Source organism: Lacicoccus qingdaonensis (assembly GCF_900101075.1).
GTDB lineage: Bacteria > Bacillota > Bacilli > Staphylococcales > Salinicoccaceae > Lacicoccus > Lacicoccus qingdaonensis.
Window position 1 is genome coordinate 57,672 of the sequence record NZ_FNFY01000007.1, and the last position, 46,893, is coordinate 104,564.

The following is a 46,893-nucleotide window of genomic DNA, read 5'->3' on the forward strand; positions in this document are numbered from 1 at the left end:
CGGAGACAAATACATATCCATGGACACCGGGGCAGCTTCATACAAGAGAGTGTTCATGCACAGCGCACGGTATATGAAGAAAGAAGACAGGAAAGCGCTCAAAGTGCTGAATGCGATCAGGGACAACGACAGGCTGGAAGCGCACGATCTGACCGCAATTTCGGGTGATGAATATGTGCTGAAAAAAGAAGATATCACCGAAGAGATAAAACCGTTCCTTCACGTGAATGAAGAGATTGTCGAAAAATGCAATGTGACCATGCCGAAAGTTAGTACGACCCTGCCGCATTTCCCACACCCCGATAATGATGACTCAGATCAATTTTTATGGCAGCAGCTGAATAAAAGGCTCGGTGAGAAAACTGACGGCAGTGAAAAGTATAAAGACAGGCTGCAGTATGAATTCGATGTCATCACCAAAATGGGATACTCTGATTATTTCCTGATAGTCAGCGACGCTGTGAACTATGCCAAAAATAATGACATCTACGTCGGACCGGGGAGGGGGTCTTCAAGTGCGAGCCTCGTGTCGTACCTGTTGAATATCACTGAAGTGGACCCCCTCAAATATAATCTGCTGTTTGAACGTTTTCTCAACCCTGCCCGTGTAACGATGCCGGATATCGATATCGACTTCGAAGATACGAACAGGGACCAGATGATCACTTACTTGAATGACAAGTACGGACAGATGAACGTGTCGAATATTATTACATACGGTACACTCAGCGCCAAGATGGCGGCACGGGATGTCGGGCGTGTATTGAAATTCAGTGATGAAACACTTAAATATATATCGAATATGATAGGGACCGATCAGAGCGTCAGCCTGACGGAGGCATTCAACAGCCAGGCATTTAAAAAGCTCGAGGCTTCAGATGATAAGTATAAAGTATATAAGGAAATCTGCCTGTCCATCGAAGGGTTGCCGAGACATCCGTCCACCCATGCAGCGGGTGTATTGGTCAGCGCAGACAAACTGACAGAGAAAGTGCCGATCATGTTCACGGAAGGACATACGATCAGCCAGTGGGCCATGAACGAAGTGGAAGCGGTCGGGCTGTTGAAAATCGATGTTCTCGGCCTCCGGAATCTGACATTGATCAGAAGAATGGTCAATATGATCGCCTATAAAGGGGAGTCCATCGATATTCACAATCTAAAAGAGGATCCGAGGGTGTATAGACTGCTGAGCCATGGTCTCGGCCTCGGCGTCTTCCAATTGGAATCGACAGGCATACGGAAAGTGATGAGGGATGTAAACCCGACTGAATTTATGGACCTGGCGGCGGTGCTGGCACTTTACAGGCCCGGTCCTATGAAGGAAATACCGAACTTCGTCCGCGGCAAGCACCAGCCTGAAACCGTGACGTATCCGCATGAGGATATTAAAGAGATTTTGCGGGAGACGAACGGTGTCATCGTCTATCAGGAACAGATCATGCTCATTGCGAGCCGTATTGCAGGATATTCATATGCAGAAGCGGACATATTGAGACGCGCGATGAGCAAGAAAGACCGTGAAACGCTGCTGAAGGAGAAAGAGAAATTTCTAGGCGGAGCTAAAGACAAAGGCTACGCTGCCAGTCTGGCAGAACATATATTTGAACTGATACTGAAATTCGCCGATTACGGTTTCCCTAAAAGCCATGCGGTCGCATATTCGAAGATCGCCTATATCATGGCATACATCAAAACGCGTTATCCAGCCATTTTCTATGCTGTCATCTTAATGCAGAATATCGGCAATCATGCCAAGATCATCGAACTTTTAGAAGAGATGAAGATGTTGAAAGTGAAAATCCATCCTCCGAACATCAACTTGTCAAGAAGCGGCAATATTGTAAATGACGGTGTGGTGCTCGGTTTGAGCATGATTGAAGGCGTCACTTATAAAGTGGCGGAGTCCATCATCGAAGCGCGGCAAGACGGGGATTTCAAAGATATTTACGATTTGAAGACGAGAGTGGACAACAAACTGTCGGAAAAAGTGCTGACCAATCTGGTACTGTCCGGCGCTCTGGATGACTTTGAAGAAAACAGAAAAACGATGCTCCAGTCGCTGGCGAATTTGAGAGACATCAATTCGGAAGAATTCTCGCACAACTCCTTTTTGAGCGCACTTGGCTTCAATGTCAAAAAAGAATACCAGTATGCCGAAGAGATGACCCGGATGGAAATGATAGAGGGAGAAAAAGCGGCCCTCGGTTTTTATTTATCAAGCCATCCGATCCGGCTCATCCAGAGAGAGAACCAGTCTATACCGTTCAACATGTTCAGCCAGCAGAGGAATTACGGCACATACCTGGTCTTTTTGGATGAACTGAAAGTCATCAAGACGAAAAAGGGTCAGAACATGGCTTTTGCAAAAATAACGGACGGCGTGACTGATATGGATGCGGTCATCTTCCCCAATGTATATTTTACCGAGCACCCGAAGCTGACTTCACAGGCTCTTGTCGTGAGGGGCAGGCTGGATGAACGGAAAGGACAGCCGCAGCTGATCATCGAAAAGGTGGATGAGCTGGAAACGTTTAAAGCAGAGTATTTACAGCGCATAAGAAAAATTTATATTAGAAATAAAGACCGGTATGACTTTGGTGATCTGCTCGGTGACAAAGGGATCGTCATCTATTCATTCGAAGACGGCGGGAGTCTCGGCAATATACAAACTGAGCGGCTTAGGGAGCTGCAGGAAAAAATTAATCCAAGTGATTTGAGATTTATGACCTAAGTTGTTGTGTATCGATGAATATTTTGATATATTACAGTGGTATGACCACCACATGGAGAAAGGTTGATTGAATGTCTTTAAGAGATGATGCACTGCATATGCACAAAATTAACCAGGGCAAACTAAGCGTAAACTCGAAAGTCGAGTTGAAAGATAAGACGGATTTAAGTCTGGCATATTCACCCGGGGTTGCTGAACCCTGCAAAGAGATATACGAAGATCCGAATACTATATTCAATTACACCATCAAAGGGAATACTGTCGGCGTCGTAACAGACGGTTCAGCTGTACTCGGGCTGGGCAATATCGGTGCGAAAGCAAGTCTGCCGGTGATGGAAGGTAAAAGTGTACTGTTAAAATCATTTGCAGGTGTGGACTCTTTTCCAATCGCACTTGAAACCAATGATGTGGATGAAATCGTCAATACTGTGAAACTGATGACACCTGTTTTCGGCGGTATCAATCTGGAAGATATATCTGCACCGCGATGCTTCGAAATTGAAGAAAGACTGAAAAAGGAAACGGATATTCCCGTATTCCATGATGATCAGCATGGTACGGCCATCGTCACCGTCAGCGGCCTGCTCAACGCCCTGAAACTGACAGACCGTTCTTTCAATAAGATCAAAGTCGTGCTGAACGGCGCAGGGGCCGCAGGTGTAGCCATAGTCAAACTTCTGAACAGTTTCGGCGTCAAAGACCTCATCATGTGTGATTCAAAAGGTGCGATATACGAAGGCCGTCCAAACGGCATGAACCCGATTAAAGAAAAAATCAGCAAGTATACGAATTTGAATAATGAGCAGGGACCGCTTAAAGAAGTGATTAAAGGTGCAGATGTCTTCATCGGTGTTTCGGTGGCGGATGCACTCTCAGCGGATATGGTCAAATCAATGGCGGATGATTCCATCATATTTGCCATGGCGAACCCAAACCCTGAAATCATGCCGGATGCTGCACATTCGGCTGGTGCGAAAGTTGTCGGTACGGGCAGAAGTGACTTCCCGAACCAGATCAATAATGTGCTCGCATTCCCGGGTATTTTCAGAGGGGCGTTGGACGTCCGTGCCACGCATATCAATGAAGAAATGAAGAAAGCTGCAGTCCGAGCGATTGCGGACCTCATCGAAGAGGACGAGCTGAGCAGTGATTATGTCATCCCGGATCCATTCAATAAATATGTCGCACCTGAAGTTGCAATGGCTGTGGCAGAAGCTGCAATGGAGTCAGGTGTCAGCAGAATAAAAATAGATTCAAAATCAGTGTATGAAAAAACACTGAAGTTGACTGAGACGGTGTAGAAAATGACTGAAAAAAAAGGACTGGAGTCTGTCATTGAAGAAATCTATATGATCATCGACCAAGAGCAGATGCAGGTCGGACAAAAACTCCCGAGTGAAAGATACTTGAGTGAAAATCTGAATGTCAGCAGACAGAGCGTCAGAGAAGCCTTAAGGGCGCTTGAATTTCTGGGCATCATCTATGTGAAAAGAGGAGAAGGAACATACCTTGCCGACATAGACAGCCATCAGCTTTTCGAGCTGATTGCCAAATACCTGGTGCGGTCGGATAAACAGCGCCGGGAGCTGATGGAATTTCAAAAGATGATAGAAGACTACGTTGAAGAGAAAACGGATGAAAAAAGTACTGTGATGTCATATGATAATAAAATCATGAGAAAAATATATGTGATTTTAAAGAAATATACAGGACAATAAGCGGTAAAAATGGGGAATTATACTATGTTAAAAGATTTGTTTTTCAAGTTGAACAATAAAGTGAATGATAAAAAAGAACCGGGTGTCTTTGAATCGAATGAATCGATTATAACAAAGTGCCCGAATTGTAAAAAGATTCTCTACTCGAAGGAGTTATACAAACGTCTGAATGTCTGTTCCAACTGTGACCATCACCTGATGATCACAAGTACCGAACGGATGGATGCACTTTTGGACGAAGACTCGGGAACGGCACTTTTTGAAGGGATCACGTCGTTGAATCCGCTGGAATTCCCGAACTACGAGTCAAAACTGGAAAAAGACAGGGAGAAGACGGGATTGAATGAAGCGGTCATCGTACACGAAGGTACGATAGATGGATCTCCTGCTGTCATCGCGATCATGGACCCGAGATTCCGGATGGGAAGCATGGGTTCTGCAGTCGGTGAAAAACTGGCCAGGGCATTCAACCATGCCACTGAAAAGCGCATGCCTGTCGTAGTATTTACGGCAAGTGGCGGTGCGAGAATGCAGGAAGGCATCATTTCACTCATGCAGATGGCAAAAGTCAGCGTAGCCGTTGAGAAACATAATAACGCAGGACTTTTGTATATCGCATATATGACCAATCCGACGACAGGCGGCGTATCAGCAAGCTTTGCATCGGTCGGTGATATCAATCTGGCTGAAAAAGGGGCACTGATCGGCTTTGCGGGACGCAGGGTAATCGAAGAGACGATCAAGGAAAAACTGCCTGATGATTTCCAGACGGCTGAATTTCTGCTTAAACACGGCCAGCTTGATGAAGTCGTCGACAGACGGAATATGAGAGACTACTTAAGCCGAATTCTAATGATGCACAGCGAGGTGAAATAATGGCTTTTGAATTTGAAAAACCATTGCAGGAGTTACAGGATAAGATCAAGGAACTTGAAAAGTATGCATCCAAAAACAAACTGGACCTTGCCAAGGAAATCAGTTTTCTTGAAAATAAACTGGAAGATAAAAAGAAAGAGATCTATGCGAATCTGACGCCGTGGCAGAGAGTTGAAATCGCCCGTTATATCCATCGCCCGACAACACTTGAATACATCGAAACATTATTTGATGATTTCATCGAGTTTTACGGTGACCGGGTATACAGCGATGATCATGCGATTGTCGGCGGCATCGCCACATATAAGGATATTCCTGTCACTGTCATCGGCCATCAGCGCGGCCGTGATACGAAAGGGAACATCAAACGGAATTTCGGCATGGCACATCCGGATGGCTACAGAAAAGCGTTAAGACTGATGAAGCAGGCGGATAAATTCAACCGGCCGATTATCTGTTTTATAGACACAAAAGGCGCATATCCCGGAAAAGCAGCCGAAGAGCGCGGGCAGAGTGAATCCATCGCGCGCAACCTGGTTGAAATGGCAGGGCTTAAAGTGCCTGTCATCAGCATTGTCATCGGGGAAGGCGGCTCAGGCGGCGCACTGGCACTCGGTGTATGCAACCGTCTGTTAATGCTTGAAAACGCGACTTACTCCGTCATATCACCGGAAGGTGCTGCGAGCATCCTTTTCAAAGATGCATCATTAAAAGAAATAGCAGCAGAATCATTGAAAATCACAGCAGGCGACCTTAAGGAACTCGGCATCGCCGACGCTGTAATCAAAGAGCCGGACGGCGGTGCACACCAGGATAAGGAATATGTTTTTAAAAGTCTGGATGAGACACTCCATGACTACTTGTCCGAGCTGTCGAAACTGTCATCTGATGAACTGGTGGACGACCGTTTCAACAAGTATATGTCCATCGGAGAGTATAAAGAACTTACTTGAGCAACCTGAAAAAAGGTTGCTTTTTTTATTCGTTTTATTTTCCTGTTACAATATGATGGATAGATTAAATTGTATATGCTATTTTAAAAGTAAGAAACAGAGATGGGGGCTATTTATGAAGAAAATTGCAGTATTGACAAGCGGTGGAGATTCCCCAGGAATGAATGCCGCCATAAGATCTGTAGTGAGAAAAAGTATATTTGAAGGATATGAAGTATATGGTGTATATCAGGGTTTCCAGGGACTGATCAATGATAATATAGAAAAGCTGGAACTTGGTGATGTCGGTGACATCATCCAAAGAGGGGGAACGAAACTGTTCAGTGCAAGATGTCCGGAATTCATCGATGCAGGGGTGCGTCAAAAAGGTCTCGACAACCTTCAGAAATACGGCATCGATTCGCTGGTCGTCATCGGGGGTGACGGCAGCTACAGAGGCGCACAGAGATTGAATGAAGAAGGGATCAAAACAATCGGTGTGCCCGGAACGATTGATAATGACATCAACGGCACGGACTTCACCATCGGTTTTGATACGGCATTGAATACGGTTGTTGACGCAGTCGACAGAATCAGGGATACTGCAACGAGCCACGAAAGAACATTCATCATAGAAGTGATGGGCAGAGACGCCGGCGACCTTGCGCTTTGGGCCGGCCTTGCCGGCGGTGCCGAAACGATTTTGATTCCTGAAGCGGCGGCGGATATAAAAGCTGTGGCCGAAAGAATCGAAACCGGGATGAACCGTGGTAAAAAACATTCCATCATCATCGTTGCAGAAGGTGTCATGTCCGCACAGGAGTGCGGGGTGGAACTGAGAAAATACATCAACGTGGATACGAGGGAAAGTGTGCTCGGCCATATGCAGCGCGGCGGCAAGCCGACTGGCAATGACAGGGTGCTGGCTTCAAGACTCGGTGCACTTGCCGTGGATTTACTGAAAGATGGTATTTCGGGATGTGCTGTGGGTATAGAGAATAACAAGCTTGTTGAAACAAAGTTTGATAAGATATTCGAAGAGAGACATCAGATTGACAGAGCACTATATAAGCTTTCACAGGAGTTATCAATTTAGGAGGATATCATTAATGAGAAAAACAAAAATTGTTTGTACAATTGGACCTGCATCAGAATCACCGGAAATGCTGGAAAAACTAATGACCGAAGGTATGAACGTTGCGAGATTGAACTTTTCACACGGTGATCATGAAGAACATTCAGCACGTATTAAAAATATCAGAGATGTCGCTCGAAAATTGGATAAAACAGTTGGTATTCTACTGGACACGAAAGGTCCTGAAATGAGAACACACTCAATGGAAAACGGTGCGGTTGAACTGAAAAAAGGACAGGCTATCACTGTTTCCATGCAGGAAGTGACGGGAACATCAGAGAAATTTTCCATATCATACGAAGGTCTGATCAACGACGTTGACACAGAAGACAGAATTTTGCTGGATGACGGCCTGGTCGAACTGAGAATAAAAGAGATCGACAAGGAAGCAGGAGAAATCCACTGTGAAGTTTTAAATGACGGGCTGCTTAAAAACAAAAAGGGTGTGAACGTTCCGGGTGTCTCGGTAAACCTGCCGGGCATCACTGAAAAAGACGAGAGTGATATCCTTTTCGGGATTGAACAGAAAGTCGATTTCATAGCGGCAAGCTTCATAAGAAGAAATAAAGATGTGCTTGAAATACGTGAACTGTTGGAAAACAATGATGGAAACTATATTAATATCATTCCTAAAATTGAAAACCAGGAAGGCATCGACAATATTGATTCCATTCTTGAAGTGTCAGACGGCCTGATGGTGGCAAGAGGGGACCTGGGTGTCGAAATTCCACCGGAATCAGTGCCTATGGTACAGAAAGAGCTGATTAAAAAATGTAATCTGATCGGCAAGCCGGTAATTACAGCGACACAGATGCTGGATTCCATGCAGGTAAATCCGCGTTGTACACGTGCTGAGGCGAGTGACGTGGCAAACGCAATATATGACGGTTCCGATGCCGTGATGCTGAGCGGTGAAACAGCAGCAGGGGATTATCCGGTGGAAGCGGTCAGAACAATGGCTTCAATCGCAGTTTCTGCAGAGGAAGCCCAGGATTATAAAAAGCTTCTGTCAGACAGAACAAAAGTCCAGCAGACGAATCTTGTGACCGCGATTGGTGTTTCTGTTGCGCACACTGCACTCAATTTAAATTCCAAGGCAATTGTCGCTGCAACAGAATCCGGACATACAGCGCAGATTATTGCGAAATACAGACCGCAGGCGGATATCGTTGCAGTGACGCCTTACGGATATGTGGCAAGACAGCTTGAATTGATATGGGGCGTGCAGCCGATTGTTGAAGACGCCACGAAAGATACGGATACACTTTTAAATACTTCTGTATCCGTCACGCTTGAAAAAGGCTATGCGAGCTACGGTGACCTTCTGATCATCACTGCGGGTGTACCGACCGGTCAGGCAGGAACGACGAACTTGATGAAACTTCATGTTGTCGGCGATGTATTGATCAAAGCACAAGGTATCGGCAGAAGAAGCACAGTGGCCGAAGTTGTGACGGCGGACAACCTTTCAGAATTGAAATCGAAAGATATCAAAGATAAAATTGTCGTCCTCACTTCGGTTCAGTCCGAGATGACGGAATTGCTGGAAGAGGCGGCAGGGCTCGTCACTGTGGAAGGCGGATTGACCTCCCACGGTGCAATCGTCGGCCTGAACCTTGAGCTTGCGACAATCGTCGGTGCAAAAGACGCGTTTGAAATATTGAAAGACGGTGACCTTGTCACTATCGATTGCGCACAGAACTCCATTTACAGCGGACATGCAAACGTACTTTAATACTCATTTTACACCCCATTACCGTAATAGACGGCTGATGGGGTGTTTTTACATGGTATACATTAAATATTTGTTTCACTCTAATTTTTTCACTGGTATAATGATTTTGAGGTGTTGACTATGAAGAGAAATTTATTAATGACTGCGATTTTTGGATTGCTATTATTACTTTCAGCATGTAATGGTAATGGGGAAAATGAATCTGAATCTAATGGAGAAGAAAGCTCTGAAGGAGAAACTCAGGAAACAGGAGAGGAATCTGAAGAGGGAGGGGAAGAAACATCCGGCGAAGCATCTTCCCTTTCTGCCGATGAGCTGATTGACGGGGCGGTGGAGAATTGGTCGGATACCGAGAGTTATGAACTCAATCAGATATATAACATGTCAAACGGAGAGGACTCAAATCCGATAAGGACAATCACTACCCACAGTGACCAGAATGAACTTAAAGTTGCCATCAACAGCAATGATGTGACAACAACGCACTATATCATCGACGGCGAACACTACATCTACAAAGGTGAGTCGCTTGAGCTGCAGGATGAAGATATGGATATTGAAAACTCTGCTTACAGTGATCTGATCGGCCAGCTGGAAAACTACAGATCCGGTGAAGTCACAGAAACAGACAACGGGTACTCGCTTGCTGTTCAGTTTGAAAACCAGGAGGATATCAGCAGTTTATTGACAGAAGGAGCAGGAGACATCATTGAAGACGCCGATGACATTTCGGGTGAAATGACACTCTCTTTCGACAGTGACTATAAATATGAGGGCGGAGAATTGAATGCTGTCGTAAACAGCGATGGTGAAGAATATGAGCTGTCATCGACCATTTCAATCGAACGGATTGGCAATATACCTGTCATAGAAAAGCCAAGCGGGATGTAGAAGAAGTAATCATAAGAGAAAGTTATTTTGAATCATAAGATAATTCAACATTACTTATCATAATTGAGGTTTTGAATTATGATGCTGAAAAGGCTTTAATGATAGCGTCTGGCGGACTTTAAGTAAAATCTTTCACAAAACATGACATTATATTGAATTATTCACAATATCTTATTCTTTGATATAATAGGAGAAACTATAAATATATCTATAGTAATTTAGAGGAGGATTTAAAATGCCTGAGAACAAAGGTTTAGAAGGGGTAGTTGTTGCTAATTCCAAGATCAGTTCAATCATCGGTTCACAATTGACCTATGGTGGTTATGAAATAGATGATCTTGCTGAAAATGCACTGTTTGAGGAAGTGGTTTATCTGTTATGGAACGATAAGCTGCCGACTGAACAGGAGCTGGAAGCATTCAATAAAGAACTGTTTGATCTGATGAGTTTGGATGACAACATTTATAAGCATTTTGAATTATACCCGCTTGATAAAGTACATCCTATGTCGGCAGTCAGAACAGGTCTTTCACTGACAGCCCACTTTGATGAAAATGCTGAAGACAAATCATTGGAGGCGTCACAGCAGAAAGCGGTGCGCATACTCGCACAGCTGCCTGCACTTGTTGCAGCATTTGCACGACTGCGCAATGGCAAGGATGTTGTAAAACCTAAAGAAGGACTGACATATGCAGCGAATTTCCTGTATATGCTGAACGGTGAAGAGTCGACGGATACAGAAATAGAAGCGATGAATAAAGTGCTCGTACTGCATGCAGACCATGAGCTGAACGCTTCCACGTTTACAGCGCGTGTCTGTGTCGGAACTGAATCGGATGTATACTCCGGTGTCACTGCGGCGATCGGTGCCCTTAAAGGCCCGCTTCACGGCGGTGCAAACGAACAGGTGATGGCGATGCTGAAGGATATCGGTACACTTGATAAAACGGACAGTTACATTCAAAAGAAATTTGAAAACAAAGAAAAAATCATGGGGATGGGCCACAGAGTATACAAAGAAGGCGACCCTCGTGCGAAATATTTAAAAGATATGTCTAAGAAACTGACAGACGAAAGCGGCAACAGCGAGCTGTTTGACATTTCAAAACGAATCGCTGAGATCGTTAAAGAAGAAAAAGGCCTTCTGCCTAACGTCGACTTCTTCAGTGCAACTGTCTATCACTCCATGGGCATTGAATCAGATCTCTTCACACCAATCTTTGCAATAAGCCGTGCATCAGGTTGGACAGCGCATATTTTAGAACAGTATGCAGATAACAGACTGATCAGACCAAGAGCAGAATATATCGGTGCAACAGACAGAAAATACGAACCAATCGAAAATAGATAATTTGGAGGAAAATTAATTATGGCTAGTGAAAAAATCACAACTAACAATGGTAATTTGACTGTACCAAACAAACCGGTTATCCCATTCATCATCGGTGACGGCACAGGCCCGGACATCTGGAACGCGGCACAAAAAGTATTAGACGGTGCTGTTGAAAAAGCATACAACGGAGAAAAAGAAATCGAATGGAAAGAAGTGCTTGCAGGACAGAAAGCTTTCGATGAAACAGGAGAGTGGCTGCCTCAGGAAACGCTTGATGCAATCAACGAATACCTTATTGCAATCAAAGGACCACTTACAACACCAATCGGCGGCGGTATCCGTTCACTGAACGTTGCACTGCGTCAGAAATTGGACCTTTTCACATGTCTGCGTCCGGTAAGATATTTTGACGGTGTCCCTTCACCGGTTAAACGTCCGGAAGATACTGACATGGTCATCTTCAGAGAAAACACTGAAGACATCTATGCAGGTATCGAATTCCAGGAAGGTTCAGAAGATGTTAAGAAAGTGATTGATTTCATCCAAGGTGAAATGGGCTCTGAAAACATCCGTTTCCCTGAGTCTTCAGGTATCGGTATCAAGCCGGTATCAAAAGAAGGTACTGAGCGTCTCGTACGTGCAGCGATCAACTATGCAATCGAACACAACCGTCCTTCTGTCACTTTAGTTCATAAAGGTAACATCATGAAGTTCACTGAAGGTGCGTTCAAAGCATGGGGTTACGACCTTGCTGAAAGAGAATTCGGCGATAAAGTATTCACTTGGAAAGAGTATGACAAAATCGTTGAAGAAAAAGGCCGCGAGGAAGCGGACAAAGTACAGGGAGAAGCGGAAGCTGCAGGTAAAATCATCGTTAAAGATGCAATCGCGGATATCTTCCTACAGCAGATTCTCTTGCGTCCGAAAGAATTCGGCGTAGTCGCTACGATGAACCTGAACGGTGACTACATTTCCGATGCGCTTGCTGCACAGGTCGGCGGTATCGGAATTGCACCAGGAGCGAACATCAACTACGAAACAGGACATGCAATCTTTGAAGCGACACACGGTACTGCACCTAAATATGCAGGACAGGACAAAGTGAACCCTTCATCAGTCATTCTTTCAGGCGTGCTGCTTCTTGAGCACATCGGCTGGACTGAAGCTGCAAACCTGATTACTAAGGCGATGGAAAAAACAATCGCTTCTAAAGTAGTCACTTACGATTTTGCCCGTCAGATGGATGGCGCTAAAGAAGTGAAATGTTCAGAGTTCGGTGAAGAACTAGTTAAGAACATGGACTAATAAAAATTCATTTCAAGAGGAATGGTCAGATTGACCATTCTTCTTTTTTCTTTGTTTGAAAACATTTTCAAAACCATTTGATAATATGGCTGCAACCATTTATAATATAAGCCGTTATCTTTATTTTAAGATTACTTATATTTTTGGGAGGAAGAATGGAATGGAAAATGGTAGAAGTAAAAAAGGTCTCCTCCAAAAGTTCCTGGATTTTGTAGAATGGCTGGGCAATAAACTGCCTCATCCAGTTACATTATTTGCAATACTGGCAGGTTTGACACTGCTTGCGTCTTGGCTATTCGCAAGTATGGGCGTGTCGGTGCAACACCCTGGGGAAGAGGAGACAGTTTCAGTAACGAATCTGCTCAACGGAGAGGGTATTAATTACATATTCTCCACGATGACAGATAATTTCATTAATTTCGCACCGCTTGGCGTGGTATTGGTAACGATGCTCGGTATCGGTGTGGCGGAACATTCAGGTTTAATCAGTGCAGCGCTTAGAGGTTTTGTACTGTCAATACCTAAAAGTCTGATCACTGCAGGACTTGTTTTTGCAGGTATCATGTCATCACTTGCTTCTGATGCGGGTTATGTTGTACTGCCGCCGCTCGGCGCAGTCATATTTCTTGCGCTCGGCAGACACCCGATTGCGGGTCTCGCTGCAGCATTCGCAGGTGTATCGGCAGGTTTCTCTGCAAACCTGCTGATCAGCGGTACGGACGTCATGCTTGCCGAACTGAGTACGGCGGCAGCACAGACGATCGACCCGGCTTATGCAGAAACGATGAATGTCACCATGAACTGGTTCTTCATTGCAGCAAGTGTGTTCATGCTGACACTGGTCGGCTGGTTCGTCTCTGATAAGATTGTCGAACCGAGACTGGGTAAATACAATTCTGCGGATGCTCCGGAAGATGCCGGTGACGATGAAGCGGAAGATTATATGGCACCGCTGACGAAAGTTGAGAAGAAGGGCTTATGGGCTGCTTTCATTTCAGTAGTCATCGGGCTGGGGCTTGCACTTTCGCTCGTAGTATTTCCAAATTCACCGATGAGAGGCACTGAAGGCACTTACATGGATACGATCATCCAGTCGCCGTTCATGTCATCACTTGTGCCGATCATAGCGATCCTGTTCTTCATACCGGGTCTTGTATTCGGTATGGTGACACGCTCGATCAAGAACGATAAAGATGTTGCGAACCAGATGTCAAAAACCATGGCATCCATGGGGATGTTCATCGTCCTTGCATTTACTGCAGGTCAGTTCGTTGCATATTTCAATGAGTCCAATCTCGGGCTTGTCATCGGTGTCAACGGCGCCGACCTGCTTGAAAACCTGAACTTGACAGGTATACCTCTGATCATCGGATTCATGGTGGTCACGGCGTTCATCAACCTGTTCATAGGCAGTGCGAGTGCAAAGTGGGCGATGATGGCACCGATATTCATACCGATCATGATGCAGCTCGGCTACTCGCCTGAGCTGACGACGATGGCATACCGTGTTGCGGATTCATCTACGAACATCATCACACCGCTCATGACATACTTTGCAATCATCATCGCGTTCGCACAGCAGTACGTCAGAAATATCGGTATCGGTACATTGATTTCGGTCATGCTGCCGTACTCCATATGTTTCTTCGTATTCTGGGCAGTGATGCTCATCGTGTGGATGCTTATCGGATTACCACTCGGACCTGGTGCACCAATACATTACGAAGGCTGATAAAAGATATTAAAGACGCAGTTAAAACTGCGTCTTTTTCTTTTCTCTGTTAAAATGATATATATAATCCGAGGAATGATAATTTATATTGAGGAGCATGACTCATGAAGAAATTGATCTTAATAGACGGGAACAGTGTGGCTTTCAGGGCATTTTACGGATTGCCTCTATTGTCCAATCAGAGCGGTCTGCATACGAATGCGATATTCGGCTACGCAAGACTGCTGGAAAGAATCATCAAAGAAGAAGAACCGACTCATTTCATGGTTGCTTTCGATGCCGGCAAATCGACTTTCAGACATAAGGAATATAAAGACTATAAAGGCGGCAGGCAGTCGACGCCGCCCGAGCTCGGTGAACAGTTTGCACCGATCCGGCGACTGATTGATGCGTACGGCATCAAACGCTTTGAACTGGATGAGTATGAAGCGGATGATATCATCGGCACACTGTCCATGATGGCGGATGCTGAAAAGATGAAGACGATTGTTATCACGGGTGATAAGGACCTGACGCAGCTTGCGAGTGAGCACACGGTCATATACTTCACTAAAAAGGGCATCAGCGACATTGAGGAGTATACACCTGAACATGTCCGGGAAATCTATGACCTGACACCAGAACAGATCATCGACTTGAAAGGTCTGATGGGTGATAAGTCGGACAATATTCCGGGTGTCCCGGGTGTAGGGGAGAAGACTGCCCTGAAGCTGCTCCACCAGTTTGGCACAGTCGAAAATGTGCTGGAAAATTCAGATTCAGTGAGCGGCAAGAAACTTCAGGAGAAGCTGAAGGAGTTTTCTGAAGAGGCTCTGATGAGTAAGAGCCTTGCGACAATACACCGTGAAGTGCCGCTTGATTTCAAGCTCAGCGACCTGGAGTTTAAAAATGATACCGAGGAACAGAAATACGAGCTGTTCAAAGAGTATGAATTCAACTCACTGCTTGAGAATATGGAAGCGGCAGAAACTGAAGACATCAGTGATTTCAATGTGGAGCACACGGAAAATCTTCATGAACTCGGGACAAAAGTGTCCATCCATCTTGAAGTGCATGCGGATAATTATTTATATAACAAGCCGGAATTCATTGCAGTGACAGACGGTGAGAAAGCGTATGTCAGAAGCATTGAAAGTATTGATGAAAAGCAGCTGGAAGAATTTTTGAACAGCAGGGAAGATGTCAATGCCTATGATATAAAAAGGCAGATTGCACTGCTCAACCAGCTGGGTATCAGTTTTAACAATTTCAGCAATGATATCATGATGGCGAGTTTCCTGCTCGATCCGTCGACAAAGATAATCGATGTTTCAGAAACGGTCGGCCCTTATGGCATAAATATTAACAGTGATGATTTCCATTACGGAAAAGGAAGGAATAAAAAGAATCCTTCCGAAGAGGAAACAATTGAATTTCTGACGGATAAAGTGATGGCGGTTCACAAAGCAAAAGATAAGATGACCGCGAAACTGGCTGAAGATGAAATGTCAGAACTTTATTATAATCTGGAAGTGCCTCTGTCAAAAGTGCTTGCAGATATGGAAATCAGAGGTATACGTGTCATGCCGGAACGTCTTGTGGGAATGGAAGAAGAAATCGACAGCCGGCTGAAAGAAATTCAGTCACGAATCTTTGAGTTGGCGGGAGAAGAGTTCAATATCAACTCTCCGAAACAACTCGGCGTTATACTTTTCGAAAAGCTTGAACTGCCTGTCATCAAAAAGACGAAGACCGGATATTCCACTGCGGTGGATGTACTCGAAGCACTGCTTGATAAACATGAAATCATACAGTATCTGCTCGACTACCGTACATTATCAAAACTCCAGTCGACATATGTCATCGGCCTTCAAAATGAAGTGAAAGAGGATTCCAGAATCCATACGCGTTTCAATCAGACCCTCGCCCAGACCGGCCGTCTTTCATCGGTGGAGCCGAACCTTCAGAACATACCAGTCCGTCTGGAAGAGGGCAGGAAAATCAGGCGTGCGTTTGTGCCTAAAGACGATGATCATGTACTGCTTGCTCTTGACTATTCACAAATCGAACTCAGAGTGCTTGCTGCAATTACGGGTGATGAAACGATGGGTGAAGCCTTCTCGGGCGATCTTGATATCCATACAAAAACTGCGATGGAAGTCTTCGGTGTGGAACGTGATGATGTGACATCGACAATGAGGCGCAACGCAAAAGCGGTAAACTTCGGTATCGTATACGGTATCAGCGACTACGGTCTCAGTCAGAACCTCGGGATTACACGTAAAGAAGCGAAGACATTCATCGATAATTATTTGAATTCATTTCCAAAGGTCAAAGAATTCATGAAGTCTATCGTCCAGGATGCGAAGCGTGACGGCTATGTCAAAACATTGCTCAACAGACGCAGATATACACCGGATGTACACAGCAGAAACTTCAATGCGAGAAGCTTTGCGGAACGGACTGCGATGAACTCCCCGATTCAGGGCAGTGCAGCGGATATCATCAAACTTGCTATGGTAAATTATGCAAAAGATGAAAAAGCACAGTCCTTTGATGCTGAACTGCTGCTTCAAATACACGATGAACTGATCTTCGATGTGCCTAAAGATGAAGTGGAAGAGTTTTTGACAGTAATAAAAGATATTATGGAAAATGCGCTGGATATCGGTGTGCCGCTGAAAGTAGAACATGGTTACGGCAGTGACTGGTACCAGGTGAAGTAGGTGTAAAGGTGCCGGAATTACCAGAAGTTGAATTGGTTAAAAGAGAATTGAAAACAGTGGAGAATTTAACGATTGAAGATGTTAAAGTTTCGGACAAGGTCGTTGAAGGGCATAATGCCGGAAAACTGACAATCGTCAAGGAGCCTGTTGATATATTTATCGAAAACACAAAGAATATGGATATACTGTCACTCGGACGCCGAGGCAAATATTTGTACTTCATACTGCAGAATGACCATCAGGTAAAATACCTTATTGGTCATTTAGGTATGAGCGGTGCTTTTTTTCATCTGAACAGTCTGGATGAAATAGTGGAGCATAATTTCAAAGTGCACTGGCATGTGATATTTTACCTGTCGGACGGCAGCATGCTGGTCTATTCAGATATAAGACGTTTTGGAGAACTGAGAACCATCGGTAAGCTGAGTGAGTTTCTGCCGGTTGTCCGGATGGCACCGGAGTATGATACAGAAGAAGCGAAAGAACATTTCCTGAATGCAGTCAAAAGTCCCAATAATGCTGCCAAAACGATCAAGAGTGTCCTTATGGACAGCACAGTCGTCACGGGCGTTGGAAATATATATGCAGCGGAAAGTCTTTATTCTGCCAAAATATTGCCGACAAGAAAAGCGGGCAACATATCAGTTAAAAGGCTTGAAGGTCTATACCAGGAGATCGTTGATGTATTCGAACTGTCACTGTCCCATGGCGGATCGACGATTTCGGATTACCGCAGTTCGACCGGCGGCAGCGGGGAGATGCAGAACAGATTCCAGGTATATCAGTGTAAAATCTGCCCGGCAGGGCATGATATAACTACTAAAGTCATCGCAGGCCGAAATACATTCTACTGTACAAAGTGCCAGCGTTGAATGAATTAAGAGAGGGTTGCAGCAATGTATAAAGTGATAGGGTTGACCGGCGGCATCGCCAGTGGAAAATCGACTGCATCCGACTACATAAGAAGTCTTGGCTTTGAAGTACTCGATGCAGATGTCTATGCAAGAAAAGTCACCGAAAAAGACAGTGCGGGCTATCATAAAATCATAGAAGCTTTCGGTACGGATATTTTAGATGAAAATAAAGAGATCGACCGCAGAAAACTGGGGGAAATCATCTTCAATGATCCTGAGGAACGCAAAAAGCTGAATGGTATATCCCATCCGGAAATCCGCCGGATGATGAATGCGGATCAGGAGGCGTTTTTAAAACATAACCATGTATTCCTGGACATTCCGCTGCTGTTTGAAAACGGTCTGGATAAAAATTGTGATATCACGATTACCGTCTATGTGACAAAAGAGAACCAGATGGAAAGATTGATGGAACGTAACAATCTGACTGAAAAAGAAGCGGCGTCCAGGGTGAACAGCCAGATGTCACTGGATGAAAAAAAGAATTTGAGCGATTATGTATTTGATAATAATAATGATAAAAAAGAGCTGTTTGATCAGATCGATGAATTTGTCGAAATGCTGAAAAAACAGCAATTATAAAAATACCGCTTTCATGGATTTTTAAATGTGTTATACTATTTATGAAAAAGCATAACATAAAGGAGATTTGTCATGAAAAAAGTTGCGATAAATGGCTTGGGAAGAATAGGTAGAATGGTATTCAGAATTGCATCGGAATCTGAACATTTAGAGGTTGTTGCAGTCAATGCAAGCTATCCTGCTGAAACTCTTGCCCATTTAATTAATTATGATTCAACTCACGGGAAGTGGCAGAAAACGGTTGAGCCAAAAGTGGGTGCCCTTGTAGTTGACGGTCATGAAGTAAAAATTACAAGCGATCGTAATCCTGAAAATTTACCATGGTCGGATTTGGGGATAGATATTGTATTTGAGGCGACTGGCAAATTTAATAACGAATTGGGCGCGTCCGGCCACATTAAAGCCGGCGCCAAAAAAGTCGTTCTGACAGGGCCGACAAAAGGCGGAAATGTCCAGACGGTTGTCATGGGTGTCAACGATGAAACGTTGAGTGTCGATGATTACAATGTGTTTTCAAATGCATCATGTACAACTAACTGCCTGGCACCTGTAGCCAAGATTTTAGATGATGAGTTCGGTATCAATAATGGATTGATGACAACTGTCCATGCATACACGAACGATCAGAAAACTATAGACAATCCACATAAGGATCTTCGCCGTGCACGTTCAGCAGCAGAAAACATCATACCGACTTCAACAGGTGCGGCTAAAGCACTCGGTGAAGTACTGCCTCAGCTTAAAGGCAAACTGGACGGCCTGGCGCTCCGTGTACCGACGCCGAACGTTTCACTTGTCGATCTGGTCGTCGACCTGGATAAGGAAGTGACTGCTGAAGAAGTGAACAAAACATTTGAAAAGTATGCTGAAGGTGAAATGAAAGGCGTTCTCGGTGTTACATATGAACCGCTCGTATCCAAAGATTTCAATACGGATCCGAGAAGTTCAATCATCGATGCCAGCCTGACGATGGTCATGGATGACAACAAAGTTAAAGTGCTTGCATGGTACGATAACGAGTGGGCGTACTCAAAGCGCACGATTGAACTTGCAGAAAAAATTGCAGAAGAACTTTAACCTTCAGAAAGGTCCGGAACAATGTTCCGGGTCTTTTTTATTTTCTTTAGTATAGAGAATGAACAAAATTTGATATAATAGAGGAAATTCTTTAAAAGAGGTGATTGTTTATGAAATGTCCACAATGTCAGCATAGTAACTCCAAAGTGATCGATTCACGCCATACGGATGAAATGTCTGCAATAAGACGCCGCCGTGAGTGTGAAAGTTGTGGGTTTCGCTTCACTACATTCGAACGTGTCGAAGTTACACCTCTGGTCGTTGTTAAAAAAGATGGTACAAGAGAAGTTTTCAATAGAGAAAAAGTGCTTGCAGGGCTCCTCCGTGCTTGTGAAAAAAGGGCAATTCCATATGAGGAGCTCGAGAAGCGCACGGATAAAGTCGAAGCAAATTTAAGAAACCTGAACAAAGCAGAGATTTCTTCAAATGATATCGGAGAGTTTGTCATGAAGGAACTGATTTCTCTCGACCAGGTGGCATATGTACGGTTTGCATCAGTTTACAAGGAATTCAAGGATATAGATCAATTGATGGAAACGTTAAACCAGTTGACAAAGGGCAGTAATAATAATGAACATCAATAACCGCCTGAAACCGAATACTGAATTCATAGTGTACCGCCCGATGACCCTCGGTCATGACAACATGGAAGTGGTCAATGAACTTTATCTTCCGCTGATCGGTGCGGATACGGCCATGACATATATTTACATGTTCGAATCCACCGCACATTACGAGCCGCTGACCATCCGTTTCCATAAGGAGTTCATGGATGCATTGTCCATATCACTTTCCGATCTGATGGAGCGGTTCAAGAAGCTGGAAGCGATCGGTCTGTTGAAAAGCTACGTATCCAACCACACCCACGAAGATCTGTTTGTGTATGAACTGATTCTGCCCCTCGATGCCGAATCCTTTTTAAAAGACCCGATGCTCAGCATGTATCTGTATGGTAAAGTGGGCAGTGCACAGTACAAAATGAAAAAAGACCGGCTGATTTATCCGGAACTGCCTGAAAATATTTCGGAAGTGACGATGAAATTCACTGATGTATTCAATCATCAAAACGTCAGCAGCTATACACTGCCGGCAGAAAATTTCAAAGGCAGGACAGTCTCTGGCGGAGCCAATGTCGATCTGGAGGATTTTGATTTCGATGTGTTATTCACCCATCTGAAAGGGACGATCATCGACCGTAGATTTTTTACGAAAGACATCCGGATGCTCATTGTCAAATTGAGTGTGCTGTTCAATCTGAATGCCTATGATATGAAGAATATACTTTTGAAAGCGACATCGAATTACCACGGCATCGATGAAGCAAAGCTGAAGTATGAAGCGAGGAAGTATTTCCAGGCCGAAAGGAAACAGATCAGTCCCGTGCTCGAGAAGAAAGAGACGAAGGAAGACCACGGCCAGGAACAACAAGAAGACAGAGAATATATCAAGATGCTGCATGAGACGAATCCGATCGACAGGCTGAGAGATTTAAGAAATGGTTCCCCGACAGACATCGATTTGAAGCTGGTGACGGATATCATTGTGAATACGCCGCTCAATCACGGCGTCATCAATATACTGCTTGAGTATGTATTTTTGAAAATGCAGGGCGAACTGCCGTATAATTACACGATGACGGTTGCGAACAACTGGGCTGAAAAAGGATACCAGTCTGCCGAAGAGGCAATTGAATCCATCAAAGAGTACCAGGAGCAGCAGGAAAAACGGAAGAAGAGATATCTTCCTTCAGAACGTCAGGGTGAACAGACGCCGGAATGGATGTCGAAAGGCAGGCGGCATCCCGTGAAGAAAGATGAAGAACCGGTCAAAACCGAAAAGAAACGAACAAATCAATCACAGAAAACTGCGAAAGATGATCCGGAGCTGCAGAAGATGATTGAAGACTTTAGAAAAAACAGGTGATAGTATGGAGCCGATTAACCAATTCATTAAAAACAATAAAAAAATAGAGCGCAACAATGAGCGTATTTATCAGGAATTGCTTCAGAATCCTAAAATAGTGGAACTGATCAATGATGAAGAAACGCCTCTGACCGCTTCAATGATCAAAAACGATCTGATCACCTTGAAGCATTATGCCGATCAGCCGTCCGAGTGCAAAGAGAACAGTGATGGCCAATGTGAAAACCATCCTGACGGCTATATCATCAATATAGATATCAGGAACGACCGGGCAAACATGTACTATACACCGTGTCCGATCAAAGTCAGAAATGACGAATTCATCAAAAGGGAAAATCTGATCCAGTCATATCATGTGCCTGAAGACATTAAAAATGCCACATTCGATACGATATATCTGGATGACTCATCCAACAGAAATGTTCTCTTGAAAAAAGCGATACAGGTAACGGATGCGGTGGCGTCCGATGCAAACTACCGCGGTCTTTATATTCACGGGGAATTCGGTATCGGCAAGTCCTACATTCTCGGATGTATCGCCAATGAACTGAAAGAAAAGGCGGTTTCATCACTGATCGTCTATGTACCTGAAATTCTGCGTGATTTGAAAGCGGGCTTCCGTGACGGTACGACGGATGAAAAGTATAATCTGATCAAAAATGCGCATGTGCTGATTTTGGATGACCTGGGGGCTGAAGACGTTACCCCGTGGGCGAGGGACGAAGTCATCACCGGCATACTGCACCACCGCATGGTGCAGAAACTGCCGACTTTCATCAGTTCCAACTTCTCGATTGATGATCTGGAATACCGTTATGCCAGAACAAAGGAGAATGGCATCGAGGAAACGAAAGCGCGCCGGATGACCGAACGGATCAGGGCATTGTGCGAAGAAGTTCAGATGACCGGCGACAATTACAGGAACGGCTAGCTGTTGCATTAAATTTTTCTATACAGTATAATTAATTTACAAATTTCATTAATTAAATTCCAAGGACGAAACACTTTCGGATTTATTCAAAGAGAGCACATCATCTGCTGAAAGATGTGCATTAAACCGCTGGATGTCACTACCTTCTGATTTGCTGATTAATACTCAGCCGGCATGGTCCGTTATCGCCTTACTTGAGATGATCAGTATTTTTATATCATAAATCAGGGTGGTACCACGGTTATATCCGTCCCTCTATTATTATAGAGGGGCTTTTTTTATTTTACAGGAGAGGATGAGTCAAATGGTTGAAGCAATTGATATTAAATTCCCGGATGGCAACAGTAAAGAGTTCAATTTCGGCATCACAGCAGAAGAGGTTGCATCGTCCATCAGCCCCGGCCTGAAAAAGGCGGCTGTTGCGGCAAAAGTGAACGGTGAGATGTATGACTTGAGACGCCCGATTGAAGAAAGTGCGGACATTGAATTATTCACGAATAAAAATGAAGAGGGGCTTGAGGTGCTCAGACACTCGACTGCCCACCTGATGGCCCAGGCGCTGAAAAGACTTTACGGTGATGTGAAGTTCGGTGTCGGTCCCGTCATCGAAGAAGGGTTTTATTACGACTTTGATATGGACGAAAGCATTTCTGAAGAAGACCTTCCTAAAATTGAAAAGGAAATGCAGCGGATTGTGGATGAGAACGTGGAGATTGAAAGACGCGTGCTTTCCCGCGATGAAGCAAAAGAACTGTTTCAGGACGACCCGTATAAACAGGAGCTGATTGAAGCGATCCCGGAAGACGAGAATGTCTCCATATACTCACAGGGTGAATTTACGGACCTGTGCCGCGGCGTGCATGTCCCGTCGACTTCCAAAATAAAGTCATTCAAGCTTTTATCGACTGCCGGTGCATATTGGCGCGGGGACTCTGATAATAAGATGCTGCAGCGGATATACGGTACCGCCTTCTTCAACAAGAAAGACCTCGATGCTTATCTGCAGCTGCTAAAAGAGCGTAAGGAACGTGACCACCGCCGAATAGGTAAAGAGATGAAGCTGTTTGAAAACAATCAGCTGATCGGTGCGGGGCTGCCGATGTGGCTGCCTAACGGTGCAACGATACGTCGTGAAATCGAGCGCTATATTGTTGATAAGGAAGTCGCACTCGGCTATGACCACGTGTATACGCCGATTATGGCGAACAGTGACCTGTACAAAACAAGCGGGCACTGGGACCATTATCAGGATGATATGTTCCCGCCGATGACCGTGGGTAACGAGGATCTGGTGCTCCGTCCGATGAACTGTCCGCACCACATGATGATCTATAAAAATGAAAAGCATTCATACAGGGAACTGCCGATCCGTATCGCCGAACTCGGCATGATGCACCGCTACGAGGCAAGCGGCGCAGTGAGCGGTCTTCAGCGGGTGCGCGGCATGGTATTGAACGATGCGCACGTATTCGTCCGCCCGGATCAGATCAAAGAAGAGCTGATCCGTGTCGTTGAACTGATTCAGGAAGTATACAAGGACTTCAATCTGAACGACTATTCATTCCGCCTGAGCTACCGTGATCCAGAAGACAAGGAAAAATATTTCGATGACGATGAAATGTGGCAGAGAGCGGAAAAGATGCTGAAAGAAGCCGTGGACGACATGGGACTTGAATATGTCGAAGCAGAAGGTGAAGCGGCATTCTACGGACCGAAGCTCGATGTACAGGTGAAGACGGCACTCGGCAAGGAAGAGACACTGTCGACAGTGCAGCTGGACTTTTTATTACCGGAACGTTTTGATCTGACTTATATCGGAAAAGACGGCGAAGAACACCGTCCGGTCGTCATCCACCGCGGAGTGGTGTCGACGATGGAACGTTTTGTCGCCTTCCTGACGGAAGAATATAAAGGTGTCTTCCCGCTGTGGCTTGCACCGCAGCAGGTTGAAATCATCCCGGTCAACCTTGACCTTCACTATGATTACGCAAGAAGCGTCCGTGATGAGATGAAATCACAGGGCATCCGTGTCAACATTGATGACCGCAACGAAAAGATGGGCTATAAAATACGTGATGCACAGATGCGTAAAGTCCCTTACCAGGTCGTCATAGGTGACAGGGAAATCGCTGAAAATGAAGTGAACGTGCGCAAGTACGGTGAAGAAGCACAGAACACATTTGACAGGGAAGAGTTCCTGTGGTCACTGATCGATGAAATCAGACTGAAAAAATAATTTGACAAAATGACAGTCAACCTGTATAGTATTAAGAGTTGATAAGAACGGACAAGAAGAAGCTCCCGCTTCTCACCCGCAAGCGCAGTAATGTTGTGACCGGGTTTCAGAAATACAGGACATATCAGCAGGTATGTCCGGCGTATTTATGGAGACAGGCGGGTGCATAATATATGCAGCCGCCTTTTTTGTTCGTCTTAAATATCATGGAGGTGTCAAAGATAGCAAAAGACCAAACAATCATCAATGATCGTATTCGCGCTAAAGAGGTTCGATTAATTGCACAAGACGGTGAACAAGTCGGCGTCAAACCGACTAAAGAAGCTATGGAAATGGCAGAACGTGTTGAGTTGGATTTAGTATTGGTTGCACCAAAGGCTAAACCGCCTGTTGCCCGTATTATGGACTACGGCAAGTACAAGTACGAACAGCAGAAAAAAGAAAAAGAAGCACGTAAAAAGCAGAAAGTCATCAATCTGAAAGAGATCAGATTGTCACCGACGATTGAAGAGCACGATTTCAATACTAAATTGAAAAATGCGAAGAAATTCATCTCTAAAGAAGATAAAGTGAAAGTTTCCATCCGCTTCCGTGGCCGTGCAATCACTCACAAAGATATCGGTCGTAAAGTATTGGAACGTTTTGCTGAAGAGCTTAAAGATGTAGCGACAATAGAACAGAGGCCCAAAATGGAAGGTCGTTCGATGTTCCTGATTGTTGCACCAATTCAAGAAAACAAATAACTAATCCCGGAGGTCAATAAAATGCCTAAAATGAAAACACACAAAGGTTATGCTAAACGTGTAAAGAAAACTGGTACAGGTAAATTCAAGCGTGGCAGAGCATTTACAAGCCACCTTTTTGCGAACAAATCAACGAAACAGAAGCGTCATTTAAGAAAAGCGACATTGGTTGCGAAATCAGATTCTAAAAGACTTAAACACTTACTGGCAAAATCTAAATAATTACATTTTTCAAGGAGGAATAAACGATGGCACGTGTTAAAAACGGTCTAACGTCACGTAAAAGACGTAAAAAAGTATTAAAACTAGCAAAAGGGTACGTTGGATCAAAGAGTACTCTATACAGAACGGCGAAACAGCAAGTAGTCAAATCAGGTCAGTATGCATACCGTGACCGCAAAAATACAAAACGTGAGTTCAGAAAACTATGGATTACACGTATCAACGCAGCAGCACGTCAAAACGACATCAGCTACAGCCGTCTGATGAACGGTCTTAAAGTGGCAGGCATCGATGTAAACAGAAAAATGCTTTCAGAAATTGCAATCGCTGACGAAGCGGCATTTGCTGAACTGGCAACTAAAGCAAAAGACGCTTTAGCAAAATAATTAATATAATATATAGATATTGAATCCCCACTGAACAGATGCAGCGGGGATTTTCTTATGCGGATTTTGAGGTTGAGGTCCGGGTGGCGGTCTGTCAGTGACCTGTTCGATTTGGGAGTGTTATTTCATGTGGTCAAATCGAAATTGAAGCCCGGAATCGATTTGGGAGAATGATGATGGAAGGTGTGAACACCAGCTATCCGCAGCTCTGATCGCTTTTTGTGCCCGATTCCGATTACAAGTGCATGATTCACCTGTTCTGATCGTTTTATTATGAATTTTCCGAGCATAAGACATGTCACTGACAGATATACTCGTTTTCTCAGACCTCAATCCGAGTACATTACAAATTTAATCTGATATGCTCGAATTTCACATACTGATTCCGAGCATATCGAAACTTTCAACAGACATAATCGTTTTCCAGGTCGAAACTCCGAGCATATCGCCATTTCATCCTGATATGCTCGCCGCCTACCTCTTATGTCCGCAATCAACTCTCCCGCAGATTCGGGATGGATGCTCCGGCCCCGGCTCAAAGCTCTTTTCCTCAACTATTCATGCATTTAAAAGACCAGTAAAATTGATTCAATAATGTTATAATCAAAATAAAGAGAGGAGGGCGCAAAGATGAAACAAACAGAGATTGATTTTATAGTCACGGACAGCCTTAAAGCTTTGGAACTGTATGAAAAGATTTTTGAAACCGAGCGTATCGAAGTGACGAATTTCGCGCAGGGCATGAATGAAGTGATTTTCTCAATATATGATGTCAGGTTCCATATGCTGGATGCGAATCCGGAATACGGTCTGAACGCGCCTGACCCTGATCACCCGAACACCATCTGGTTCAACATCACTGTTTCCGATATAGAAAGTACGTATCAAAAAGCGTTGGATGCCGGCTGTACGGCAGTGCAGGATGTAACAGAAATACCCGATTTCGGTGTGTCGAATGCCATGTTCACGGATCCGTTCGGCTATATGTGGATGCTGCACGAGGTTCATAAAGAAGTGAGTTTTGATGAGCGCATAAAAATGTGGGAAGGTAAGATGGGAGAATAAGCCTGGCAACACAAAGTATCCAACCAATAAAAGAACGGCAGATCACATAAATGTGTCTGCCGTTTTTTATTGCATATCCATATCACTCTTCCAGCAACATCTTTTCAGCCATCTCCCGGTATTCATCAAGCCCCGAGGTTTCGGCAAATTCTGCAATGGTGACCGCCTGTGTGGCGAGCAGTGAGATGATGTGTGTTTTCATGCCGGGCCAAGTGTATCCGCCGGCGTCACTGTAAATTTCAATCAATTCATCCAGTTTGTCTTCACCGAAAAGTAAATGGAATGCGGTGAAGTCGTTGGCGGGATCGGACACTTTTGCTTCAGTCCAGTCGATGATGCCTGCCACATTGTTACCGGCATCAATCAATGTATGTCCAGGAAATAAATCCCCGTGCATCACCGCCGTCTCTTCCGGCCAGATCGTGTCATCCTCTATCCAGCGCATCCATCTGTTCCACAAATTGTCGTTTACATCATAGTTATCATTTACCTTATCCATGCGTTTCTTCATCAAATCCCGTATTTCCGCTCCGGAATGGATCGGCATGTCGGTTTTACGTGCTGCCTCTACAGGTATGTCATGTAGTGCAGCGAGCGCACGGCCAAAGCTTCTGATGTAATTTTTCGGCACATCATCTTTGTTGAACAGCCATTTTTCTTCGCCGGTCTCCGCAATCGCTGTCACCGCAGGTTCATTTTCCAATTTTTTATAGGCGATCAGATCTTCCTCGAATATTTCCCAATGGGGTACATGGAAAACTTCCTGGGCGCTTCCGACGAGATCAAGCACTTTCTTCTCCTGTGCAATTTTTTGGAATGCATCCTGTCGTCTCGGCAGCCGAAGCACCCAGTCCTGTTTTGAAATATCCGCCGCAAATGCCACTTGGAAATCAAGGTCCATATCTTCGAACTTCACAGACTCCTTTTTCAATTCAAGTCCATGTTCACCGGCTGTATCCAATACCTTTTGAACTCTTTCATCCATAACTATCGTCCTTAATCGAACTGAAGATTTTATTTCATTTTAAATATATCCTATTACCCATTTCAATAAAAGTGATTCCTATGATATAACTTACAGCTATAACGAGATATGAACAAATACTGTTATTCTATATCATATAAACGTGGTAGTATTTATCTAATACAAAAATTGGAGTGGTAGTCATGACAACATTAAATACTAAAAGAATATATCGTGCAGATCAGGTGGGCAGTCTGCTGAGACCTGAAAGAATCAAAGAAGCACGGAGACGGGTTGAATTGGGTGAAATCACAAAAGAAGATTTAAGGCAAATAGAAAATGAAGAAATAACAAGAGTCGTCGAAAGACAGAAGGAAGCAGGACTTGAAGCTGTGACCGACGGTGAATTCCGCAGAGCATGGTGGCATTTTGACTTTCTTGAAAATTTAACAGGTGTTGAAGGATACTGGTCCGGCGACGGCATCCAGTTCAAGAACCAGCAGACTAAGTCACGGGCGATCAAAGTGACGGGCAGGCTTGGCTTTGATGACCACCCGTTTATCGAAGATTTTAAGTTCCTTCAGAAGCAGGCCGGAGATCACACGGCGAAAGTGACGATTCCAAGCCCGAGCATGCTGCATTTCCGAGGTGAAATCGACCCTGCAGCCTACCCGGATGAAGCTGTTTTCTTCAAAGATCTTGCAGATGCATATAAGAAGGGCATCCAGAAATTTTACGAAGCAGGGTGCAGATACCTTCAGCTGGATGATACTGCGTGGGCTTATCTCTGTTCGGATGAACAGAAAGAGCAGCTGAAGGAAAAAGGACTGGATCCGGATCATCTTGTAGAGAAATATTTGGAGACGATCAACGAAGCAGTCGCAGATCGTCCGGACGACCTTAAAATCACAATGCACATCTGCCGCGGCAACTTCCGTTCGACATGGATTTCTTCAGGTGGATATGAACCGGTGGCAGCTGAAATCTTCGGTGAACTCGACATTGACGGCTTCTTCCTGGAATATGACACGGAACGTGCCGGAGGATTCGAACCGCTGCGTCATGTAAAAAGAGATGACTTGACAATCGTCCTCGGTCTCATCACTTCCAAACACGGCGAGCTGGAAGATAAAGAAGAAGTGAAAAAGCGTATAGAAGAAGCGGGTAAGTATGTACCGCTTGACCAGCTTGCTCTCAGCCCGCAATGCGGTTTCGCGTCGACAGAAGAGGGCAACCTGCTGACAGAAGAAGAACAGTGGAAGAAAATCGAACATGTTGTCAGCATCGCGCGTGAAGTCTGGTCATAATCGTAACAATAAAATTCTAATTCCAGGAGGGGTCATGTATGCAGAAAGTACAGGTGGAAGAGGCGATCGACAAAAGCCGCTTCAATAAGTTTCATCTGATTGTGTTTCTATGGTGTTTCTTTGCCATCGCTTTTGACGGATTTGATATCGCACTATACGGAATAGGGCTGCCTCATATGATGGAGGACTTTGGTCTGTCATCGGCAGCGGGAGGTGCCATCGGAAGCTATGCCCTTGCCGGCATGATGCTTGGTACTTTTGTACTCGGCTCTTTCTCGGATGTTATCGGCAGAAAACGTATACTGATCATCTGCCTCATACTGATCAGCGTATTCAATGCACTGGCGGGACTCGCTACAAGTGCGACGATGTTTCTGATATTCCGCTTCATCGGTTCCATCGGTATGGGCGGCCTGATGCCGGTGGTCATTTCATTTATGAGCGAATATTCACCGAAGAAGAACAGGGCAATGACGGTTGCAATGATGTATTGCGGGTATTCGATCGGCGCCATCATCGCATCTGTCACTGCTATGTATTTTATTGAGAGCCTGGGTTGGAGGTTTATGTACTTACTGAGTGCATTGCCGCTACTGACACTGCCGTTTTTAATCAGGCAGTTTCCGGAATCCATTTCCTATCACCTGCCCAGGGGTCATAAGGAAAAAGTGGCTGAAATTTTGAACCGGGCAAACCCTGAAGGCAATTATAATCGGACGGATGAGTTCATATACACAGCTGCGAAAAAAGATTCGAAGGGACTGCCGGTCGGTAAATTGTTCACAGACAATCGTGCGGTTACGACAATTGCATTCTGGGTGATGGTCTTCAGCTGCCTGATGATGATCTACGGACTGAATACATGGCTGCCGACAATGATGCAGGAATCCGGGTTCAATGTCGCTTCAAGCATGTCATTCATCATGATTCTCGCTGTCGGCCAGATCATCGGTTCCCTTACCGGCGGTTACATGGTGGACCGCATCGGTCATAAAAATGTGCTGCTCTCGATGTATCTGATGGGTGCAATCTGCTTTGTCGCACTTTCCGTCACTCAGCAGCCGGCTCTGATCTATGTACTGATTGCAATCGGCGGTGCGTGTACAGGCGGCACACAGAATCTTGTCAATCCGTATATCAGTGCATTTTATCCGACTGATATCAGAGGGACGGGGCTCAGTATGGCAGTCGGCATCGGAAGGCTGGGTTCAATCACAGCGCCGATACTGATCGGACTGGTACTGATGACGAATCTCGAACCGCAGACAGCATTCATGGCGTTTGCGATACCGAGTCTCTTAGGCGGCACAGCGCTTCTGTTCGTCCGTGAAAGAACTGGTAAAACGGTGCAGACAGGTATACCTGCAGCGAATGAAACATAAAATAAAAACCGGTACAAATTAAAGGAGCAAATCTATTCGACGTAGATTTGCTCCTATTTATATCAGCTGTCCATGAAACTGTTGAGGCCCAGTTCTTTCATCGTATTTCTGATGAGCTGTTTTCTGGCATAGTAACTCTGCCCGTGCGGCTTCAAAGAGACATCCTCGCCTGAATGCATGTAACGTCCTGCATACTTTTCTTTGTCACGGACGGCGAGTATTGTTGATTCCGCACCTTCTTCAGATGTCTTGAAGAATGGGGTGAGCATGCCGTAGACCAGTCTGCCGAATTTTTCATTTTCCGGCGTTTTGCCGAGATTTGTTGAAACGGCGCCGGGGTGGACTGCTGTAACATATAATCCACCTTCTCTGAACTGTTCATCAAGTTCCTGCATGAAATAGAGTGTGGCAAGTTTGGAACGCCCGTAGAGATTCATCGCATTGCCTTTCCCGGTAAAATAATTTTGACCGAGTGTCGTGAATGCATAGGCATTGGATGAAACGATGACGATCTGTTTTGTCTCACTGTTCATTATCAGACTGAAAAGATGGTGGGTAAGGAGGTAATGTCCGATATAGTTCGTACCCATCATCATTTCAAAGTCGTCATCAGTCGTCTTCCTGGACAGGGAAACGACACCTGCGTTATTGATCAGACAGTCGATTTTTTCATATTTTGCCTGAATGGTCCTCACAGAGGTACGTATACTTGTGAGACTGGAAAGGTCACATTCAATAATATCTATATCAATATCATCATGAGTCATCATCAGCTCTTCTTTAAACTTTTCACCTTTTTCAACGTTTCTAACGAGCAGTATGATTTCATCAAAGTCGTCTGCCAGCCGTTTTGCTGTCGCTCTGCCAATACCGGAAGTCGCGCCTGTGATCGCAAGTGTTCTATGTGTCATCAAAATCTCCTCACATTTTAATATGCCATCAATTATAACATTTCAGCAACTGTCATCAATCTTTACCCAATACTGCCTCTCTGTCATGAATATTGAATAGCATACCCTGATTCCGGGTATTTAAAAGTATGATAACCGCATAGAAAATAATATGGAGGTGCACGGATGAAGACACATTTCCGCCTGATTGTCCTTGGCGGCGGTGCAGGCGGCATTTCTACCGCTTACTGGATGAACATCAGATGACGGCAACATTTTTCGCCTCACCTGAGCAGCTGGAAATGTACCCGGAAGGGACGAAAGAAATACTGGACCGTGGGCATATGATCGAAAATAACGCGATGTACGGAATGGACGTGGATGCCCTTCAGCATGAAGATATTTATCAGAGGGTGGAAACGACTAATGAAATGGTTGAAACGGCAACAGGAGATAGTGCAGAATTTGCATTCGTTAAAAATAATGATAATAAAGATCTGAACGCCATCGTTGCCCAGCTGGACATGACAGGCATCGTCACACCTGTTTCAGAATTGAAACCATCAGATGATGAAGATAAGATGCTTAAAAATATAAAAAGAGCCGTCGCCAGGGGCGGCATATTATCGATGGATCCAGACGATGCCTCGCTGATACCTTATTTGAAAGAAGCGGCTGATGAAGTTGATTTTGAATTCATCCCGCTCGAAAATTTAATAGCAGCAGACGAGACGAGAAAAGATTTTTCAGAGATTAAAGGGGCAGATGCGATACAGCCGAACGAAGATATGACTGATGTCGTGCCGCACCTCCATTACCAGCAGCCGACAACTGAAAAGGAAGTGGCGCTGACATTCGATGACTGGGCGAGTGAAACGATAGTGCAGGAAGTACTGGACATTCTTGACGAATATGAAATCCAATCGACATTTTATCTGAAGTCGGAAAAAATAGAAGAGAACCCGAATCTTGCGAGACTTTTAATAGAGCGGGGTCATGAAGTGGCGAACCATACGCACTCTCATCCGGATACGACTACACTGACCCCGGAAGAGCTGCAGGAAGATGTGTATCAGGCACACCAGATCATTACAGAAGCCATCCAGGAACAGCCGACGCTTTACTTCCGTCCGCCTTTCGGAAGAATTGAAGACCAGGCATCACATGCAATTACAGCAATGGGCTATGAAGCGATCGGTATGTATGACATTTCCTCCTATGACTGGAATGATGAGTATACGGAGGCGGATGTCATCAACCGGGTCATGACGATTATTCAGCCCGGGAGTGTGATTGTCATGCATATTCTGGATGATATCCATACCCCTTCGGTTCTGGACGACGTCATTGAATCTATACAGGCGGAAGGCTATGAATTTGTTCTTACATCAGATTGGCTGGATGAATAGATGTGATATCGAGAGACGTATCATGTGACTATCAAAACAGTTTGACCAAAATAAAAATCCCCTTGCAAATATTTGTTGTTTGCAGGGGGATTAAATTATATACATATAATATATACGCTTGGATCTGTAAATGTAAGTCAGGTACTGATTACAGTTCCAATTTCCGATTGCTGGATTCTTTTATCTCTTCCAGCAGGGCACTGTCGTCAATGAGAGACTGTCCGTATGAAGGGATCATCTCTTTTAATTTATCTTCCCACCTGTCTATATATTCGGGGAAATTATTTTCCAATACTTCGACAGCGACGGAGACCGACACGGAAGCACCGGGTGATTCCCCGAGCAGGGCAATGACTGTATTGTCTTCGGAATGGACGATTTCTGTACCGAACTGGATGAATCCCCGGCCGTGTTCTTCGGTATCTTTGATGACCTGTACACGTTTTCCGGCGAGCTCAAGATCCCAATCTTCATCTTTCGCATCAGGGACGAACTTACGCAGCTCTTCCATACGGTCTGATTTATCCATCATGACCTGCTGGATGGAATATTGGATCAGTGACAGGTTTTTGATGCCTGCAGAAGCAAGCGTCAAAATGTTATCCTTGTTCACTGATTTGAACAGGTCCGTATTTGAACCGTATTTGAGGAATTTCGGTCCGATTGCTGCGAACGGTCCAAAGAGCAGACTGTCTTTTCCTTTAATGTAGCGTCTGTCCAGGTGAGGGACCGTCATCGGCGGTGTGCCTTCGGGTTCTTTACCGTAAACTTTTACATCGTGACGGCTGACGACATCCGGGTTGTTACATACAAGGAACGCACCGGTAATCGGGAATCCGCCAAGGTTTTTGCTCTCGGGAATTTTAGTTTTTTGAAGCATCGGAATCGCATTTCCGCCCGCACCGACAATGATATAGTCAGTGACGTGGAACTCCCTTGCACCCGTTTCCAGGTTGTGCACTTCAACTTCCCATTTTGAGTTGTCAAGTTTTCTGAAAGCGGCAACTTCATGGTTATAATGGATTTTCGCAGACTCATGTTCATTGATATTATGCGCAAGTTTACGCGTCAATTCCCCGAAACTTACATCGGTTCCGCCATCGATCTTACTTGCCGCAATCGTTTCGTCGGCATCTCTGCCTTCCATCATCAGCGGAATCCACTTTTTGATGGTTTCCGGATCTTCAGAGTATTCCATACCTTCGAACATTTTGAATGTTGACATCGCTTCAAACCGTTTTTTCAGGAAGTTTACATTTTTTTCTCCCTGTACAAAACTGAGATGCGGCAGGGGTCTTATGAATTCGTCCGGATTTTGAATCTGTCCCGACTCGACGAGATAGCCCCAGAACTGTTTGGAAACTTCAAACTGCTCAAAGATGACTTTTGCCATGTCTATATTGATGGAGCCGTCCGGCTGTTCCACTGTATAGTTGAGTTCACACAGCGCAGCATGTCCGGTACCGGCGTTATTTTTCTCGTTGGAGCTTTCAATCGCGGGCTGGTCCAGTCTTTCAAATATTTTAATATTCCAGTCCGGTTCAATATTTTTTATCAATGAAGCAAATGTCGTACTTAAAATACCTGCTCCGATCAGGAGCACACTTTTTGAATTGTTGTTATTCATACTCATACCTTCTTTCCAAAAGATTTTACTTTGTTAATATCATACCAATATTCTCGTCTGATTCAAAAAGTTTTTTCATGAAATATACGCCGAATGCCTATAATTCATTGACTCACGAAGTGATTTATGGAAATCTTAAAGGAGATTTCAATATAATAGAAGAGGGGTCTACATATGTTTGAAATTACAGGTACTTTACTTGTAATAATCGCGATCGTTGCGGTGCTCATCATTGGCGCGATCGGCTGGTATCTGTTCATGAAAGCAAGATACCGTACTGTGCCTTCCAACGAAGCGCTGATTGTTACAGGTCCGAATCTCGGTGACGAGACGAAAGAGACGAACATCTATAAGGATGATCAGGGACGTTACATGAAAGTCATCCGCGGCGGCGGTCACAGACTGAAATTGTTCCAGACGGGAACAAGAGTTTCACTTAAATCCTTCCAGCTGCAGATTTCAACGCCGAAAGTATACACACTTGAAGGTGTCGGCATTTACGGCCAGGCCGTGGCGACGGTTAAAGTGGCGGATGATCTAGATGGTATCGTCAAGTACGCAGAACAGTTCCTCGGTAAGGACCAGGATGATATCGAGCATGAAATTTCCGAAGTGCTGAACTCTAACCTTCGTGCAATCCTGTCCAAGATGACGGTCGAGCAGATTAATAAAGACCGTGAAAGCTTTAACGAGCAGGTCCGTGAAATTGCGCAGGACCAGCTGAACAGAATGGGCTTCAAGATCACTTCACTCGGACTTTCAGACTTGAAAGACGATGAGAACTATCTTGAAAACCTGGGACGTCCGCAAATTGCGAGAGTCAAAAAAGCGGCTGAGATTGCAGAGTCTGAAAACAGACGTGAAACTGAAATCCAGCAGGCAAAAGACAACGAAGACATTTCCAACGAGCAATATAAGAGAGAAATGAATATTGCGGACAGCCGTAAGGAAAAAGATCTGAAAGATGCAAAAATCCTTGCGGAAACAGAGAAAGAGAATGCTGCTGCAAGAGCTGCGGGACAGCTCGAAGAAGAAGAACGCCGTCTTGAAGTTGAAAGACAGCGTCTCGAAATCGTCGAACAGGAGAAGCAGAATGAATTGAAGCTTCGCCAGATGGAACGTGAAAATGACGTGGCACTCGAGAAGCAGCAGGTCGAAGTCAGAAGACAACAGGCTGAAGCCGACTACTATGCACAGACGAAAGAAGCGGAAGCTAGAGCAGAATCCCGTATGGCTGAAGGTAAGGCTGAAGCTGAAGTCATCAGAGAGAAGAGTCTTGCAGAAGCTGAAGCGATTGAACGCCGTGCGAAAGCGATGGCTGAGCACAAAGATGTCATCATCCTGGAACAGCTGATTGAAATCATGCCTGAATTTGCTAGAGCAGTCAGCGATTCACTGAACAATGTTGAATCCATCCGTATCCTCGACGGCGGAAAAGGCGAGCAATTGAGCTCATTGCCGAATACTGTGACGGGCACGATGGCAAAACTTCAGGAAAGCATGGGCCAGATGACAGGTTTTGACCTCGAAGGATTCCTGAACAATCTATCCGCTACGACAGAAGCGAATTACACTGAAGTCGACTCGGATGACGGCGGTGAAGGCAGCAAAGAAGACACAGAACTAACAGAAACACCGGAACCGGAAATTGAAAAAACAGAAACGACAGATGAAACAGAAATCAAAGATCCGCCGGATGAACCATCCAGCGATGATTATTATAAGGACTACTAAAAGGATGACTCTTCGGAGTCATCTTTTTTACGTCTTTATACCCGGTGTATGTTTAAAGCTTCTGATTAAGGGATAGATATTGTATAGACTATTTATAATATGGAGGTTTTTTAGAATGGCGAAATTTGTATTCCAATCACCGGGAAAATATATACAGGGCGCAGGCGTTCTGAATGAACTGGGTGAAGAGACTAAAAAGCTTGCTAAAAACCCTTTAGTCATATCAGACAAAATGGTCTGGTCAATTACTGAAGAAAAAATCACTGAAAGCTTTAAAAATGCAGATATAGATTTTGTATATGAAGAATTCAACGGCGAAGCTTCAGAAAATGAAATTAACAGATTGACGGAAAGCGGTCAGAAAAATGACTCGGATATCGTTATCGGCGTCGGCGGCGGTAAGACGCTGGATACGGTCAAAGCCATCGCTGATAACCTTGGCACACCGGTCATCATCGTACCGACGACGGCATCAACCGATGCACCGTCAAGTTCCTTGTCGGTCATCTATTCCGACGAAGGTGAGTTTACGGGGTATAGATTTTACGATAAGAATCCAAACCTCATCATCATAGACTCGGAAGTTGTCGTCAATGCACCGGTCAAACTGTTCACTTCAGGGATCAGTGATGCGATGGCAACACTTGTCGAAGCAAAAGCCGTATTGAAGAGCAATGGAGAAAACATGGTCGGCGGCCAGCCGACATTAGCTTCTGTCGCCATTGCAGAGAAATGTGAAGAGATACTGTTCAAACACGGACACGCTGCTCATAAGGCTGCAGCGAAAGGTATCGTGACACCACAGGTGGAAGCGGTCATTGAAGCGAATACGCTTCTTTCAGGACTCGGTTTCGAAAATGGCGGACTCGCAGCAGCTCACGCCATTCATAATGGATTCACAACTCTGTCAGGTGATATCCACCATCTGTCTCACGGTGAAAAAGTCACTTACGGCACACTGGTCCAGCTCTTGCTTGAAAACAGTTCGGATGAGACATTAAAACGTTATATCGATTTCTATAAGAGCATCGGCATGCCGACAACACTTAAGGAAATGCACCTTGAAGACACAAGCTTTGAGGATCTTGTCAAAGTCGGGGAGCTGGCAACAGATCCGAATGACACATTCGGCAATCTGAGCAGCAAGATTACACCTGAAGAGATTGCGAATGCGATTCTCGCAGTCAGCGAATTCAGTGAAGATAAAGAATAATATCAAATGAAAAGCTCCGGTACGCCGGAGTTTTTTACTGCGAGCCGTTAATTTCACACGATTGATAATATCACGTACACTGTCTATAGAGAAAATACGGGAGTGAACGGACAATGAAACAGTACTACAGCGACGTCATCCAGTTCAGAGGGACACATTATGAGTTCGGATATTACCAGGGGGAGCTGCTTAAGCGTTCACCTATACTTAAAAACCGCGAACGGCAGTGGAAACCGAGAAAGCACCGTCACTTTATCATCGACCCTGATGAGTTTCTACGTGTCATGACGGACATCGCACCAAAGATGCTGGACGAAATCGAAGGTCTTGCCGATGCACTCGATATGGATAAGGAAGAAGCAATCCGCCAGTTCGGCGGTTATTATTTGGAATACACGGCGAGCGGCTGTTCAATATTCATGGATCCTGACTTCATGGTCCGCAATTATGACAGCCATCCGAGAGGTTACGAGGGCAGGTATCTTTTCTATCAGCCGACAGACGGCGGTTACGCAGTGATCGGCCCGTCAATGCAAATTACAGGGCGCATAGACGGCATGAACGAAAAAGGGCTTGTGCTCGGTTACAACTTCACCCACAGCAAGAAATCGAATGACGGTTTCATTTGTAATATGATCGGCAGACTGGTTCTTGAAAACTGCGCCGATGTGGATGAAGCGATTGCCCTGCTCAAGAAAATTCCGCACAGGCATTCCTTCAGTTATCCGTTACTGGATGCGTCCGGCAGGTCATATGTCGTTGAAGCATCGCCGAGAAATGTCGTTGTGAGGGAATCCAATGTATGTACGAACCATTTTCATATATTGAATGAAGAAAACCGGTACCGTCAGGAAGAGACCCGCCAGAGGGAAGAGACGATACTGACGGGCCAGCAGACGGCTCTGAACCCTTATGAGTCGTATAAAGTGATGAGCAGTCCGGCACACGGTGTCTTTTCCAATAAGTACGCTGCATCTGCAGGAACGATCCACACATCCGTGTATTTTCCTAAAGACCTGAGTGCATGGTTTGTGATGGGACCCGACCGGGAACCTGTCATCTTCGACTTTGGCAAATGGCTCGGTGGAGAAGATGTTTTCGTCAGACAGATCAAGGGCGAGCTGGAATTTGACCGTCCTTTTGTAAATATGAAAAATGTACGTGAGAAAGTGGGCGAATAAAATGATTATCGATTTTAAGATGAAACCGCCGATTCCGAAATGGGAGGAATTATTCAAAGCAGGACGGACGCCGGTTACAAAACTGTTCAGTAATCTGCCGGACTTTGAACCGACAGCTTCAGAGACATTTGATGATGTCATCAAAGAGATGGACGAAATGGGAATCACGAAAGCGGTCATCCTGGGCAGAAACAATTCACCCGGCAGTTCGAATGAGGAATTGTATGAATTTCTTAAAAATGATGATAGTGACAGATTTTACGGTTTTATCGGCATCGAAGACATGACGGTCGAAGAAGCGGTCGAAACGATTGAAGAATATGCTCCGACAGATGTTTTCAGCGGGGTGGCCGTCGCGCCGACCAAGATTGAGCCCCATACAAAGATCGACGATGAAAGTCTTCACCCGATATTCGATGCATGTGTCAAATATGATCTGCCATTCTGCATCACACTGAGCATGCTGCTCACGTTGAATGATGAAGAAGCGGATTATGACTATATCAACCCAAAACATCTCATCCCGGTTCTGCACAAATATCCGGAGATGAAAGTGATCGTTTCCCATGCAGGCTGGCCGTTTATCCAAGAAGGGATAGCGGTGGCGATGCATTTCCGTAATCTATACTTATGTCCAGACTTCTATATGGGCTTTCCGGGAGCGGAAGCACTTGCTGATGCCGCGGATAAAGGTCTGGAAAAACAGATACTGTATGCCAGCTGTTACCCGAATGCACCGTATGATTACGCTCTTAATCAGTATCGTAAATACTTTTCACAAGAAGTGATGGATAGTATTATGCACAAGAATGCTGAAAGAATATTGAATCGATGAATTAAAAAGTCAAGTTATATTATGTAAAGTGCAGCAGTCAAATAAATTTGGCGGCTGCACTTTTATATATGTGGATTACATTGATTAATACATCCTATATCAGGGAAGATTAAAGTAATGAAGATGATAAGGAGTGGTTGGACAGATGACAAGGACTGTTGGTGAATTTTTATTTGACTGTCTGAAACAGGAAGGGGTCGATGATATTTTCGGTGTACCCGGAGATTTCAACTTTTCCCTGCTTGATACATTGGAAGATTATGAAGATATGAACTTCATAGATAACCGCAACGAATTGAACGCAGGGTATGCAGCTGACGCATACTCACAGGTGAAAGGCATGGCTGCAATGATTACGACTTTCGGTGTCGGCGAACTGAGTGCGAGCAATGCTGTTGCCGGAGCCTACAGCGAAAATATCCCTCTGATACACATTGCAGGTTCTCCTGATCTCGGTGACCAGAAGGAACAAAAGAATGTCCACCATACACTGATGGACGGTAATTTTGAAGTGTTCAGACATATGTATGAACATATTACGGCCTACGCCGTTAAAGTCACTGCAGATAACGCCGGGACGGAAATTCCAAAAGCCATCCATATCGCAAAAGAAAAAAAGAAACCGGTCTATATGGATATACCGTTCGATCAGGTAACAAAACCCGTCGGAGAAATAAAAACCCCGGAATCTGCAAAGATGACCGACACCAGCCTGATGGATGAAGTCTTTCTGAAAGCAAGTGATCAGCTGGGCAGTGCTGAAAATGCAGTCATGCTTATCGACTTCAATACAGTCCGTTACGGTCTGGAAATAGAAGTGCAGGCGCTTGCTGAAAAACTGAATGTGCCTGTGGTACAGATGCTGCAGGGCAAAAGCGGCTTTGATGAACAACATCCCCAGTATATCGGAATGTACGGCGGTGCTTTCGGGGATGATCATGTTCGTAAGACCGTCGAAGAGGCGGACTGCATCATAGCGGTCGGCATGTTATGGTCTGATTTCAATCTGGCCAAGTATACTGCGGATTTAAAGACTGACAAGATGATCATCATTCATCCTTATTCAACATTAGTCGCAGATGAAGTGTTTGAAAATGTCTATGCGGCGGACATTCTGAAATCACTGATGGATGTGGATTACCGTGAAGAAGGGGCAGTGCAGCAGCTGCCTTCAATTTATGATGATATCGCAGGTGAAGCGGATGAGGCACTCACTGCTGATTCGTATTACCCGAGATTTCAAGATATGCTGAAAGAGGATGACATACTCGTTGTGGATACAGGGACATTATCCTACGGCATGAGCCAGGTGAAGCTGCCCAAAAATTCAATGTTTTTATCACACGGCTCTTGGCAGAGCATCGGTTACGGCACACCTGCCGCACTCGGTGCAGCAGTGGCCGCACCGGATCGACGCGTACTTTTATTTGTCGGTGAAGGTGCATTCCAGTTCACTGTACAGGAACTGAGCGCCATCATTGATAAGGGTTATAAACCGATTATTTTTCTGTTGAATAATCAGGGTTACACAATTGAAAGATATTTGAACACAGAACACCCTTATGCGGACTATAATGATATACCGGCATGGGATTATATGACATTGGCAGATGGGCTGGCAGCTTCCAAAGAAGTGTTTAAAGCCCGGGCACGTACTAATGGAGAACTGGACGAAGCCATTAAACACGCAGAGCAGTTTGACGGAGCGGGTCTCATTGAACTCGTCGTCACCGATCCGATGGATGCACCGCTGTATCTGCATAAATTAAGAGAATATGAAAAAGAAGATTAAATGAGAGATTTAAAGAAGGATATCCGAGGTAAAAAGGCTCTAAAAATGGCGATTCATCAATTAATTGAGATGAATCGCCATTTTTCATGTTTCGACTTTATCCGGTATTTCAAATTATTTAACAATCATTACAGGCGTGTTCACCCGTTTGGCGATTTTGTGGGTGACATGGCCGAGTACATGTTTGATCGCCATTTTAGAACGTTTGTTGCTCATGACCACAATTTCATAATCATTTTCATTGATCTCTTTTAAAAGTTCCTGAATAACACGTCCTGTCTTGATGCGAATGTCATAATTCAAGCCGAGTTCATCCAGCTGATCGGTGAACGGCTTCAAGTCTTCAACTTTATCTTTGGAAATATCTTCGAAATGTTTTCCATGGTATTTCACGTTATCTGCCATCTCATTTTCTGAAATGACGTTGAAAACCGTGATGATGGAATTCTCATCGTTCTCTGTCAGTTTCACCAGTTGTTCAGGAACATTGGTAAAAGAGTTTCCGAAATCATATGGGAGTAAAATCTTTTTGTACATATATACACTTCCTTCGTTTAAATTTTAATCGGCAGTATTCACTTTACATCTTCAATATTATATTAGATTGCATCTGTTATTTAAAGAATAAGTTTAAACATATATTAGAAAATTTCAAATACCTTCTAGTATTATGATAACATTTCCAAAGATACATTTGTTGTTTGACGAATTCATCATCTGGGAACCTCAATCGTTTTGAACAAGCGGACCGGAATGGGTTCATTTGGATATGAAATATTCTAAATGAGAAAGAGACTATGTTTACACATCTTGGAATACCGGGACATCTGATTATGTTCATATTGATGGGCATCGTAGTTATAGTGATTGCTGTACAAAGAAAACGCAGTAAGGGAAAATTCACCCAAAATGTACAGAAGCCCGGACAATTAAAGATTTTCTTTACAAGAGTAATGGTATTTCTGACAATTTTCACGGGGATTTTTGCGGTGATTGGTGTTATGACGGGGGAAACCGAGATGGCGATAGTATTTACAGTTATATTCGTCATCTTTCTGGTACTGACATATTTTATGCGACGGAAATTTGATATGTCCTATCAGGAGACGGATGAATACTTCATCCTCAGAGAGAAAAAAGATGAGTATAAAGTGTTTTATGAAGATATTACATACTGGGAGCGGGGCACTGCCCATGAAATATTTATCTTCGAAGGTACTAAATCTGCTGGTGGACCTTTAACAATCAAGTTAAATTATTTTAATCCCGAGATCCTGCTCGCGACACTTGCCGATATGACCTTCAAAGATCAATTTCCACGCAGGGACTATGATGTATATCCCGGCGATCCAATGAAGAAAAAGGAAATGGTGCAGTTTCTTCACCGGACAGACTATAAATATCTGGTCAAGGACGAATACATTGAAGAGACAGGTGAACTGGACGGTCTGCACTGGCCGGAACATAAATGGTTCCAGTAATACTGAAGACATATTTTCCATAACTATTATTATTATTCTAAAGGATAATAATAGTTTATCTTTTTCACAATATGGTAAAAGAATAATAACTAAAATATTCAATTCTATTTAAAGGTGAAAAGTATGCAAAACAAAGGCTTCTATCTGATGGCAATATTATATGTTTCACTTTTATGGGCATTCATGCTGGATTTTTTCCATGATTCCAATTGGATGTCCACTACAATACAATATGCGCCGATGGCATTGGCATGGATCATTATCATTGTGATGGCAATATTCGAAGCAGTAAACAAAGACAAAATGGATGAAGCGTCTGTCAGCAAAAGAGAAGGTAACGAAAAAAGCATGAAACTGCTTGCTTTGATATTTTTATGGGCTGCAGTCATATCCATGAATTTTATAGCCGGGACGCCGGGAATGGATTTCTTGAATATTCATAGACCAGAGTTTTGGATTTTTCTGATTCTGCTTCCGCTGCTCACCGCATTTAACTATAGACGGAAAACCGATGGCGTTGCATAGTGAAAAAATTCTGTTTGGAAGAGGATAAAAAATGCTTAGTGAAGAACAGGAAAAAAGTTTAAACACATATTTGAATTGGACGCCTTTCATAGGGCTGGTAATCAGTATTGTGACTGCAGTCTTTTTGCTCGTAATCATGGATTATTCCTTAAATGACGATATTGTAATTTATATTCTGATGCCATTTTTAGCACATGTTTTCCTGATCTATCTGCCAGTTAAAATGGTTTCGAAATTATAAGATACGAAGGAGGTACATGCTTGATGAAAGAATTAGTCGAATCAGTTTCGATTATAAAGATTGTAATGATCTTTTTTCTTGCGAGTGGTGTTATAACTTTTAATTACTTGTTTATAAGTGATCTCTTAACATGGATCAGCTCATATTTTTAAGAAATCAATGATGATCTGATCATGTCTTTAAATAATTGTATAAATGGTCTTCTGTCATTCTTTTCAGTTTTTCTCTCGATTTTATGTCATACGCCTGTTCCAATGCTTTTGCACGCCTTTTACCATCAAAGAATTCACCAGTCACTTCTTTTGAAGAAGCAAGAGCGGTCAGTGCTTTACGTCCTTTTTTCACAGAAGATAATGGGATGCCGAAATGTTCGCTCACCATGTTTGTCTTCATCAGCGTTGCGGGATGAATAGCATTGACGATGATGTTTTTAGCAGTGAGTTCATCAGCAAGGTCGAATGTGAACATGATCAGTGCAAGTTTACTGCGGGAATAAGCAAGAAATCCTTCATACTTTTTTTTCCATGTCCAGATCTTCAAAGTCAAGATCGGCCTGGCCGACAGATGCGACATTGATGATTCTGGAATCCTCATTCATGAGAGGGAGTAACTTCCTGGTGAACAGCACTTGCGCCAGATAATTCACCTGCCATATCAATTCGAATCCGTCTTCAGTTGTTTGCCGCTGGCTGCCTGACTTTGGTCCGCCTCCGATACCAGCATTATTGATCAGAATATCAATCTTTTCTCCGTCTGCAAGTATTTCATCTGCAGCTGCTGCAACAAAATCAAGAGAAGAGAAATCCCCGTTATAATACTTCAGGCGATCACTGCCAGTCACATCTTTAATATCTTCAACAGTCTTTTGTCCTTTACTTTCATTCCTGCCGTGCAGAAGCACATTGGCACCTTTTTCAGAAAACCATTCAGCAGTCGCTTTACCGAGTCCATCAGTTGAACCGGTAATTAACGCTGTAGATTCAGATAGTGATTTCATTGAAAACTTCCTTTCTGATTATTTTTATGCTTTAATTCAAAATACCCGATATAAATCATGAATAAGCACTTTGAGTGATGTCATCCGACTTAAATCGACATAAAAACATCGAGTGATTCTTTTCATTGGTGTGTAGCATAAGATTCGAAAGGGTGGTGGAAATGATGATTAAAACTCTGAATGATGTTATTGAATATATTGAAGAAAATCTTTTGAATGATATCAAAGTGGAAGATGTCGGAGATTTTGTAGGTGAATCCGATTATCATTTCAGGAAAATATTTCAGTATATCAGCGGCATGTCACTTAGTGAATATATTAAGAAAAGAAAATTGGCCATGGCAAATCACGAACTGGTGAAAGGTGAGAGTGTGACCAATGTTGCATTCAAATACGGTTACCAGTCCCTGGATGGTTTCACCAGGGCTTTCAAGGCATGGAGTGGCTATTTGCCATCAGATGTCAAACTAACTGGAACGATCACATCATTTCCAAAACTTTCTTTCTATGTAGATGTCAGAGGAGGAGAAAATATGGAAGTACGAATCAAAGAGATGCCTGCATTCACGATTGCAGGAGTAAGTAAGAGAGTCCCGATGCAGTTCGAAGGCGTGAATAACGAGATTGTTAAACTCGCGGAAAGCATTACCGGAGAACAAAAAAATGAGATGCACAGACTCCAGAATATTGATCCGGAACAGATTGTCAATGCTTCATATGATGCGGACGAAAAATTTCTAAAAGAAGAAGGTGATTTGACGCATACCATCGGAGTGCTGACCACATCGGAAGATATCAGTCCAATTCTTGATATGGTCAGAGTTGATGCACACACGTGGGCAGTGTTCCCGAATGAAGGAGAATTTCCCGAGACACTTCAAAATACAATGGCCCGGACATATTCTGAATGGCTGCCATCCTCAAACTACGAAGTGATTGATGCACCTTCATTTTCATTCACTTTAATGGATGACGAAAAAGAAAATTATGCTTATAGCGAAGTATGGATTCCTGTAAAAGAAATGAAAAGATGATAACAACAGCAGGTCAAAGTCATGATTTCAGACTTTGACCTGCTTCTGTTTTAAGTGATATTATCGCATTTTTCCGGTGAACTTCCGCAGTTTCGATACTTTAGAACTTATGAAGTGAGATCCGTTTTTTTCATCATTTTAAACATGCTGATCAGGATAAGCAGTATCAACAATGCAGAAAATACTTGAGCCCAGATATTATCTTCACCAAATACGGCCGTCAGAAATGTTTCAAATGTCGGTAATCCAAGTGTCCTCATGAATGTCAGTAACAATATCCCCGTTAACATACCAAGTCCAAACAGTATTAAAAATTTCTTTGTTCTCATTTTTACTCCCTCTTTTATAATTAAAGTATGAACACGTAAACCTTATATAAAAATAATCAATAGTAGAGGCGCGATCATTAAAAGTCCGTTTATAACAACCATAAGCCAACTGACATATCTTTTGTTCTCATTGATTAATGTGACGATGCCTGCAAAGAATAATACAAAAGCGATCACTGAAGGGAGACCAAAAGGCAGCATAAAGAAATTTTCAACATCAGTATTTTGGTTGATAAAAACTGTCACCATAAAATATATTAAATTTAGTGCAGTGAATGAAACAAGTAAGTTTTTCAACATAATTCACCTTTTAAAAAATCGAAGTTTTAACTTTTTTTACTTTTACACCTGATTGGAAGGCTTTAAACAGTATTAGTATATCTTTACATATTTCATATAAAATTGTAAAATTATTCATAACAATCTAAGACTTGTGGTGTTAAGTCAAATTGATGTATTCATAACGTCAGTAGAGGCGACAACTGAATCACAGATTTAAAGCATACTTAAATAAGCCTAGCGTAATTTCACATTTTTCCTAGGCGTTGGATGAAAGGATTCGAGTCAATATTATGCCCGAATTACACACTCCTTTCCGGCATGTAGAGTTGGTGGTTGCGTAGTAGGACATCCACCAGACGCACAAGTTTTCTTGCGGTAAGGACGAGGGCTCTTTTGTGTTGATGCTTGGGGACTTCTGCTTTCTTTTTCTGATAGTACGCACGAAACGTCGGAATATTATTGCGGACTGAATTGGCAGCCTCAATCAAGTAATAC

43 protein-coding genes and 1 pseudogene (1 of these 44 cut by a window edge) are annotated in these 46,893 nt (G+C 43.9%); 35 read left to right on the forward strand and 9 right to left on the reverse strand.

Annotated features, from left to right (window positions below):
* The 23 genes from BLR15_RS05920 to BLR15_RS06030 form a co-directional block, all read left to right on the forward strand.
* A protein-coding gene (locus BLR15_RS05920) for a DNA polymerase III subunit alpha (protein ID WP_092985660.1) crosses the window boundary here: on the forward strand, positions 1-2,734 show its 3' portion. 410 nt of this gene lie to the left of the window's left edge; the window shows 2,734 of its 3,144 coding nt (coding positions 411-3,144); its start codon lies beyond the left edge, outside the window; its stop codon occupies positions 2,732-2,734.
* A gap of 71 nt (positions 2,735-2,805) precedes the next feature.
* Positions 2,806-4,035 carry an NADP-dependent malic enzyme gene (locus BLR15_RS05925; RefSeq protein ID WP_092985662.1) on the forward strand — a complete coding sequence of 410 codons (1,230 nt, stop codon included), beginning with the start codon at positions 2,806-2,808 and terminating at the stop codon, positions 4,033-4,035.
* A 3-nt stretch (positions 4,036-4,038) separates the two neighbouring features.
* Positions 4,039-4,452 (forward strand): FadR/GntR family transcriptional regulator, encoded by a 414-nt coding sequence (locus BLR15_RS05930; RefSeq protein WP_092985664.1) that lies wholly within the window; start codon positions 4,039-4,041, stop codon positions 4,450-4,452.
* A 24-nt stretch (positions 4,453-4,476) separates the two neighbouring features.
* Positions 4,477-5,328 carry an acetyl-CoA carboxylase, carboxyltransferase subunit beta gene (gene accD / locus BLR15_RS05935; RefSeq protein ID WP_092985666.1) on the forward strand — a complete coding sequence of 284 codons (852 nt, stop codon included), beginning with the start codon at positions 4,477-4,479 and terminating at the stop codon, positions 5,326-5,328.
* Entirely contained in the window at positions 5,328-6,281 is a 954-nt protein-coding gene (locus BLR15_RS05940) for an acetyl-CoA carboxylase carboxyltransferase subunit alpha (RefSeq protein ID WP_092985668.1), read from the forward strand. The genes accD and BLR15_RS05940 overlap by 1 nt, the downstream gene beginning before the upstream one ends.
* Positions 6,282-6,396: 115 nt before the next feature.
* Complete coding sequence (gene pfkA, locus BLR15_RS05945) at positions 6,397-7,356, forward strand: 6-phosphofructokinase (RefSeq protein WP_092985670.1); 960 nt, start codon at positions 6,397-6,399, stop codon at positions 7,354-7,356.
* A gap of 13 nt (positions 7,357-7,369) precedes the next feature.
* The gene (gene pyk / locus BLR15_RS05950) at positions 7,370-9,130 is read left to right on the forward strand and encodes a pyruvate kinase (protein WP_092985672.1); all 1,761 of its coding nucleotides are present in this window, start codon (positions 7,370-7,372) and stop codon (positions 9,128-9,130) included.
* A gap of 120 nt (positions 9,131-9,250) precedes the next feature.
* On the forward strand, positions 9,251-10,021 hold the full coding sequence (locus tag BLR15_RS05955) for a hypothetical protein (protein ID WP_143003934.1): 771 nt from the start codon (positions 9,251-9,253) through the stop codon (positions 10,019-10,021).
* Positions 10,022-10,256: 235 nt separating this feature from the next.
* Positions 10,257-11,372 carry a citrate synthase gene (locus BLR15_RS05960; protein WP_092985676.1) on the forward strand — a complete coding sequence of 372 codons (1,116 nt, stop codon included), beginning with the start codon at positions 10,257-10,259 and terminating at the stop codon, positions 11,370-11,372.
* Between the two features lie 15 nt (positions 11,373-11,387).
* Positions 11,388-12,659, forward strand: coding sequence for an NADP-dependent isocitrate dehydrogenase (gene icd, locus BLR15_RS05965; protein ID WP_176754073.1), 1,272 nt, complete (start codon positions 11,388-11,390; stop codon positions 12,657-12,659).
* A gap of 160 nt (positions 12,660-12,819) precedes the next feature.
* Positions 12,820-14,391 carry an AbgT family transporter gene (locus tag BLR15_RS05970; RefSeq protein ID WP_092985680.1) on the forward strand — a complete coding sequence of 524 codons (1,572 nt, stop codon included), beginning with the start codon at positions 12,820-12,822 and terminating at the stop codon, positions 14,389-14,391.
* Between the two features lie 104 nt (positions 14,392-14,495).
* Positions 14,496-17,096 (forward strand): DNA polymerase I, encoded by a 2,601-nt coding sequence (polA, locus tag BLR15_RS05975; protein ID WP_092985682.1) that lies wholly within the window; start codon positions 14,496-14,498, stop codon positions 17,094-17,096.
* An 8-nt stretch (positions 17,097-17,104) separates the two neighbouring features.
* On the forward strand, positions 17,105-17,968 hold the full coding sequence (mutM, locus tag BLR15_RS05980) for a DNA-formamidopyrimidine glycosylase (protein ID WP_092985684.1): 864 nt from the start codon (positions 17,105-17,107) through the stop codon (positions 17,966-17,968).
* A 24-nt stretch (positions 17,969-17,992) separates the two neighbouring features.
* Positions 17,993-18,592 carry a dephospho-CoA kinase gene (coaE, locus tag BLR15_RS05985; protein WP_092985686.1) on the forward strand — a complete coding sequence of 200 codons (600 nt, stop codon included), beginning with the start codon at positions 17,993-17,995 and terminating at the stop codon, positions 18,590-18,592.
* A 72-nt stretch (positions 18,593-18,664) separates the two neighbouring features.
* Positions 18,665-19,669, forward strand: a complete 1,005-nt coding sequence (locus tag BLR15_RS05990) for a glyceraldehyde-3-phosphate dehydrogenase (RefSeq protein ID WP_092985688.1) — start codon at positions 18,665-18,667, stop codon at positions 19,667-19,669.
* Between the two features lie 110 nt (positions 19,670-19,779).
* On the forward strand, positions 19,780-20,253 hold the full coding sequence (gene nrdR, locus BLR15_RS05995; RefSeq protein WP_092985690.1) for a transcriptional regulator NrdR: 474 nt from the start codon (positions 19,780-19,782) through the stop codon (positions 20,251-20,253).
* Positions 20,240-21,592 (forward strand): replication initiation and membrane attachment family protein, encoded by a 1,353-nt coding sequence (locus BLR15_RS06000; protein WP_092985692.1) that lies wholly within the window; start codon positions 20,240-20,242, stop codon positions 21,590-21,592. Before nrdR ends, BLR15_RS06000 begins: the two co-directional genes overlap by 14 nt.
* 4 nt (positions 21,593-21,596) lie before the next feature.
* Positions 21,597-22,523: a primosomal protein DnaI gene (gene dnaI, locus BLR15_RS06005; protein WP_092985694.1), complete on the forward strand. Its 927-nt coding sequence runs from the start codon at positions 21,597-21,599 to the stop codon at positions 22,521-22,523.
* Between the two features lie 304 nt (positions 22,524-22,827).
* Positions 22,828-24,759 (forward strand): threonine--tRNA ligase, encoded by a 1,932-nt coding sequence (gene thrS / locus BLR15_RS06010; protein ID WP_092985696.1) that lies wholly within the window; start codon positions 22,828-22,830, stop codon positions 24,757-24,759.
* A gap of 212 nt (positions 24,760-24,971) precedes the next feature.
* Positions 24,972-25,502: a translation initiation factor IF-3 gene (infC, locus tag BLR15_RS06015; protein ID WP_092985743.1), complete on the forward strand. Its 531-nt coding sequence runs from the start codon at positions 24,972-24,974 to the stop codon at positions 25,500-25,502.
* A gap of 21 nt (positions 25,503-25,523) precedes the next feature.
* Complete coding sequence (gene rpmI / locus BLR15_RS06020; RefSeq protein ID WP_092985698.1) at positions 25,524-25,724, forward strand: 50S ribosomal protein L35; 201 nt, start codon at positions 25,524-25,526, stop codon at positions 25,722-25,724.
* Between the two features lie 26 nt (positions 25,725-25,750).
* Positions 25,751-26,110: a 50S ribosomal protein L20 gene (gene rplT / locus BLR15_RS06025; RefSeq protein WP_092985700.1), complete on the forward strand. Its 360-nt coding sequence runs from the start codon at positions 25,751-25,753 to the stop codon at positions 26,108-26,110.
* A gap of 630 nt (positions 26,111-26,740) precedes the next feature.
* Positions 26,741-27,175, forward strand: coding sequence for a VOC family protein (locus tag BLR15_RS06030; protein WP_092985702.1), 435 nt, complete (start codon positions 26,741-26,743; stop codon positions 27,173-27,175).
* Positions 27,176-27,257: 82 nt separating this feature from the next.
* On the opposite strand, the gene BLR15_RS06035 is transcribed toward BLR15_RS06030, so the two are convergent.
* Positions 27,258-28,160 (reverse strand): macrolide 2'-phosphotransferase, encoded by a 903-nt coding sequence (locus BLR15_RS06035; protein WP_092985704.1) that lies wholly within the window; start codon positions 28,158-28,160, stop codon positions 27,258-27,260.
* A gap of 182 nt (positions 28,161-28,342) precedes the next feature.
* On the opposite strand from BLR15_RS06035, the gene BLR15_RS06040 reads away from it, so the two are divergent.
* Positions 28,343-29,446: a 5-methyltetrahydropteroyltriglutamate--homocysteine S-methyltransferase gene (locus BLR15_RS06040; protein ID WP_092985706.1), complete on the forward strand. Its 1,104-nt coding sequence runs from the start codon at positions 28,343-28,345 to the stop codon at positions 29,444-29,446.
* A gap of 38 nt (positions 29,447-29,484) precedes the next feature.
* Complete coding sequence (locus BLR15_RS06045; protein ID WP_092985708.1) at positions 29,485-30,828, forward strand: MFS transporter; 1,344 nt, start codon at positions 29,485-29,487, stop codon at positions 30,826-30,828.
* A 62-nt stretch (positions 30,829-30,890) separates the two neighbouring features.
* Here the strand turns inward: BLR15_RS06045 and BLR15_RS06050 are convergent, their stop codons facing one another.
* On the reverse strand, positions 30,891-31,739 hold the full coding sequence (locus BLR15_RS06050) for an SDR family NAD(P)-dependent oxidoreductase (RefSeq protein WP_092985710.1): 849 nt from the start codon (positions 31,737-31,739) through the stop codon (positions 30,891-30,893).
* 149 nt (positions 31,740-31,888) lie between these two features.
* Between BLR15_RS06050 and BLR15_RS06055 the strand changes: the two genes are divergently transcribed.
* Complete coding sequence (locus tag BLR15_RS06055) at positions 31,889-33,127, forward strand: polysaccharide deacetylase family protein (RefSeq protein ID WP_281182360.1); 1,239 nt, start codon at positions 31,889-31,891, stop codon at positions 33,125-33,127.
* 148 nt (positions 33,128-33,275) lie between these two features.
* On the opposite strand, the gene mqo is transcribed toward BLR15_RS06055, so the two are convergent.
* Positions 33,276-34,754, reverse strand: a complete 1,479-nt coding sequence (mqo, locus tag BLR15_RS06060; protein ID WP_092985714.1) for a malate dehydrogenase (quinone) — start codon at positions 34,752-34,754, stop codon at positions 33,276-33,278.
* A 174-nt stretch (positions 34,755-34,928) separates the two neighbouring features.
* Between mqo and BLR15_RS06065 the strand changes: the two genes are divergently transcribed.
* The 5 genes from BLR15_RS06065 (at position 34,929) to BLR15_RS06085 (ending at position 41,509) form a co-directional block, all read left to right on the forward strand.
* Positions 34,929-36,488, forward strand: coding sequence for a flotillin family protein (locus BLR15_RS06065; protein ID WP_245696638.1), 1,560 nt, complete (start codon positions 34,929-34,931; stop codon positions 36,486-36,488).
* 115 nt (positions 36,489-36,603) lie between these two features.
* Entirely contained in the window at positions 36,604-37,701 is a 1,098-nt protein-coding gene (locus BLR15_RS06070; RefSeq protein ID WP_092985716.1) for a glycerol dehydrogenase, read from the forward strand.
* Between the two features lie 113 nt (positions 37,702-37,814).
* Entirely contained in the window at positions 37,815-38,882 is a 1,068-nt protein-coding gene (locus tag BLR15_RS06075) for a C45 family autoproteolytic acyltransferase/hydrolase (RefSeq protein WP_092985718.1), read from the forward strand.
* A gap of 1 nt (position 38,883) precedes the next feature.
* A complete protein-coding gene (locus BLR15_RS06080; protein ID WP_092985720.1) occupies positions 38,884-39,717 on the forward strand; it encodes an amidohydrolase family protein in 834 nt (277 codons plus the stop codon).
* Positions 39,718-39,862: 145 nt separating this feature from the next.
* Positions 39,863-41,509: an alpha-keto acid decarboxylase family protein gene (locus BLR15_RS06085; RefSeq protein WP_092985722.1), complete on the forward strand. Its 1,647-nt coding sequence runs from the start codon at positions 39,863-39,865 to the stop codon at positions 41,507-41,509.
* 114 nt (positions 41,510-41,623) lie between these two features.
* Here the strand turns inward: BLR15_RS06085 and BLR15_RS06090 are convergent, their stop codons facing one another.
* Entirely contained in the window at positions 41,624-42,046 is a 423-nt protein-coding gene (locus BLR15_RS06090; protein ID WP_092985724.1) for a universal stress protein, read from the reverse strand.
* 260 nt (positions 42,047-42,306) lie between these two features.
* On the opposite strand from BLR15_RS06090, the gene BLR15_RS06095 reads away from it, so the two are divergent.
* From BLR15_RS06095 to BLR15_RS06105, 3 genes are all read left to right on the forward strand, one after another.
* Positions 42,307-42,990 carry a hypothetical protein gene (locus tag BLR15_RS06095; protein WP_092985726.1) on the forward strand — a complete coding sequence of 228 codons (684 nt, stop codon included), beginning with the start codon at positions 42,307-42,309 and terminating at the stop codon, positions 42,988-42,990.
* A gap of 147 nt (positions 42,991-43,137) precedes the next feature.
* Complete coding sequence (locus BLR15_RS06100) at positions 43,138-43,515, forward strand: hypothetical protein (protein ID WP_176754072.1); 378 nt, start codon at positions 43,138-43,140, stop codon at positions 43,513-43,515.
* Positions 43,516-43,546: 31 nt separating this feature from the next.
* Complete coding sequence (locus BLR15_RS06105; protein ID WP_092985731.1) at positions 43,547-43,756, forward strand: hypothetical protein; 210 nt, start codon at positions 43,547-43,549, stop codon at positions 43,754-43,756.
* Between the two features lie 171 nt (positions 43,757-43,927).
* On the opposite strand, the gene BLR15_RS14370 is transcribed toward BLR15_RS06105, so the two are convergent.
* The gene (locus tag BLR15_RS14370) at positions 43,928-44,296 is read right to left on the reverse strand and encodes an SDR family NAD(P)-dependent oxidoreductase (RefSeq protein WP_218118659.1); all 369 of its coding nucleotides are present in this window, start codon (positions 44,294-44,296) and stop codon (positions 43,928-43,930) included.
* Positions 44,265-44,753, reverse strand: coding sequence for an SDR family NAD(P)-dependent oxidoreductase (locus BLR15_RS14375; RefSeq protein WP_218118660.1), 489 nt, complete (start codon positions 44,751-44,753; stop codon positions 44,265-44,267). The genes BLR15_RS14370 and BLR15_RS14375 overlap by 32 nt, the downstream gene beginning before the upstream one ends.
* A gap of 164 nt (positions 44,754-44,917) precedes the next feature.
* Here BLR15_RS14375 and BLR15_RS06115 point away from each other — a divergent pair, with 164 nt between their 5' ends.
* The gene (locus BLR15_RS06115) at positions 44,918-45,787 is read left to right on the forward strand and encodes an AraC family transcriptional regulator (protein WP_092985733.1); all 870 of its coding nucleotides are present in this window, start codon (positions 44,918-44,920) and stop codon (positions 45,785-45,787) included.
* Between the two features lie 107 nt (positions 45,788-45,894).
* Here BLR15_RS06115 and BLR15_RS06120 read toward each other — a convergent pair whose 3' ends face one another.
* The 3 genes and pseudogenes from BLR15_RS06120 to BLR15_RS06130 all read right to left on the reverse strand — a co-directional run.
* A complete protein-coding gene (locus BLR15_RS06120) occupies positions 45,895-46,116 on the reverse strand; it encodes a hypothetical protein (RefSeq protein ID WP_092985735.1) in 222 nt (73 codons plus the stop codon).
* Positions 46,117-46,158: 42 nt separating this feature from the next.
* Entirely contained in the window at positions 46,159-46,365 is a 207-nt protein-coding gene (locus BLR15_RS06125) for a hypothetical protein (RefSeq protein WP_143003935.1), read from the reverse strand.
* 332 nt (positions 46,366-46,697) lie between these two features.
* Positions 46,698-46,893 (reverse strand): annotated as a pseudogene (locus tag BLR15_RS06130) (IS110 family transposase); the annotation flags it as partial.

Excerpts from the sequence above, each read along its gene's own strand:
- BLR15_RS05925 (WP_092985662.1), top strand. The coding sequence starts at position 2,806 with ATGTCTTTAAGAGATGATGCACTGCATATGCACAAAATTAACCAGGGC.
- BLR15_RS05930 (WP_092985664.1), top strand. The coding sequence starts at position 4,039 with ATGACTGAAAAAAAAGGACTGGAGTCTGTCATTGAAGAAATCTATATG.
- accD (WP_092985666.1), top strand. The coding sequence starts at position 4,477 with ATGTTAAAAGATTTGTTTTTCAAGTTGAACAATAAAGTGAATGATAAA.
- BLR15_RS05940 (WP_092985668.1), top strand. The coding sequence starts at position 5,328 with ATGGCTTTTGAATTTGAAAAACCATTGCAGGAGTTACAGGATAAGATC.
- pfkA (WP_092985670.1), top strand. The coding sequence starts at position 6,397 with ATGAAGAAAATTGCAGTATTGACAAGCGGTGGAGATTCCCCAGGAATG.
- pyk (WP_092985672.1), top strand. The coding sequence starts at position 7,370 with ATGAGAAAAACAAAAATTGTTTGTACAATTGGACCTGCATCAGAATCA.
- BLR15_RS05955 (WP_143003934.1), top strand. The coding sequence starts at position 9,251 with ATGAAGAGAAATTTATTAATGACTGCGATTTTTGGATTGCTATTATTA.
- BLR15_RS05960 (WP_092985676.1), top strand. The coding sequence starts at position 10,257 with ATGCCTGAGAACAAAGGTTTAGAAGGGGTAGTTGTTGCTAATTCCAAG.
- BLR15_RS05970 (WP_092985680.1), top strand. The coding sequence starts at position 12,820 with ATGGAAAATGGTAGAAGTAAAAAAGGTCTCCTCCAAAAGTTCCTGGAT.
- polA (WP_092985682.1), top strand. The coding sequence starts at position 14,496 with ATGAAGAAATTGATCTTAATAGACGGGAACAGTGTGGCTTTCAGGGCA.
- coaE (WP_092985686.1), top strand. The coding sequence starts at position 17,993 with ATGTATAAAGTGATAGGGTTGACCGGCGGCATCGCCAGTGGAAAATCG.
- BLR15_RS05990 (WP_092985688.1), top strand. The coding sequence starts at position 18,665 with ATGAAAAAAGTTGCGATAAATGGCTTGGGAAGAATAGGTAGAATGGTA.
- nrdR (WP_092985690.1), top strand. The coding sequence starts at position 19,780 with ATGAAATGTCCACAATGTCAGCATAGTAACTCCAAAGTGATCGATTCA.
- BLR15_RS06000 (WP_092985692.1), top strand. The coding sequence starts at position 20,240 with ATGAACATCAATAACCGCCTGAAACCGAATACTGAATTCATAGTGTAC.
- dnaI (WP_092985694.1), top strand. The coding sequence starts at position 21,597 with ATGGAGCCGATTAACCAATTCATTAAAAACAATAAAAAAATAGAGCGC.
- thrS (WP_092985696.1), top strand. The coding sequence starts at position 22,828 with ATGGTTGAAGCAATTGATATTAAATTCCCGGATGGCAACAGTAAAGAG.
- rpmI (WP_092985698.1), top strand. The coding sequence starts at position 25,524 with ATGCCTAAAATGAAAACACACAAAGGTTATGCTAAACGTGTAAAGAAA.
- rplT (WP_092985700.1), top strand. The coding sequence starts at position 25,751 with ATGGCACGTGTTAAAAACGGTCTAACGTCACGTAAAAGACGTAAAAAA.
- BLR15_RS06030 (WP_092985702.1), top strand. The coding sequence starts at position 26,741 with ATGAAACAAACAGAGATTGATTTTATAGTCACGGACAGCCTTAAAGCT.
- BLR15_RS06035 (WP_092985704.1), bottom strand. The coding sequence starts at position 28,160 with ATGGATGAAAGAGTTCAAAAGGTATTGGATACAGCCGGTGAACATGGA.
- BLR15_RS06040 (WP_092985706.1), top strand. The coding sequence starts at position 28,343 with ATGACAACATTAAATACTAAAAGAATATATCGTGCAGATCAGGTGGGC.
- BLR15_RS06045 (WP_092985708.1), top strand. The coding sequence starts at position 29,485 with ATGCAGAAAGTACAGGTGGAAGAGGCGATCGACAAAAGCCGCTTCAAT.
- BLR15_RS06050 (WP_092985710.1), bottom strand. The coding sequence starts at position 31,739 with ATGACACATAGAACACTTGCGATCACAGGCGCGACTTCCGGTATTGGC.
- mqo (WP_092985714.1), bottom strand. The coding sequence starts at position 34,754 with ATGAATAACAACAATTCAAAAAGTGTGCTCCTGATCGGAGCAGGTATT.
- BLR15_RS06065 (WP_245696638.1), top strand. The coding sequence starts at position 34,929 with ATGTTTGAAATTACAGGTACTTTACTTGTAATAATCGCGATCGTTGCG.
- BLR15_RS06070 (WP_092985716.1), top strand. The coding sequence starts at position 36,604 with ATGGCGAAATTTGTATTCCAATCACCGGGAAAATATATACAGGGCGCA.
- BLR15_RS06075 (WP_092985718.1), top strand. The coding sequence starts at position 37,815 with ATGAAACAGTACTACAGCGACGTCATCCAGTTCAGAGGGACACATTAT.
- BLR15_RS06080 (WP_092985720.1), top strand. The coding sequence starts at position 38,884 with ATGATTATCGATTTTAAGATGAAACCGCCGATTCCGAAATGGGAGGAA.
- BLR15_RS06085 (WP_092985722.1), top strand. The coding sequence starts at position 39,863 with ATGACAAGGACTGTTGGTGAATTTTTATTTGACTGTCTGAAACAGGAA.
- BLR15_RS06090 (WP_092985724.1), bottom strand. The coding sequence starts at position 42,046 with ATGTACAAAAAGATTTTACTCCCATATGATTTCGGAAACTCTTTTACC.
- BLR15_RS06095 (WP_092985726.1), top strand. The coding sequence starts at position 42,307 with ATGTTTACACATCTTGGAATACCGGGACATCTGATTATGTTCATATTG.
- BLR15_RS06100 (WP_176754072.1), top strand. The coding sequence starts at position 43,138 with ATGGCAATATTATATGTTTCACTTTTATGGGCATTCATGCTGGATTTT.
- BLR15_RS06105 (WP_092985731.1), top strand. The coding sequence starts at position 43,547 with ATGCTTAGTGAAGAACAGGAAAAAAGTTTAAACACATATTTGAATTGG.
- BLR15_RS14375 (WP_218118660.1), bottom strand. The coding sequence starts at position 44,753 with ATGAAATCACTATCTGAATCTACAGCGTTAATTACCGGTTCAACTGAT.
- BLR15_RS06115 (WP_092985733.1), top strand. The coding sequence starts at position 44,918 with ATGATTAAAACTCTGAATGATGTTATTGAATATATTGAAGAAAATCTT.
- BLR15_RS06120 (WP_092985735.1), bottom strand. The coding sequence starts at position 46,116 with ATGAGAACAAAGAAATTTTTAATACTGTTTGGACTTGGTATGTTAACG.
- BLR15_RS06125 (WP_143003935.1), bottom strand. The coding sequence starts at position 46,365 with ATGGTGACAGTTTTTATCAACCAAAATACTGATGTTGAAAATTTCTTT.